Raw genomic sequence first — 57,671 nt, 5'->3', positions numbered from 1 at the left:
TTTTCACCCGCTGGCGAACCTGGTCTTTGTTGCCTTTTTATTGTTCCCGCTGCCACCGCTTAAGTTACACAAGCTGCGTAACTGGATTGCCCTCCCCGTGGGGATAGGCCTGTTCTGGCACGATACCTGGCTACCCGGCATCGACAGCATGATGAGCCAGGGCTCGCAGGTCGTCGGCTTCAGCGCGGACTACCTTCTCGACCTGGTAACCCGCTTTGTTAACTGGCAAATGATCGGCGCAGCGTTTGTCCTGCTGGTCGCATGGCTTTTTGTTTCCCAGTGGCTTCGCGTCACGGTGTTTGTCGTGGCTATCCTGGTTTGGCTCAACGTATTAACGGTGGCAGGCCCGGCTATCTCTTTACTGCCTTCCACGTCTCAAACAACGGCGTCCGTCAGTACTGGCAATACGGTCGGATCAACGGCTTCCGGCACAGCGCTGGCGCCTGTTCCTGGTGATATCCCGGCACAAACGGCCCCACCGACAAGCGACAATATTACCGCCTGGCTGAGCAGTTTCTACGCCAGCGAAGCCAAACGTCAGACCAAATTCCCGGACGCGTTGCCGGCCGACGCGCAGCCATTTGAACTGCTGATTATCAATATTTGTTCCCTCTCATGGTCCGACATCGAGGCAGTTGGCCTCAGTTCGCACCCGCTGTGGAAACACTTTGATATTCTGTTTAAAAACTTCAACTCGGCAACCTCCTACAGCGGCCCGGCGGCTATCCGTCTGCTTCGCGCGAGCTGCGGGCAGTCGTCCCACAAAGGGCTTTATGAGCCTGCGGGCAATCAATGCTATCTGTTTGATGATTTGGCCCGTCTCGGCTTCAAACAGCAGCTTATGATGGATCACAACGGCGTATTCGGTAACTTCCTGAAAGAAGTGCGTGAATACGGCGGCGTTCAGGTTCCGCTGATGGATCAAAGCGGGCTGCCGAGCGATCTGCTGGCATTTGATAATTCGCCAATCTACGACGATACCGCAGTACTGCAGCGCTGGCTGCAGGGTGAGCAAAATGACGGCGCGAATCCACGTACGGCCACCTTCTACAACCTGGTGCCGCTGCACGACGGTAACCATTACCCAGGCAACAGCAAAACGGCCGACTATAAAGCACGGGCGCAGAAGCTGTTTGATGAGCTAGATTCGTTCTTGACCGAGCTTGAGAAGTCGAACCGCAAAGTGATGGTGGTGATTGTGCCGGAGCACGGTGCGGCGCTGAAAGGCGACAAAATGCAGGTTTCCGGGCTGCGTGACATCCCAAGCCCTGACATCACCCACGTACCGGCGGGCGTGAAGTTCATCGGTATGAAAGCCCCGCACAACGGCGACGCCATTGAAATCAACCAGCCAAGCAGCTATCTGGCGATTTCTGAGCTAGTTTCACGCTCGGTGGACGGCAAGAACTTTGTCGCCGACCAGGTCGACTGGAGCACGCTGACCGGCAACCTGCCGCAAACCGCCCCGGTTTCTGAAAATGCTACGGCGGTGGTACTGAAGTACCAGGATAAGCCTTATGTCCGCCTGAGCGGCGGCGACTGGGTGCCTTATCCACAATAAGGTTTGCGTTTAGACGATTAAAAACCGGTGCCTTGAGCGCCGGTTTTTTTTACGCGGTTATCGGAAAATCTGAACCGCTGTGAGCAAGATTAACCCAAAGGACTCAGAGTAATTGCTACGCGACGATTCTGTGCTTTACCGCCCGCGGTGCTGTTGCTGGCAATCGGATTCGCCGGGCCTGCGCCGGTGGTGCGAATCCGGCGATTGATTATGGCGGCAAATCGTGTAGAAAATTCCGGTAAGTATTCTTTATCGTTGTCATAAATGTGTGGGCATAGAACCCACCGCCTGCCATCGCGGAGCCCAAATTGGCCAATACATCACCTACACGCAAACAGATCCTCACTGCCGCACACTGGGGCCCCATGCTGGTCGAAACCGACGGGGAACGGGTTTACCGCTCTCGCGGCGCGCTTGAAACCGGTCATCAAAACTCGCTGCAAAGCGCGGTACCAGACCAGGTCCATAGCAAGGCCCGCGTTGCGTTTCCTATGGCTCGTAAAGGGTTTCTGGCCTCGCCCGAGAACCCACAGGGCACTCGCGGGAAAGATGACTATGTCCGCATCAGCTGGGATGACGCCCTGACGCTTATCCACCAGCAGCACAAACGTATTCGCGAAAGCTACGGCCCGGCGGCCATTTTCGCGGGTTCCTACGGCTGGCGCTCCAACGGCGTGCTGCACAAAGCCTCCACGCTGCTTCAACGCTACATGAGCCTGGCGGGCGGCTATACCGGGCATTCCGGCGACTACTCGACCGGTGCCGCGCAGGTGATCATGCCCTACGTGGTGGGCTCCAATGAGGTTTATCAGCAACAGACCAGCTGGCCGCTGCTGCTTGAGCACAGCGACGTGGTGGTGCTGTGGAGCGCGAACCCGCTCAACACGCTGAAAATCGCCTGGAATGCCAGCGACGAGCAGGGCGTGAAGTACTTCGAGCAGCTAAAAAATAGCGGCAAAACGATTATTGCCATCGACCCGATGCGCTCTGAAACGGTGGATTTCTTCGGTGAACGTGCCGAATGGATCGCGCCGCATATGGGTACCGACGTAGCGCTGATGCTCGGCATTGCCCACACGCTGGTTATTCACGGCAGGCACGATAGTGATTTCCTTGCCCGCTGCACCTACGGCTACGAGAAGTTTGAGGCCTATCTGCTCGGCAAAGCCGACGGCATTTCGAAAAACGCGGCCTGGGCCGCTGAGATCTGCGGTATTCCGGCGGTAACCATCGAAAAACTGGCAGACCTTTTCAGCCACAAGCGCACCATGCTGATGGCAGGCTGGGGCATGCAGCGCCAGCAGTACGGCGAACAAAAACACTGGATGCTGGTTACGCTGGCCGCCATGCTGGGGCAGATTGGCACCCCAGGCGGCGGCTTTGGTCTCTCTTACCATTTTGCCAACGGCGGCAACCCGACCCGCAGCGCAGCGGTTCTCGGTTCCCTGCAGGGATCTCTTAAGGGCGGAACGGATGCCGTGGAGAAAATTCCCGTGGCGCGCATCGTCGAAGCGCTGGAAAACCCAGGCATGGAGTATCAGCACAACGGGCAGCAGCACACCTTCCCGGATATTCGTATGCTTTGGTGGGCGGGTGGCAGTAACTTCACCCATCATCAGGACACCAATCGCCTTGCCGCAGCCTGGCAAAAACCTGAGCTGATCGTTATCTCCGAATGTTTCTGGACGGCGGCGGCAAAACACGCCGATATCGTTCTGCCGGTGACCACGTCGTTCGAGCGGAACGACATGACGATGACCGGTGATTACAGCAATCAGCATCTGGTTCCCATGAAACAGGTCGTTGCCCCGCAGGGGGAAGCGTGGAACGATTTTGATATTTTTGCTGAACTGAGTGAAAAATGGGAAGCAGGCGGTAAAGAGCGATTCAGTGAAGGGAAAAGCGAACTTGAATGGCTCGAGGCTTTTTATAACATCGCCCGTCAACGTGGTGCTACGCAGCAGATCGCGCTCCCGGATTTTAAAGAATTCTGGGCAGCTAACCAGCTGATAGAAATGCCAGAAAATGCGAAAAATGCCAAATTCATTCGCTTCTCGGATTTTCGTGATAATCCTCAGGAAAACCCACTCAAAACGCCGAGCGGTAAAATTGAGATTTACTCCGAACGCATCGCCAGCTTTGGTTATGCCGACTGCCCGCCGCACCCAAGCTGGCTGGCGCCGGACGAATGGCAGGGCAATGCCGCTTCCGGACAGTTGCAGTTGCTCTCATCTCATCCGGCCCACCGCCTGCACAGCCAGCTGAACTATGCCGGACTTCGCGACCAGTACGCCATTGCCGGGCGAGAGCCCATTACGCTTCACCCGATTGACGCCAAAGCGCGCGGCATCGCTCACGGTGATTTAGTGCGGGTATGGAACGCTCGCGGCCAGGTATTGGTCGGCGCTCAGGTGACCGACGGTATCAGGCCCGGCGTGGTTTGCATCCACCAGGGCGCATGGCCCGATCTGGATGAAAACAGGCTGTGTAAAAACGGCGCGGTTAACGTACTCACCATGGATATCCCGTCTTCCCGGCTGGCCAACGGCTGTGCGGCAAATAACTCCCTCGTCTGGGCAGAGAAATTTACCGGCCCGGCACCTGCTGTGACGGCGTTTGATCCGCCTGCCAGCCCATAATCCACGTCGGGTGCTGCGTTTCTTCCTGCCACGCGCCCTCTTCAATATGAAAACCGTGGCGGTGATAGAAATGCACCGCCCGGCGGTTTTTCTGATACACCTCGAGACTTAAGGCCGGGTATTCCGCTTTCACCTTCTCCAGCAGTTCACCGCCGACCCCTTGCCCGGTAAAAGAAGGGGACACAAACAACGCGCCGATAAACTGCCGATCCATCACGCTGATAAACCCCACCATTTTTTGCTGGTGGAGATAAACCCACGTTTTTGACTGAGGGATATAGACATTACGCACCAGGTTCAGGCTATCGTACCAGTAGCTTTCCGGGATAAACGGATGGCCGCCGATGGTACTTTCAAGCCAGAGCGCCATCAGCACATCCATCTCCCCAACGTTAAACGGCTGGATCATTGGCGAAAATCTGGGTGGCAGAAGCAGCCCGTCACATGGTCATTGACCAGACCGCAGGCCTGCATAAACGAATAGCAGATTGTCGACCCCACAAACTTAAATCCGCGTTTCTTGAGTGCCTTAGACAGCGCATCTGACGTCGGCGTAAAGGCGGGAACTTCGCTGAGTGAAGCGGCATGCGACACCTGCGGTTTATGCTCCACAAAGGCCCAGACGAACTCGGGGAATTTCTCACCGTTGGCCTCCATCGCCAGAAAGGCTTTGGCGTTATTGATAATGGCCTCAATTTTCCCTCGGTGGCGGATAATCCCGGCGTCCTGCATCAGCTCATCCACCTCTTCCGGCTGAATCAGCGCCACGGCATAAGGGTCAAAATTCCTGAAACGCCGGCGGTAATTTTCGCGTTTTTTCAACACGGTTATCCACGACAGCCCGGCCTGCTGGCCTTCCAGACAAATCATCTCAAAGAGCTTCTGCCCGTCGGTGACCGGCACGCCCCATTCTTTGTCGTGATACTCCAGATACAGCGGATCCTGAGTGACCCAGCCACAACGTTCCATTTTGCTCTCCCTGATTACCTGCCAAGCGTGGGCAAATTTTACGATCTGACAATAGTGAATACGGGGCATTTCGCAACCCTGTATGAGATCAAAGAAAGGGTTGTTAATACCGGTAAATTTGCAAAATGTTAACTATGTCTCATTTATGATTTAACATTTGATATACAGCAAAGACGCACACCACAATGATAGCGAGCACTAACCAACAGAATATAAAGTGCAGCGTGAAGGCCGTTCATACCGTCTGAGAGGCATTTCATTCCGTTCTTCATGCATTTCATGCCGTTTTTTCCTGGAATAAACGGCGCTTCGCTATCGTAGGCGGCAGATAACTTCCCTTAGATTCGCAGGACATCTGCCATGAACACTGCCACCTACAACCGTACTCGCTGGTTAACCCTCATCGGGACCATCATTACTCAGTTCGCGCTGGGATCCGTTTATACCTGGAGCCTGTTTAACAGCGCGTTGTCACAGAAGCTGGATGCGCCAATCAGCCAGGTCGCTTTCTCCTTCGGGCTGCTGAGTCTGGGCCTCGCCATCTCTTCTTCCGTAGCGGGCAAACTGCAGGACCGCTTTGGCGTGCGTAAGGTCACCATGGCGGCGGGCGTGCTGCTCGGTGCCGGGCTGTTCTTCACCGCACATGCCAATAACCTGATGATGCTGTGGCTCACGGCTGGCGTCCTGGTTGGCCTGGCCGACGGTGCAGGTTACCTGCTAACGCTGTCTAACTGCGTGAAGTGGTTCCCGGAACGTAAGGGCCTGATTTCTGCCTTTTCTATTGGCGCCTATGGCCTCGGTAGCCTCGGTTTTAAATACATCGATACCCATTTGCTGGCGGCCTACGGTCTGGAAAACACCTTTATGATTTGGGGTGGACTGGCGATGGTGATGGTGCTGTTTGGCGCCACCATGATGAAAGACGCTCCGCTGCAGGAAACCAAAACCGCAAACGGCGCAGCGAAAACAGACTTCACCCTGGCAGAGTCTATGCGTCAGCCACAGTACTGGATGCTGGCATTGATGTTCCTCACCGCCTGCATGAGCGGCCTGTACGTCATCGGCGTAGCAAAAGATATCGCGCAGGGCATGGTGCACCTGGATGCGATGTCCGCCGCCAACGCGGTTACCGTTATCTCGATTGCTAACCTGAGCGGCCGCCTTATCCTCGGTATTCTGTCCGATAAAATCGCCCGTATTCGCGTTATCACGATTGGCCAGGTGATTTCTCTGGTCGGTATGGCGGCCCTGCTGTTTGCCCCGCTGAACGAAATGACGTTCTTTGCGGCCATCGCCTGCGTTGCCTTTAACTTTGGCGGCACCATCACCGTTTATCCTTCGCTGGTCAGCGAATTCTTTGGCCTGAACAACCTGACCAAAAACTACGGCGTGATTTACCTGGGCTTTGGGATCGGCAGCATCTGCGGCTCCATCATCGCCTCGCTGTTCGGCGGCTTCTACGTCACCTTCTGCGTTATCTTCGCCCTGCTGATTCTATCCCTGGCGATTTCCACCACCATTCGTCAGCCGGTACGTGCCGTACTCAGTCACAAACACGCCCACGCCTGATAGTCTTCGCAATACCCACGTTAAGGCCGCCAAATAGGGCGGCTTTGGCGTAACCCATCATCACCTCGCTTACTCTGTTCAAATAAAAACACAATCTCAGCAATGAAATAACAGTCTTTGGCAAGACTTTTTCGCCACAAGCTGTATTATCCCGGCCAGGATAAATCTCCCTTCTCATCGCCTTATCCTCTTTTCACTCGTCAGGCCAGCAGAGGGATGTCTTTCCTAAGACAGCATTCGCTATCCAGAACAGTTCCACAGAGAAAACGAGCATCATGGTACAAAAAACCAGCCGGAAATCGCTCTGGACATACATTTATGTCTCATTGCTATTTATTGCAGCCCTGATCATCATTGCGGGTAACTCGCCGCGTGATATCTACCCCGTTGTTATCGCTGCTAGTGTCTTCATTTTTGCATGCGGATTGCTTTATTTACTCTCCGCCAGAGTCATTTTTGCCGTGGGTACCAGCAGCCTGCTGGTGATTCTGCTGCAATTTTGTAACCAGCTTAAGGTCCACTATTACAAAGACCAGCTGCTGTTTAGCGATTTTTACTTGATGGCCGATCCGTCCAATGCGAGCACGCTGCTGCATTATCCCTCTGCCGGGATCGCGGTTGCGGCGATGATAACCCTGCTTATCCTGACGATTATCATCAGTTGGCGCACAGCGCCGCGCCGCAGAGGGATGCTCGCCCCGCTGATAGCCCTCGGCGTGATGCTGGGTTCGGCGTCACTGCTTAGCCACAGCGTACTGAAGAATCAGCGCAACTGGGTCACTATGCTGCCTGGCGGTACCGGCGTACTGTCGAACCTGGCGTTATCCGGCATTCAGACCCAGTACGACGCACCAACGTTCCCACAGGCAACGTCGCTGGAATTTGCTTCTCGCGCGGCGGCGCTGAATAACAAAACCGCCGCATCAGCAAGCGTGAAACCTGATATCGTTCTGCTGCTGCAGGAATCGACGGTGGATCCGCGCCTGTATAAGGTGCCTGACCCTAAATTACTGCCACATTTTTCTATGTTTGAGCAGGACAGCAAGGTAAAAGCCCACACACCGATGCGCGTGCAAACCTTCGGCGGAGGCACCTGGCTGTCTGAATTCGCGGTCTTAACTGGAATGCGTAGCGATGATTTTGGGGCGCTGAAAAGCTCCGTCTTTTATTCAGCTATCGATCACGTCAATGACAGCCTGTTTAAGCAGATGAAAAATAACGGCTACTACACCGTTGTGCTGACGCCATTCAACAAATCGGCCTATAACGCCGGTCACGCCTATACCATGATGGGCGTGGATAAAATCATTCAGCCGCAGGAGTTGGGCTACCCAGGTGATTTGTCGGACAACCTTTGGCACATCACGACCGGTGACGTCCTGGGCTATGTGAAAAAGATCCTTGCCGGCCATACCGATAAGCCCGTGTTTGTTTATGCGTTAACGATGTACGAGCACGGCCCCTATGACGCAGGGCATTCTGATGATTACCAGCTGGCTTCAGTCGTGAAAAATGAAGATTCAGCCGGTAAATTTAGCCATTATGTCGAGAAGATTAAAAACTCCGAAACTGCGCTGGCCGACTTCTTCCAGTTCGTTGATCGGCGCCAACGGCCAACCATGTTTATGTACTTTGGCGATCACCAGCCCGGCATAGGCTGGGAAAACGGCTACGCCACTGCGCAGAAAAAACCGTCCCTCCTCACGCAATTTAGCCTGCGTGACAATTATAACGCGCCACCGGTGGCGGACCTCGGCTCCATCACCGATATCGCCTTCCTTGGTGGAATGTTACTCGAACAGGCTCAGCTAAAAGTGTCACCGTTCTATCAGGCCAATATCGATATGCGCCATTTATGCCAGGGCAGACTGAATGATTGCCCGGACACAACGCTGTTTAATAGTTACCGGCATTATGTCTACGATGAACTGCAAGCGGCATCGAAGCCCTGATCCTCTTTGCTAGCAGATCAAAAAAAGACCCCGCCCTAATACGGGGTCTTTTTTGTTAAAAAACGGCCATGCCCTTCGAATTTTGATGCATCGCCAGGAATCCTCTTCGTTTCACACGCTATTCAGAACTAGCTGGCTACTCTACGGTCTGAATAGCGCTCATTTTTTTATATCGCCTGGATGCCTGAATGAATTACATAAAAACACTCTCTCAGCAAAAACTGTGTCTTTTGCTGGGGGTATACATCGGCTGGTTTTTGAATATCTCTGTTTTCTACCAACGTTTTGATAGCCGCGCCCAGGTCTTCATCGCCTGGAAAGGCATGGCCGCAGCTGCCGAGTTTTTTGCCTGCCTGCTGGTAACATTTTTCCTGTTACGCCTGCTGTCGATTTTTGGCCGTCATCTCTGGCGAGTGCTGGCCTCCTTCGTGGTGCTGTGTTCCGTGGCCGCCAGCTACTATATGACCTTCTTCAACGTGGTCATCGGCTACGGCATCATTGCCTCGGTGATGACTACGGATATCGACCTCTCTAAAGAAGTTGTAGGCTACCACTTTGCGATCTGGATGGTTCTGGTCAGCGCTATCCCGCTTTTCCTTATCTGGGTAAACAGATCGCAAGACACGTTGCTTCAGCAGTTGAAAACCCCGGGTCAACGCATCAAAAACATCGCCATCCTTCTCTGTGCGGGGCTGCTGGTTTGGGCGCCGCTGCGAATGCTGGGGGAAATGCAGTCCGACGATGAGCAGGGGTCGACGACGGATATGGCAAGTTACGGCGGCGTGGTAGCCAGCTCTTATGTGCCGGTCAACTGGGTCTCTTCCCTGGGGCTTTTTGCCTGGGCGAACGCCGACGAATCCACCGGCAACGGCGCGCTGATGAACCCCACGAAAAAGTTCACCTACGTTACGCCTCCAGGCATGAATGATACTTATGTGGTGTTTATTATTGGCGAAACCACGCGCTGGGATCATATGGGAATATTTGGCTATGACCGTGACACCACGCCAAACCTCGCCAAAGAGAAAAACCTGGTCGCCTTCCGCGGGGAGTCTTGCGACACCGCCACCAAACTCTCGCTGCGCTGTATGTTCGTCCGCGAAGGCGGGGCAGAAGATAACCCTCAGCGTACGCTGAAGGAACAAAACATCTTCGCGGTATTAAAACAGCTGGGGTTTAGTTCCGACCTTTACGCTATGCAGAGCGAAATTTGGTTCTACAAAAACGCCATGCCGGATACCCTGGCCTTCCGCGAACAAATCGCCGCTGAACCCCGCAACCGCGGTAAAACCGTGGACGACATGCTGCTGATTGACGAGATGAAGCAATCTCTCGAGCAGAATCCTGACGGCAAACATCTGATAATTCTGCATACCAAAGGCTCCCACTTCTCCTACGCCCAGCGCTACCCGCGCAGCTTTGCGAAATGGACACCAGAATGCATCGATATTGGCAAAGGCTGTTCAAAGGAGATGCTGATTAACGCCTTTGATAATTCGGTGCTTTATGTCGATACGATGATAGACAGCGTGTTCGACCAGCTTCGCGATAAGAAGGCGATTGTCTTCTATGCCGCTGACCACGGTGAATCCATCAGCGATTCCATGCACCTGCACGGCACACCGAGAAAAATGGCACCGCCGGAACAATTCCGCGTCCCACTGCTGGTTTGGGCATCGGATAAGTACCTGGAAAATCCAACGGCTGCCGACGCCTTTAAGCATATGCAAGAGCAGGCAAAAATGAAGGTGCCGCATCGCCACGTTGAGCTGTTTGACACCATCCTTGGCTGCCTGGGCTACACCTCGCCCAACGGTGGAATTAATCAGAATAACAACTGGTGCCACGTGCCGGATAAAGACATGAATTAATATTCTGACCGCATCCAACATTGGCATAGAATGCCCGACTTGAAATAAAACACTCCGTATCGCGGGGTGTTTTTCTCTTTTTAGCCCCGCCGTTTATTCGCATCATGATCTGCCATTTTTGCTTCTGCCAGGCCACATTAATTCATCGTATTTGGTTATGGAAAAGCGTGGTTTTTTGCGCGGCCGCTTATGATGAGGGACAGCATTTTCCGCTGTGAGCGATGCAGATCACAAAATAAATCGTGCAACAATTCATCATTTAACACAAAATTTTACCTATTCCGGACAATCGGTTCTCGCTATAGGTTGCAAATTAAGCAGTGCAATATTCTGGTAACAAGCCTGTAGCATAAATTTCCCTGCTGGAAATGTCCCCGGAAGGTTTTTTTAATCTTTGCCCACCGAATCTCACCTTGCTTGTAAATCCCCGTGACCTGTATTGACGTTTCCTTAATCTGTTGACAGATTGTAGGACGAGAGGGGCTATTTACGGACCGTCTGTGCTACCTCCATGCATGACTCGCGAAAGGAACTGCTAGCCTCACCATCGCCTCCGGGCACACCGTACCGACCACCCACAAATAACAATGGTCAGACGGTTACAAAACACAACACGACACATAATTGGAGCAGAATAATGAGTATTTCCTTGAAGAAGTCAGGGATGCTGAAATTTGGTCTGAGCCTGGTTGCCATGACCGTTGCAGCAAGCGTACAAGCCAAAACCCTGGTTTACTGTTCAGAAGGTTCCCCAGAGGGCTTTAACCCACAGCTGTTCACTTCCGGCACAACTTACGATGCCAGCTCCGTACCGATTTATAACCGTCTGGTAGAATTCAAAACCGGCACCACCGAAATCATCCCAGGTCTGGCTGAGAAATGGGACGTTAGCCCGGACGGCAAAACCTACACCTTCCACCTGCGTAAGGGCGTGAAGTGGCAGGATAATAAAGACTTCAAACCGACTCGTGATTTTAACGCCGACGACGTTGTATTCTCCTTTGACCGTCAGAAAAACAAAGATAACCCGTATCACAAAGTCTCTGGCGGCAGCTACGAATACTTCGAAGGTATGGGCCTGCCTGACCTGATCACCGACATCAAGAAAGTCGACGACAACACCGTGCAGTTCGTGCTGGCTCGTCCAGAAGCGCCGTTCCTCGCGGACATGGCCATGGACTTCGCCTCTATTCTTTCTAAAGAATATGCCGACAACATGATGAAAGCCGGCACCCCGGAAAAAACCGACCTGAACCCAATCGGTACCGGTCCATTCCAACTGCTGCAGTACCAGAAAGACTCCCGTATTCTGTATAAAGCCTTCGAAGGCTACTGGGGCACCAAGCCGAAGATCGATCGCCTGGTCTTCTCCATCACCCCAGACGCTTCCGTACGTTACGCCAAGCTGCAGAAAAACGAATGTCAGGTGATGCCGTTCCCGAACCCGGCCGACATCGCCCGCATGAAAGAAGACAAGAACATCAATCTGATGGAACAGGCTGGCCTGAACGTGGGTTACCTCTCCTTCAACACCGAGAAGAAACCGTTTGATGACGTGAAAGTGCGTCAGGCGCTGACCTACGCGGTGAACAAAGAAGCGATCATCAAAGCCGTTTATCAGGGCGCGGGCACCGCGGCTAAAAACCTGATCCCACCAACCATGTGGGGCTACAACGATGACGTGAAGGACTACACCTACGATCCTGAAAAAGCGAAAGCGCTACTGAAAGAAGCGGGCCAGGATAAAGGCTTCACCGTTGACCTGTGGGCTATGCCGGTACAGCGTCCATACAACCCGAACGCTCGCCGCATGGCAGAGATGATTCAGGCTGACTGGGCGAAAGTCGGCGTGACCGCCAAAATCGTGACCTACGAGTGGGGCGAGTACCTGAAGCGTGCTAAAGCGGGTGAACACCAGGCCGTGATGATGGGCTGGACCGGCGACAATGGGGATCCGGATAACTTCTTCGCGACCCTGTTCAGCTGCGCCGCGGCGAAAGACGGTTCCAACTACTCTCGCTGGTGCTACAAGCCGTTTGAAGATCTGATTCAGCCGGCTCGCGCCACCGACGACCATAACAAACGTGTTGAACTGTACAAACAGGCTCAGGTTGTGATGCACGATCAGGCACCAGCGCTGATCATCGCTCACTCCACCGTGTTCGAGCCAGTACGTAAAGAAGTTAAAGGCTACGTGGTTGATCCACTGGGCAAACACCACTTCGAAAACGTGTCCGTCGAATAATAAGTAGAGATCCCCCCTCTCCCTTGAGGGAGAGGGCCGGGGTGAGGGTGTTTTAATTTCCCCCCACACCCTAACCCTCTCCCCTCAGGGGAGAGGGAATTTATATTCATTATTTGTGAGCAATACAGACGGGACAGTTACCAGGCTTTCCGTCACTACAGAGAATCCGGGATATGCTGCAGTTCATCCTCCGACGACTGGGGTTAGTCATCCCCACGTTTATAGGTATTACCCTACTCACCTTCGCTTTCGTGCATATGATCCCCGGAGACCCGGTAATGATCATGGCCGGAGAGCGCGGTATTTCTCCTGAGCGCCATGCCCAACTGCTGGCCGAGCTGGGTCTCGACAAGCCAATGTGGCAGCAATACCTCCATTACATTTGGGGCGTAATGCATGGCGATCTGGGTATTTCATTAAAGAGCCGCCTCCCGGTCTGGGACGAGTTCGTGCCGCGCTTTAAAGCGACGCTGGAACTCGGCATCTGCGCGATGATTTTCGCCGTTGCCGTCGGTATTCCGGTAGGCGTACTTGCCGCCGTGAAGCGTGGTTCAATCTTCGACCACACCGCCGTTGGCCTCGCGCTGACCGGCTATTCCATGCCAATTTTCTGGTGGGGCATGATGCTCATCATGCTGGTCTCGGTACACTGGAACCTGACCCCGGTTTCCGGGCGCGTCAGCGACACCGTGTTCCTTGATGACTCCCTGCCGCTCACCGGGTTTGCGCTGATAGATACCGCTATCTGGGGCCAGCCGGGTGATTTTATTGACGCCGTTGCCCACATGATTTTGCCTGCCGTCGTGCTAGGCACTATCCCGCTGGCGGTTATCGTGCGTATGACCCGCTCTTCGATGCTGGAAGTGCTGGGCGAAGACTACATCCGTACCGCTCGCGCCAAGGGCCTGACCCGCATGCGCGTTATCGTGGTTCACGCCCTGCGCAACGCGATGCTGCCGGTCGTCACGGTTATCGGCCTGCAGGTCGGTACTCTGCTGGCAGGCGCCATCCTGACGGAAACCATCTTCTCCTGGCCGGGCCTTGGCCGCTGGCTCATCGACGCCCTGCAGCGTCGTGACTACCCGGTAGTCCAGGGCGGCGTGCTGCTGGTGGCGACGATGATTATCCTCGTCAACCTGCTAGTAGACCTGCTGTACGGCGTGGTGAACCCGCGTATACGCCATAAGAAATAAGGGGCCATCATGACGCAACTGACTGAAAACAAAGTGGTGGCAGCACCCAAGCCGATGACGCCTTTCCAGGAGTTCTGGCACTACTTCAAACGTAATAAAGGGGCGGTGATCGGCCTGGTGTACGTCGCCGTAATGATCTTCATCGCCGTGTTCGCTAACTTCATCGCGCCTCACGCGCCAGCGGAGCAGTTCCGCGACGCGCTGCTGCACCCGCCGGTCTGGCAGGAAGGCGGCAGCTGGAGCTACATCCTCGGCACGGATGACGTAGGCCGCGATGTGCTTTCTCGCCTGATGTACGGCGCACGCCTTTCGCTGCTGGTCGGCTGCCTGGTGGTCGTCCTGTCGCTGGTAATGGGCATCGTGCTGGGCCTGGTCGCCGGTTACTTTGGCGGCGTGGTCGACAACATCATCATGCGCGTGGTCGATATCATGCTGGCGCTGCCAAGCCTGCTGCTGGCGCTGGTGCTGGTGGCTATCTTCGGGCCGTCTATCGGTAACGCCGCGCTGGCGCTGACCTTCGTTGCGCTGCCGCACTATGTGCGTTTAACCCGCGCCGCGGTGCTGGTGGAAGTTAACCGCGACTACGTCACCGCTTCCCGCGTGGCGGGTGCTGGCCCGGTTCGCCAGATGTTTGTGAATATCTTCCCGAATACCCTTGCGCCGCTGATTGTTCAGGCGTCGCTCGGCTTCTCGAACGCCATTCTCGATATGGCCGCCCTTGGCTTCCTCGGCATGGGTGCGCAGCCGCCAACACCGGAGTGGGGCACCATGCTCGCCGACGTGTTGCAGTTCGCGCAGAGTGCCTGGTGGGTTGTGACCTTCCCTGGTCTGGCAATCCTGCTGACGGTGCTGGCATTTAACCTGATGGGTGACGGTCTGCGTGACGCGCTCGATCCCAAACTGAAGCAGTAAGAGGTTCGAGATGGCGTTATTAAATGTAGATAAATTATCGGTGCATTTCGGCGACGAAGACGCACCGTTCCGTGCCGTGGACCGCATCAGCTATAGCGTGGATCAGGGGCAAGTTGTCGGCATCGTGGGCGAGTCCGGCTCCGGTAAATCCGTCAGCTCGCTGGCGATTATGGGGCTTATCGACTTCCCAGGCCGCGTAATGCCGGAAAAACTGGAATTCAACGGCAGGGATCTGAAGCGCATTTCTGAGAAAGAGCGCCGCAACCTGGTGGGCGCCGAAGTGGCGATGATCTTCCAGGACCCGATGACCAGCCTGAACCCGTGCTACACCGTCGGTTTCCAGATTATGGAAGCCATTAAGGTGCATCAGGGCGGCAACAAGAAAACCCGCCGCCAGCGCGCTATCGACCTGCTGACCCAGGTAGGTATTCCTGACCCGGCTTCACGTCTCGACGTTTACCCGCACCAGCTTTCCGGCGGGATGAGCCAGCGCGTGATGATCGCCATGGCGATTGCCTGTCGGCCTAAGCTGCTGATCGCCGATGAGCCAACCACCGCGCTCGACGTGACCATTCAGGCGCAGATCATCGAGCTGCTGCTGGAGCTGCAGCAAAAAGAGAACATGGCGCTGATCCTGATCACCCATGACCTCGCGCTGGTTGCCGAAGCCGCCCATAAAATCATCGTGATGTACGCGGGCCAGGTTGTGGAAGCGGGCTCGTCCCACGATATCTTCCGCGCGCCTCGCCACCCGTACACCCAGGCTCTGCTCCGCGCGCTGCCGGAATTTGCGCAGGATAAAGCGCGCCTGGCTTCGCTGCCGGGCGTGGTACCGGGCAAATACGACCGCCCGAACGGCTGCCTGCTGAACCCGCGCTGCCCGTATGCGACCGACAAATGCCGCAGCGAAGAGCCGGAATTAACCCTGCTGGCAGATGGACGTCAGTCCAAATGCCACTACCCACTCGATGATGCCGGGAGGCCAACCCTATGAGTACCCCACAGGCCACCGCGCAACCGCTGTTGCAGGCCATCGACCTGAAAAAACACTACCCGGTGAAGAAGGGCTTTTTCGCCCCTGAACGCCTGGTGAAAGCGCTGGACGGCGTGAGCTTCACCCTCGAGCGCGGCAAAACGCTGGCGGTCGTCGGCGAATCCGGCTGTGGGAAATCCACCCTTGGCCGCCTGCTGACCATGATCGAAGTCCCGACCGGCGGGGAGCTGTACTACCAGGGCCAGGATCTGCTGGTCCCGGACGTTTCAGCGGAAAAACTGCGCCGGCAGAAAATCCAGATCGTCTTCCAGAACCCGTATGGCTCGCTGAACCCGCGTAAAAAAGTGGGGCAGATCCTGGAAGAGCCGCTGCAAATCAACACCAGCCTGAGCAAAGCCGAGCGCCGCGAAAAAGCGCTGGAAATGATGGCGAAAGTGGGTCTGAAAACCGAGCACTACGACCGCTATCCGCACATGTTCTCCGGCGGCCAGCGCCAGCGTATCGCTATCGCTCGCGGCCTGATGCTTGACCCGGACGTGGTGATTGCCGATGAACCGGTCTCTGCGCTCGACGTGTCGGTGCGTGCGCAGGTGCTGAACCTGATGATGGACCTGCAGCAGGATCTGGGGCTGTCCTACGTGTTCATCTCCCATGACCTGTCGGTAGTGGAGCACATCGCCGATGAAGTGATGGTGATGTACCTGGGCCGCTGCGTGGAGAAAGGCAGCAAAAAGCAGATATTCTCTAATCCGCTGCACCCGTACACCCAGGCGCTGCTGTCCGCTACGCCACGGCTGAACCCGGACGAACGCCGCGAACGCATCAAGCTGACCGGCGAGCTGCCAAGCCCGCTGAACCCACCGCCGGGCTGCGCCTTTAACGCCCGCTGCAGCCGTCGCTTTGGGCCATGCACCCAGCTTCAGCCGCAGCTGAAAGACTACGGCAACGGTCAGCTGGTCGCCTGTTTCGCTGTGGACCAGGATGTGAACGGGGAACTGCGTTAATTTTTATAAAAGATGGCCCTTTGCGAAAAGGGCCTTCAATACTCTAAATATCTAACCGTTCATGGTGTTGGTATTTTTTTTCTATCAACCCTTCGGCTCAATCCCTTTTGCCTTCAAAGCCTCACGCGCCAGATTCTTTAGCCAATTAGCCAGGCTCATTCCCTGTTCCGTTGCTTCCACATCGAGTTGCTCACGTAAAGCGGGATCGATACGCATTTTAAAATGAGGTGACTTGCCACCACCTTTCGGTTTTTTGTCTCGACTAACGATTGGCATGGGGCCCCATATTGCGTAAGTTTTGTTCTGTATAGGGGGGCACATTAACATAGCCGCGCTATAACGAACAACGCCCCGAAGTGCTGTAACACTGCCGGGGCGTCTAACCACAAACGTTAACTGATTAGGAGTAACGCTATGGCTAACGCCGATAGTACCACAACCGCTAATGCCGAAAATCTGGTCTTTCAACCAGTTACCGAATCCGCAATAGTGAGGTTAATAAAAGCCCCGCTCGGCGCTTCCCACGATCTGTTCGAGGTGCTGGAGACTTGTCAGGCCTATGTTGATGAGCTGGTTGAGAGCAAAGATGCTACCGATTGCATGGCGCTTTGTGGCCGCCTGCTGGCGGGGCTGGAAGTGCTGAAAAGTGCGCTGGAAGCGCCTTTACCGAAGCACCTTATTCAGCAGCTCACGGTTGAAGATAATAATTTCGAGAACAATACCCACCCGATTTGCGATGACTCAGAGTCGATACGTGAATATTGCAGGGCATTAACTGTCGTTTTGCTGACCAGGCAAAGCTCAATGGAAACTCAGCGGCAGATTACCGGTTTGCTGTTTGAGCTCATTCACCTGCTGGCTGAAGATTTAAAAACACCGCGTTTTGTCAGAACAATCGATGGGTTGGCAAGGATAAATAGTGAGGTACTGCCAGGCTGGCGCTGATTTTCACTTACGCACAACCTGCACTCCTGTTTACCGCGAAACCGGCGTGAGAACGTCGGTTTTTTAGTTCATACAGACGACGTTACTGCACCGTCCAGTCTTCCAGCCTTAGCCCCGGTACACGCTCAAATTCCCGAAGATTATTGGTCACGACAACTAAGCCAAGAGAGCGTGCATGCCCGGCTATCATGCTGTCATAAGGCCCAATCGACGTCCCTTTTTTTGCCAGTTCAGCCCGAGCCTGCCCGGTGTGTATTGCCGCATCAGTACCGTACGGAAGAACTTCCAGGCGGGCCGCAAATCCTTCAATAACGGCCAGATTCTTTTCTGGATAAAGTGACTTTTCAGCACCATAAATCAGCTCCATCAACGTGACCGAGCTGATGCACATTTGTCCGTAATATCGATTAAAGGCTTCGCGGACGACCTGCGGCTTATTCTTTATGGTAAAGATGCAAATATTGGTATCCAGCATATATTTAAGCATCAAAATTCTTCCCTGAGTTGTTCGCCCGGTTGCTCTCTATCTGCCATAAAATCAGCCGTCACGCTGTCGCCATTGAACCAGCTATCCCAGCCTTCACCCGCCGGTGTGATCACCCGTGTTCTGCCGATAGCGACAATATCGACATGTTTCACATCTTCCGGTAACGCAACCGCTTTAGGCAGGCGAACGGCCTGGCTACGGTTACTTTTAAATACGGTAGTTTTTTCCATCGCAGGCCTCCTGAAACGTTCAATTATTAGTCACACCAGAATACCCTCAAAGAGGGATATGTCAACGGGATATACAATACCATTGCACCTCCCTGTTAACGCATTCTCTTTCCGATAAGAATTTTCATTAAAAGAAGACAGAAAACTCATCACTTACTGATATTTTGACTTAAGATTCTCATCAATGGCGTCGCCAATCACTGGTGGCTGAAGCGTTACTCTTTCATTAAAACACTCGGCCAAAAGTGAACAGATAGAGATTTACGCTCGTTTATGCGTAACACACCGTGAAACAAGCTGCTGTAGCTTTGCATAAATTCATAAAAATATTGTAAATCATGAGCATACCTATGAAACATTATGATGATTTGCAGCGTTTCAAGGATAAGACACGCACAGGCGCAATCAATTTTAAGGATATGTCGGCGCAAACTCAGACAGCGGACAGCGGCCGCTGGGCGATTATTAAACAATTAAACCAAAACCCGGACGATGATAATGCGCTTTCCCATGCGGACAGCGTTTCCGTTCCCGCGCCGCAATCTGTCAAAGCCGATGAGTTCGATATTCGTCATGCTAAGCCTGCTCCCGCGCCAGCCGTAGCGCCGGCCGCTGCCGGGCAAAGCACCATTATGGCAAGCGTGGCCTCCTCTGTAGCATCAACGCCGGTTGAACCCGCGGCGGCGCCTGAACCGGCTGTCAGGCCACAACCGGCGGCCCCAACGCTGTTTGAACAACTATCTCCAGCGCCAGCCGCTCAGCCACGGGCGCCGGCCCCCGTTCCACCTCCATCTCCACCGCCACGCCAGCAGGCGGAAGCGGTTCCCTTTAATAAACTATTCGCCGCCAAAGCCGCTCCCGCCGCGCCGCATGCCGGTAAAGATTTACCGCTACAACCTCTGCTGGAGATGATTGCCTCATGCCATTAGTTTGTGTTTGCTCGCCAAAGGGCGGCGTGGGAAAAACCACCGTCACCGCGAACCTGGCCTGGGCGCTGGCCCGTGCTGGCAGCAAGGTGCTGGCCATTGATTTTGACGTTCAGAACGCGCTCCGCCTGCATTTCGGCGTGCCGCTGTCGGATGGCAGAGGCTACGTGGCGAAAGCCGGCGAGTCCTCCGACTGGAGCCAGTCCGTCCTGACCGCAGGCGGCAATATCTTTGTGCTGCCTTATGGCGATGCCACCGAAGCGCAGCGTCTCGACTTCGAGCAGCGCCTGGCAAACGACAGCCACTTTCTGACCCGTGGCCTCAGCACGCTGCTGAACTATCCCGGCCTTGTTATCATTGCCGATTTCCCTCCAGGCCCCAACCCGGCGCTGAAAGCCGTATCGCGGCTTGCGGATCTACACCTGATAACGCTGCTGGCGGATACCGCCTCGCTGTCTCTGCTGCCGCAAATTGAGAATCAGCGCCTGACCGGCGAGCCGCTTAATCACCGGCTGGGGCACTATTTCCTAATTAATCAGAGCGACAGCCGCCGCCATATCAGCCGTGACGTAACCGCCTTTATGCAGCAACGGCTTGGCGACAGCCTGCTCGGGGTAATTAACCGGGACGAAAGCGTGGCGGAAGCCAATGCCTCACAGCAGTCCATTTTCGATTTTAGCCCTGCGTCCGCCGCCGCGTTCGACATTGAATTAATCAGTAAACGCGTGGCGGGCCTGCTGGGTATTCACGTGGGTGACGGGGCTGTTCATACCGGCTTGAAAACATCAAACTTCTGACATCTCAGGAAGTCCTATGAAAAAGGCTTTGTTTTATTTACTGCTGCTGGTCCTGGCGCCGGTAGCGGTGCTGGTGATCATTACGCCTATGGACAGCCAGAAGCAGTATATTTTTGGCTTAATCAGCATCGGGATTTTGCTGCTTTTGGGCCTGAGCAAAAAACGCAGCGTTTCCATTGTGATGGTTATCGTGTCGGGGCTGATGTCGACGCGCTATATCTGGTTTCGCACCACCCAGACGCTGCATTTTAATTCCGATATTGAAGCTATTCTCGGCATCGGACTTTATCTGGCGGAGCTGTATATCTGGATCCTGCTGCTGCTCAGCCACCTCCAGACTTTATTCCCGTTAAAGCGCGAAATCGTTCCGCTGCCGGACGACACCACGCTCTGGCCGACCGTTGACGTTTATATTCCTACCTATAACGAAAGTCTGGACGTTGTGCGTGACACGGTGCTGGCTGCTCAATGCATTGATTATCCGCAGGATAAAATGAAAATTTACCTGCTGGATGACGGCAAGCGCAGCGAGTTTGCCGTTTTCGCCGCCAACGTGGGTGTCGGTTATATTACCCGCAACGACAACGCACACGCCAAAGCGGGCAACCTCAACCACGCCATGAAGCTCACCAGCGGCGAGCTGATCACCGTCTTTGACTGCGACCACGTCGCCACGCGTATTTTCCTGCAGGCCACGGTAGGTGCATTTTTGCAGGACCCTAAGCTGGCGCTGATTCAGACCCCGCACTACTTTTATTCGCCCGATCCGTTTGAACGTAACCTGTCGGTAGGCCGCGACATTCCGAACGAAGGTGCGCTGTTCTATGGCCCGATTCAGCGCGGGAACGACTTCTGGAACGCCACCTTCTTCTGCGGCTCATGCGCGGTTATTCGCCGCAGCGCGCTGGAAGAAATTGGTGGATTTGCGGTAGAAACGGTCACCGAAGATGCCCATACGGCGCTGAAAATGCAGCGTCGTGGCTGGAAATCCGCGTTTCTCGACATTCCGCTGGCCGCTGGACTTGCCACCGAGCGCCTGGTGCTGCACGTTATTCAGCGAACCCGCTGGGCACGCGGTATGACGCAAATCTTCCGGACCGATAACCCGCTGCTGGGGCGCGGACTCACCTGGCAGCAGCGCCTGTGCTACCTGAGCGCGATGCTTTACTACCAGTTTGCCCTGCCACGCGTGGCGTTTCTTACCGCGCCGCTGGCTTATCTGCTGTTCAACCTGAACATCATCCACTCTTCCGCCAGCATGCTGTTTGCCTACGCGCTGCCGCACCTGTTCCTCGCCATCTGGCTGAACTCGCGGCTCAATGGCCGCTATCGCTACAGCTTCTGGGGGGAAATCTACGACCTGGTGATGGCTTTCCACCTGGTGTTGCCGACGGCGATCACCATGCTGTTCCCCAAGCGCGGCAAATTTAACGTTACCGACAAAGGCGACCTGCTGGACGTCGGCTACTTTGACTTCCGCGTCGTTCGCCCGCACGTGGTTATCGCCGTGCTGCTCGGCGTGGCGGTTATTGCCGGGATCGTCCGCGCCTGTGCCCATGACTATTTTGGCGTCGACCCAAAAGTTATCGCCCTCAACGTCGGCTGGGGCCTGTATAGCCTGATTTTCCTGCTGGCCGCCATTGCCGTTGCACGGGAAACGCGTCAAACGCGCAAAACTATCCGTATTGAAGTCGATGTGCCGGTCGTTATTCATTACGCCAGCGGCATCTCTTCACGCAGCCATACGCTTGACCTGTCGATGGGCGGCTGCCGCATTAAAGTGCCGGACGACCGCCACCTGAGCGACGAAATCGAAGAAATTGAGCTTCAGCTGCACTCCGGGGCCATCAGTATCCCGGTTAAGATGATTTCCGCCGACGAGTCCACTATTCGCCTGATGTTCGACGAAATCCCCCTCGCCCGTCGCCGCGAGCTGGTCAGGGTCGTACTGGCCCGCGCCGATGCCTGGATCCAGCCGCCAAAACCGCAGGACAATCCGTTCCGCTCGCTGCTCACAATCATTCGCTGCGTCTTCGAACTGTTCTGGCTGACCTGGAAAGACAAGCGGGCCGCACGCCGCGCCCGTAGTGAAGAAGCACGTCGGGTGAACGGTTCCGGGGAGGACAACGCCATATGAAAAGGATGACCAGAACGGCGGCCAGCATCCTGTTGGCGCTGAGCGCGCTAACCGGCCCGGCAATCGCGGATGACCTTGCCACAGTAGACAACCTGCTGCCGATTAACCTGCCGCCGCCGGTAACAGAGGAAGCGCCGTCAGTGGCTCCGCCTGCCGTCAACCCCGGTACCGTCAGCAGCATCACGGTTGCCCAGATGGGGCAGCCAAACGGCATCGTCCTGAACGGCGGACAGCTGCAGACCGGCATCGACTTTACGATCCCCACTAACCAGGTGATCACCAACGCCCAACTGACGCTGAACCTGAAAGTGTCTCCGGCGATGGCCGCACGCAACACCACGATGCAGCTAATGATGAACGGCCAGCCCCTGGGCAGCGTGCCGCTAGGTGCCGCTGACAGCAACGTCACCAGCTATCAGCTGGATATTCCGGCGGCGCTGGTGGTTTCCAGCAACAACATTAACCTCAAAATAAACGACGCCGACGCCCTGCTGTGCCAGCGCGATTTGACCGACAGCAACCAGGTCACCATCATGCCCGGCACCCGGCTCGACCTCGAAGGGCAGCAGTTGAACATCGGCTCGGATCTCAGCCACTTCCCGCGCCCGTTCTTCGATGCGATGCAGATGACGCCCACCACGCTCAGCTTCGCTTTCCCGGCGAAAACGCAGCCTGAGCAGGTCAGCGCCGCCGCGCTGGTGGCATCCTGGCTGGGTATTGCGGCGGACTATCGCGGCATCTCCTTTGAAGCGTTAAATGACCGCCTGCCGGAGAAAAACGGCATCCTTATCGGGAAACCGGGTGAGGCCATTGGCGGTGTTACGCTCCCGGCAAGCAACGGGCCGCTGCTGCAGGTGATTGATAACCCCGGCAACCCGGTATACAAACTGCTGCTGATCGTCGGCAACAATGAATCCCAGCTGCGCATGGCCGCCTGGCGTCTGACTCGCGGCCAGTTCGCGCCGCAAACCGCCAGCCTGCCCGTCGGGCCTCAAACCATTCCGGTCAGCGCCCCTTACGATGCGCCTCGCTGGATCCGCACGGACCGCCCGGTGCGCCTGAGCGAACTGCTGCGTAAAGATCAGAGCCTGACTTCGCCGGGCATCTGGCACGACGCGCTAAACGTGGCGTTCCGCGCCGCGCCGGATCTGTTCTTATGGGACGGCGAAGCTATTCCGCTAAAAATTGGCTACCGCTTCCCGTCAGAAAGCTGGATCGACGAGCAGCGTTCTCTGCTGTCGATGACGCTTAACGGCACCTTCCTGCACAACCTGCCGGTGAACAAACAGGGCGCGCTGGAAAGGCTTTGGCACAAGATTGGCGGCGATGCGCGGCAGGAAAACTACGACATGCCGCTCGAGCCGTATCTGATCTACGGCGATAACCAGCTGGCGCTCTATTTTAAAATCGTGCCGAAAGAAGACGCGCCCTGCAGCGTGCTGCTGAACAACAATATTAAGAGCCGCATTGATGAAGACTCGTGGATTGATTTGAGCAAAACCCGCCACTTCACGCTGCTGCCGAACCTCTCTTATTTTGTCGGGGCCTCGTTCCCGTTCAGCCGCCTGGCCGACTATTCACAGACCGTGCTGCTGCTGCCTGAGCGCCCGAGTGAAACGGAAATAGCGACGCTTCTCGACCTCTCGGCTCGCTCGGGGAACGCCACCGGCACCGCACTGAACAATAACCGCGTGATGTTCGGCCTGCCGACCGCGGGCGCCAACCTGCTGCATTTATCGCAAAGCGACGTGCTGGCGGTTTCCACCGTGGAGCAAAGTGCATTTAACCGCATGCTGCTTGTCGACTCTCCTTTCGTCAGCAACGATCGCAGCTTCGGCGTGCGAGAACCGACGACGTGGGAAAAAGCCCAGCGGCTACTGGCGGGCGACTGGAACGCTTCCGGCGTTGACGCTGACCGCTATTTTTCCTCGAACGAAGCATGGCGAGGGTTTGTGAGCTTCCGCTCCCGCTGGAATGCTTCCCGCGTGGTCGTGCTGGCGATTGGCAGCAACGATAGCCAGCTGGCTCGCCTGCACGGTGACCTGGCTTCCGCGAAGATTAACGCCAGCGTGCGCGGCGACGCGGCCATTATTACGGACGAAAACAGCGTTCGCAGCTTCCGGGTCGGGCCACAGTTCCCTAGTGGGCAAATGCCGTGGTACATGATGGTCGTCTGGTACGCCAACCAGCATTCCGCGCTGCTGGCTATTCTGGGCCTGCTGTTTGCCGCGCTCGTCGGCTTCAGCCTCTATCCTCTGCTGAAGCGCAGGGCGAAAGCTCGCCTTAATCCGCAGGCAAAAACGGATGAGCAAAAGGGTGATGATAATGAAAAATAAAAAAAACACCGGCCGCTGGTCAACGCTCTGCCTGTCCGGCGCGCTCACGCTTGCGGCGGCGAGCGCTCAGGCTGCGGATAACAACCCCGCGCTCAAGGCGCTGTTTGATCAGGCTAACTACTGGCACGACAAATCTCACGACGAGCTGGCCAGAGAAGCGCTAAAAAAAGTGCTGATGGTCGATGCCAATAATACCCAGGCGTTTTACCTGATGTCGCTCTGGGCGCAGCAGGCGGGCGACCTGAAAACCGCCGCCGAGTGGCGGGCTCGCCTTGTAGCCGTCTCGCCGCAGGATCCTAATTTACAGGCGCTCGATAACGCTAAACAGGTGCAGCAAATCCCTCGGGGACAGCTGGCTCTCGCTCGCCAGCAGGCGCGCAGCGGCAACGTCAGCGCCGCGCTCTCGACCTGGCGAACTATGTTTACCGGCGACCAGCCTCCCTCCGGGCTTGCGCCAGAATACTATCTCACCATGGCGGGGGATAAGTCCCTGTATCCGCAGGCCGTTAACGGTCTCAGGCAGTTTATCGCCCAGAACCCACAGGACAACGGTGCCCGCATCGCGCTCGGTAAAATTTTGACCTTCCAGGAGTCAACGCGCCGGGAAGGCATCGGCATGCTGCAGGAGATGGCAAGCGGCAGCCCGGATGCGGATAAAGCGCTTCGTCAGGCGCTGCTGTGGCTGGGGCCGACCGCCGGGGATGAGCAGTTCTACCAAACCTGGCTCCAGCGGCACCCGGACGACAAAGACATACAGAACCATTATCGCGATGCCATCGGCGGCGTGGCCAAAGGGGCGGGCTTTAACGAGCTGAACAGCGGCAATACCGACGCGGCGCGCAGCCAGTTCGAGCAGGTGCTGCAAACGAACCCGCAGGATGCCGACGCGCTGGCGGGCATGGGCTACATCGCCCAGAAACGTGGCGACTATGCGGCGGCGGCGCAGTACCTCAACCGGGCGGCCAATATGGGCGGCGACCAGTCCGCCGAGCGTAAACAGCAGGCGGATGACGCCGCGTTTTACGGCCAGTTGGCAGCCGCGCAGGCCGCGTATAAACAGGGCAACGTAAGCCAGGCGCTGGCGCTCAGCGCGCCATTGGCTGACCAAAGCGGCGAACACGGAACGGCGGCTAAACTCTTCCGCGCCGATGTTTTACGCCACAACAAAGATTACCCGCAGGCGGAGCAGACGCTGCGCAACCTGCTGGCAGAGCAACCTAATAATGGCCCGGCTCGCGAGAATCTCTATTACGTCCTACGCGATGCCAACAAAGCAGCCGAGGCACAGTCGATTCTACAAACCCTGCCCGCAGAACTTCAGGCCAGACTCCAGCCTCGCAGCGGCGGCGGAAACCCGGCAGATCCGATTCGTCGTCAGGCTCAGCAGGCGGCGGCCAGCGGCAATATTCCTCAGGCAATTGCTATCCTGCGGCAGGGCATGGGGCGCATGCCTTCTGACCCCTGGCTGCGCCTTGATTTAGCCAGGCTGCTGCAAAAACAGGGCAATACAGCTGAAGCGGCAGACCTGATGCAGCCTGCTTTTCGGCCAGGCGCCACCAGCAGCGAAATCTATGCTGCGGCGCTGTTTGCCAGTGAAAACAACGCGTGGCCGCAGGCACAAAGCCTGCTGTCCCGCATTCCGGCAGGCTCGCGGAACAGCGACATACGCGAGCTGGGCCAGCGCGTAAACTACAACCTGCAAATAGGCGTTGCCGGGCGCTATCTGGCTCAGGGCGATAACGTGGCCGCCGCGAACACGCTAAAAGCGCTCGCGGTTACCCCGCCACAGAACCCGGACGACGCAGGTAAGCTCGCCCGCATGCTGGCCCAAAGCGGAGATATCAACGGCGCCGTTGCCGTGGTGCGAAGCAACATGCGCCGTGGCGTGCAGGGTAACGCCGGGGATTATGCCGATCAGATTTCGGTGCTCAATCAGGCAGGGCTGAACGGCGAAGCGCAGGCGTTTCTCGCCAACCCGGAACTGCAAGCGCACAGCACGTCGGCGCAGCTCGCCAGCATTCGTAACGGCTACGTGATCAACGAGGTGGACCAGCTTCGTACTCAGGGCAATTACGCCGCGGCTTACGACAAACTGATTCGCGCCATGCAGAGCGACCCACAAAATACGGATCTGATGTTTGCCATGGCGAGGCTTTACCAGTCCGGCAAAATGAACAAAGAAGCGGGCGTGGTTTACGACTATCTGATGACCCGCGACACGCCTAATCAGGACGCACGCTCCGGGGCAATCGACGTCGCGCTGGCTGGCAACGATGTCGACAAAGCGAAGCAGCTTGCCGCCGGGCTGCGCGCCCATGACACGCCAGATCGCCTGATCCTGCTGGCTCGCGTGGCCGAAGCTGAAGGCAACCACCAGCAGGCCATGAGCTACCTGCGCACCGCGCGCGGCAAACTGACCGGCATTGAGGGCAGCGACAGCGGCGTCACGCCAACCATCGGCGGGCTGGCGCTGGCGGATAACCCGTTCATGACGACCAGCCCCGGCCACGGCGCGAGCACCAACGTCTACGGCCAGACGGCTATGCCGTGGCAGGTCACACAGCAAACACGCAGCCCGGAAGCGTCCCCCCCAGGCATCGCGCGCCAGGATCTGCCGGTAGAAAACGCCAATGCGGGTATGTTGCGCCAGGTGAACAGCATGATGGAGCAGCTCACCGATAAAACCGCCACCTGGGCGCTGGGGTCTGTCTCGGTCCGCAGCCGGGATGGGGAAAGCGGCCTCAGTAAAATGACCGAGGCCAGGGCTCCGCTGCAGTGGTCCACCGTGCCGTTTGGCGACTCCCGGTTCGACATTAACATTACGCCAGTGACGCTTAACGCGGGCAATTCGTCGGATGAGGCAAGCACCCGCTTCGGCACCGGCGCGTTGATTCAGGGGCTGGTGGCAGAAAGCCTTTCTTCCACGCCGCCAACTATTTTGCCGACCGTGCCCTCGCAGGGCTCGCAAAGTGCTTCCGGCGTAGAAGTGGGGATGGCGCTGACGGGGAACCAATATAAGCTTGATGTGGGCTCCACGCCGCTGGGCCAGGACTTGAACACGCTGGTCGGCGGCGTGCAGTGGTCTCCGCAGCTCACCGATTACCTGAAGCTTATCCTGACCGGGGAACGGCGCGCGGTGGTCGACAGCCTTCTCTCCTACGTCGGGGTGAAGGATAAATACAGCGGCGAGAAATGGGGCCAGGTGACCAAAAACGGCGGCAATGCGTTGCTCAGCTATGATAATGGCGACGCCGGTTTCTATGCGGGAATGGGGCTGTACAACTACATCGGCAGCAACGTCCCGAGCAACCAAAGCGTCTCCGGCTCGGCGGGCGTTTACCTGCGTCCTTACCACTTTGATGACCGCGAGCTGAAAGCCGGGGTCAGCATGAGCTACATGGACTTCTCGAAAAACCTGAGCTATTTCAGCTACGGGCAGGGCGGCTACTTTAGCCCGCAAAACTACATCAGCGTGTCGTTCCCGGTGGATTACACCCAGAAATACGACAATTGGAAGATGTCCGTCGGCGCCTCCGTTGGCTACCAGTCTTACAGCCAGGACCAAAGCGCATACTTCCCGAACGATCCGGAACTGCAGGGCGCACTGGAAGACTATGTGGCGCGTGGAATGGCGAAGGAAGCCTTCTACCAGGGCGGCAGCCAGAACGGACTGGGCTATACGCTGCGCGCCTCCGCCGACTATAACGTCAATAAAGACATGACCATCGGGGGTCGCGTGGGCTATGACACCTTTGGCAACTATAACGAAAGTACCGCTCAGCTTTACCTGCGCTACCTGCTTGGGGATCACTAATGATGCAAGAAAAGCAGCTTTTACACTATTTTCAGGCCCAGCAGACGCCGCCGGGCTGGTTCGATCTGCTCAATATTATGATTGAGGGCATGGTCAGTAATGCGGGCTACCACGACAGCCGCCCGTTTCTGAACCAGATGGGAGAGGAGCTGGCGGACCGCTACCCGCTCCCTATCGCCGCCACGGTGGGTGAACTCGAACAACAGATGAACAGCCAGTTGGCGCGATTTAACTGGGGCTACGTCGACATTGAAGCCAGCGAAAAAATGATGATTATTCACCACCAGGCGCTGCCGCTGCCGGGTGAATCACGCCAGCAGCAAAGCTGGAGCCAGGCGTTCAGCGCCGTGCTGGAAGGGCTTTATGCCCGCTGGCTACTGGCGCAGGGCGGCCAGCCTCATGTAGCCTTGTGGCAGGAGCCATCGCCCAACGCCTCGACGGTTAACTTTCGCTATCAAAACAGGGCGTAACACGGAGAGAAGTGATGAGGAACCGCTTAACAGCGCTGCTATTAATGGGAATGACGTGGATGCTGGCCAGCCTGCCAGCCCACGCGGCCAGCGAATGGGATACCTATAAATCCCGTTTTCTGATGAGCGACGGCAGGATAATCGACACTGGCAATAACAGCGTCAGCCATACCGAAGGCCAGGGCTTTGCCATGATGATGGCGGTGGAGAATAACGACCGGGCAAGCTTCGATAAAATCTGGGGCTGGACCAACGCCACCCTGCGCAACCCGAAAAATGGCCTGTTTTACTGGCGCTATAATCCGGTTGAACCCGACCCTATCGCCGACAAAAACAACGCCACCGACGGCGATACGTTTATCGCCTGGGCGCTGCTCAAAGCGGGGCAAAAATGGCACAGTAACGACTACCTGAAAGCCTCCGACGCGATAACAAAAGCGCTGGTCACCCATAACGTCATCCAGTTTGCCGGCAAGCGCGTAATGCTGCCCGGCGTCGACGGGTTTAACCTGAACAGTTCGGTCACCCTCAATCCCTCTTATTTCATCTTCCCGGCGTGGCAGGACTTCGCCCAGCGCAGTCATTTAGCGGTGTGGAAACAGCTGATCGCCGACGGCAAAACGCTGCTCGGCAAAATGCGCTGGGGCAACGGTCAGCTGCCAACGGACTGGGTGTCGCTTGCCGCAGATGGCAGCATGAAACCGGCCCCGGACAAGCCACCACGCTTTAGCTACGACGCCATCCGCGTCCCGCTTTATCTGGCCTGGTACAACCCTGCAAGCCCGGAACTCGCGCCGTTTAAAACCTTCTGGAGCCGCTACCCGCGAATGCAAACGCCGGCCTGGGTGAACGTCGTGAACAATGAACCCGCGCCGTACATGATGCAGGGCGGTTTGTTGGCGGTAAGAGACCTGACGCTGGGCGATAACGGCCAGCCGCTGAGCCTCACCCCACAGGATGACTACTACTCTGCGAGCCTGAAAATGCTGGTGATCATGGCGAAGCAGTAGCGATTGCAGGCGGGTTGCGCTCAGCGACCCGTCTTTCCCCGCATAAAAATATGTTACTCTCCGCAGGGTTACCCCTCTGGAGACGGCTATGAACGGCAAGGCAGCGCGCCCTACGATAAGCGATGTCGCAAAAGCGGCGAAGACCGGGAAGACCAGCGTCTCCCGCTACCTTAACGGCGAGCAAAACGCGCTGTCCGATGACCTCCGTGGCCGCATTGAGCGCGCTATTGCCGAACTCGATTACCGCCCAAGCCAGATGGCGCGTGGCCTGAAACGAGGCCGCAACCACCGCCACCGAACACCTCATCGAGCAGGGCTTCGAGGCGATACTGTTCCTGAGTGAGCCGCTGGGCATGGTGAATACCCGCCATGAACGCTTACGTGCATTTCGCAGCACGCTGGAGCGCTATCCCGGCGTGATCGCCGAAAATGCCGAAACGCCGCTGCACGAAGCAGAGTTAATCGACAACTCGTTACGCCAGTTCCACACCCGCCACCGTGGGATGCGCAAAGCGGTTATCTCCGCCAACGGGGCGCTCACCCTGCAGGTTGCCCGCTCTCTGCGCCGCATCGGCCTGATCTGGGGCAGCGATATCGGCCTGCTGGGCTTTGACGAGCTGGAATGGGCAGAGCTTGCCGGCGTTGGCATTACCACCCTGAAGCAGCCGACCTGGCAGATAGGCTACGCCGCGCTGGAGCAGGTCGTGAGGCGCATTGAAGGCACCGCTGAAACCGTGCGTGAACAGCTCTTTTCCGGCGAGCTTATCGTGCGCGGCTCCACCTCCCGCTAAATCTTTTGTTCGTGATGGCGCTCAAAAATTAGCACTGGCGTTCTTTTCTTTGGAACCGGTTCCATCTAGCGTAATAACATCGTTAGTTAGCTGTTATCGCCCTGGAGACCGCCATGTCGCGAAAAATTATCGTCGTCACCGCCGCCTATGGCCACGACCGCATTGCCGCCCTCGGCGGGCAGCAGGCTTTACTGCCCATTATTGCCGAAGCAGGTGCCGACGGCGTGGAGATCCGCCGTGAACTGTTTACCTCCGCGCAGTTAGATTTTCTGTCAACGATGGCCGGTGAAATCACCCAGCACGGGCTGGAAGCCTGCTATTCCGCGCCGGAGCCGTTGTTCACGGGCGACGGCAAGCTTAACCCGCTGATCCCTTCGCTGTTACAGGAGGCTCATCAGCTGAACGCCCGCTGGCTCAAGCTCTCTCTCGGGCAGTTTAACCACGCCCGGATGTTCGACACGCTAAAGCAGTGGCTCAGCGAAAGCCCCGTCGCACTGGTGGTAGAAAACGACCAAACCGACAGCGGCAAACTCGCGCCGATGCAGCGCTTCCAGGCCGCCTGTGGCGTTCACAACCTGCCGGTCACGCTCACTTTCGACATGGCTAACTGGCTGTGGGTGGATGATTCCCCACAGCAGGCCGCGCGCGCGCTGGCGCCTTCCGTAAGCTATATCCATGTGAAAACGGCTGTTGCCCACCATAACCACTACCGCGCCGTGGCGCTGGATGACGCCAGTTCTGACTGGAAAGGGCTGCTGAACATGCTGCCGGTGGATGCCCCACGCGGCATTGAGTTTCCGCTGGAAGGGCGAGACCTGGTTGCGGTCACCCGACATTACGTCAATCTTTTACGCGAGGAATAACCATGCATCAGCTGGATGTCATCACAATTGGTGAAGCGATGGCGATGTTCGTCGCCAGCGAAACCGGCGATCTGGCCGCCGCCGAACACTTTGTTAAACGCGCCGCAGGTGCCGAGCTGAACGTCGCCACAGGGCTGGCTCGCCTGGGCTTAAGCGTCGGCTGGGTGAGCCGCGTAGGCAATGACTCCTTTGGTAGCTACGTGCTGCAACAGCTGGCGAAGGAAAACATCGACGCCCGCGCCGTCACCGTAGACGAGCAATACCGCACCGGCTTTCAGCTTAAATCCAAAGTCGAAGATGGAACCGATCCCATTGTGGAATATTTCCGTAAGGACTCCGCCGCCAGTCATCTTTCGGTGGCTGACTTCAATACCGAATACTTTCTCTCGGCGCGCCACCTGCACCTGAGCGGCGTGGCGGCAGCGCTGTCAGGCACCTCGCTAGAGCTGCTGAATCACGCGGCAAAAACGATGAAGCATCAGGGCAAAACGCTCTCCTTCGATCCTAACCTGCGTCCGGTGCTGTGGCGCAGCGAAGCCGAAATGGTGCAGCAGCTTAACCAGCTGGCCTTCCAGGCCGACTGGGTGCTGCCCGGCGTGAAGGAAGGCATCGTGCTTACCGGGCAGAACACCCCGGAAGGGATCGCCGATTTTTATCTTCATCATGGCGTAAAAGTCGTGGTGCTAAAAACCGGCGCGGACGGCGCCTGGTATAAAACCGCAGACGGCGAGAAAGGCGCGGTCGCGGCGGTAAAAGTAGACAACGTCGTGGATACCGTGGGGGCCGGAGACGGCTTTGCGGTCGGGGTGATAAGCGCCCTGCTGGAAGGGAAATCTTTGCATCAGGCCGTCTGCCGGGGCAACAAAATCGGCTCACTGGCGATACAGGTCATCGGTGACAGCGAAGGGCTACCGACCCGAAGCGCACTGGGCGAATAAACCCGACACCCTCGCTCTGTACCCTACAGACAAAGCGAGACGGTTAACCTCAAGATAGAGGCACTCTCATGAAAAACCAGACAATCGCGCCAAAGCGCTGGTGGTACATCATGCCTATCGTGTTTATCACGTATAGCCTGGCTTACCTCGACCGCGCCAACTTCAGCTTCGCCTCCGCCGCAGGCATCAACGATGACCTCGGTATTACCAAAGGGATTTCATCCCTGCTGGGCGCGCTGTTCTTCCTCGGCTACTTCTTCTTCCAGATCCCAGGGGCGATGTACGCCGAGCGCCGCAGCGTGCGCAAACTTATCTTCGTCTGCCTTATCTTATGGGGCGGCTGTGCCTCGCTGACCGGCATGGTGAGCAACATTCCGATGCTGGCCGCCATTCGTTTTGTGCTCGGCGTGGTTGAGGCGGCGGTGATGCCGGCAATGCTGATTTATATCAGCAACTGGTTTACCAAGTCCGAACGTTCCCGCGCCAATACCTTCCTGATCCTCGGCAACCCGGTCACCGTGCTGTGGATGTCGGTGGTGTCCGGCTACCTGATTCAGGCCTTCGGCTGGCGCGAAATGTTCATATTCGAAGGGATCCCGGCGGTTATCTGGGCGTTTGCCTGGTGGGTGCTGGTAAAAGATAAACCGGCCCAGGTGGGCTGGCTGTCAGACGGTGAAAAATCTGCACTGCAGGCGCAGTTACAGAAAGAGCAGGAAGGCATCAAAGCCGTGCGTAACTATGGTGAAGCCTTCCGGTCACGTAACGTGGTTATTCTGTGTATGCAGTATTTTGCCTGGAGCATCGGCGTGTACGGCTTCGTGCTGTGGCTGCCGTCGATTATCCGCAGCGCGGGTGCGGCAGGCATGGGAATGGTGGAGGTCGGCTGGCTCTCTTCCGTGCCTTACCTGGCCGCGACTATCGCGATGATCGCCGTCTCCTGGGCGTCGGACAAAATGCAAAACCGCAAGCTGTTCGTCTGGCCGCTGCTGCTGATTGGCGCGCTGGCGTTCCTGGGCTCATGGCTGGTCGGGGCCAACCATTTCTGGGTGTCCTATACGCTGCTGGTGATTGCCGGGGCGGCAATGTACGCCCCGTACGGCCCGTTCTTCGCCATTATCCCGGAGATGCTGCCGAAGAACGTGGCTGGCGGCGCGATGGCTTTAATCAACAGCATGGGTGCGCTGGGTTCTTTCGTCGGCTCCTGGTTTGTGGGCTACCTGAACGGCGCCACGGGCAGCCCGGCGGCGTCCTATGTCTTTATGGGGCTGGCGCTGCTCGCCTCAGTATGGCTTACTCTGATTGTTAAGCCTGCTAACCATCAACAAATACCGTCCGGCGCACATCACGCCTGACCCCGCGCCGGGCGCTTCGTCGCCCGGTTCGCGTTTAACCGAAAACGGAGAATCTCATGAAGCCGTCCGTCATCCTCTACAAGGCGCTGCCTGACAACCTGCTATCCCGGCTTGAAAGCCACTTTATCGTCACCCAGCTTGACGATATCAGCCCGGAAACCGTACAAGCGAACGCGGATCTGTTTGCCAACGCGGAAGGTATCCTGGGCTCCGGCGGCAAAGTCGATGCTGCGTTTCTGACCAATACGCCCAAGCTGCGCGCGGCTTCTACCGTTTCTGTCGGCTACGACAACTTCAACGTGGAGGCCCTGAACGAGCGCGGCGTGGTGCTGATGCATACGCCGACGGTGTTGACCGAAACCGTCGCCGATACCGCAATGGCGCTGATCCTTTCCAGCGCACGCCGCGTGGTGGAAGTCGCCGAGCGCGTGAAGGTCGGCGAATGGCAAAGCAGCATCGATGCTGACTGGTTTGGTATCGACGTGCACCATAAAACGCTCGGTATTCTGGGCATGGGACGCATCGGCCTGGCGCTGGCGCAGCGCGCGCATTTCGGCTTCAGCATGCCGATTCTGTACAACGCCCGCCGCCATCATAAAGAAGCTGAAGAGCGTTTTAACGCCCGCTATTGCGACCTGGATACCCTGCTGGCAGAGTCTGATTTCGTTTGTATTCTGCTGCCGTTAAGCGAAGAAACCCGCCACCTGATTGGCGCAGAGCAAATTGCGAAGATGAAATCCTCCGCCATTCTGATCAACGTCGGGCGCGGCCCGGTGGTTGACGAGAAGGCGCTGATTCAGGCGCTGGAAGAGGGCAAAATTCACGCCGCCGGGCTGGATGTTTTTGAGCAGGAACCGCTGCCGCTGGACTCCCCGCTGCTCGGCATGCCAAATGTTGTAGCCTTACCACACATCGGCTCCGCCACCCATGAAACCCGCTACGGCATGGCGGAATGTGCGGTGGAAAACCTGATTACCGCCCTGACCGGTAAAGTGGAAGTGAACTGCGTGAATCCGCAGGTGCTGAAATAGCTCTTTCGGCGGGCCAGAAAACGCTAGCCCGTCGAATAAATGACATTATGCCGGTATAAGGCGGACTCAAAATCCTCCTTCATACTGGCATAAAGCAGTATGACTACCCGGCACGGATCGCTGTCGTCATAAAAGCAGCGGTATTCATTATCTGTATCCAGCCATTCAAGGATACGTATTCCTTTATCGGCCAAAATACCGTTAAACCGATAGCGGGCAGGATCGAGAGAAATGGCCGAAACTGAACGTAGCAACAGGTCATCAATCCGCTTTGCTGCTTCGGTATTACCCATAAACTGCGCTTTAAAAAACTCGAGATCCTGGAGGCTGGTTACCGCCGTTTCAGCAAGAGTAATCGATCGGCTCATCCTTGATAATCCCTCTTATTTCCTGGATTGACGCAGTTTTGCCAGCGCCTCATCAGGAGAGAAAGTAGCACCACTGGCGGCTTCCTGCTTTGCCTTCATAATGAGTTTGAGTAACGCATTATTCTGACGCTCCCTCATCTTCTCCGCTTCTTCAAGCTGGCGCTCTGCGGCCGTTTGAACATATAACTCTGCCACACCGTTTTTGGTGATCCAGGCTCCCCCTTCAAAGACCCCGGGGGTGCTAAAGCTTTCACGCGCCGTTTTTTGCGACATTGTTTTAGGCATGGTTTCGCTCCAATAACACAGGTGCCGTCTATTTTATGAGCAATAAAGTGTGGGGTCAAATTTAGCCTAAATTTGTCACTATTCGTAGCCCATAAAAAAAGCGGAGTCACCGTGAAGCGCTCCGCTTTTTCTTAGCCCATAAAACTTACTGCGTTGCAGTCTGCGCTGCGGCCCAGGCCTGAGTAAACGCCTGATGCTGAGCGGACAGCGGGCCAATCAGCGAGTTGTACTGACTTGCCTGCTGGGAAGTCGGGAACTGAATGCCGCCGTTAGCAAAGCCAACCTGAGTCCCCTGCTGAGCGATAAAATCACCCACCTGTACCAGCTGCTGGGTCAGGATTTGTGCGGCTGGGATCAGCGGCGCCATAGCGTTCGCCGGGCTGGTCACCACTTTCTGGTAAACCTGATAGTAAACGGTTTTCAGATCGTCAGGCTGTTTCAGCGCCGCAAGCGCGCCGTCGGCCTGCATTTTGGCATTCTGAACCTGCTGACCCAAAACGTTCAGCGAGCCGTTAGCCTGGCGCAGCGCGTCGCGCTGGGTCATGTAATCCTGAGGGGTGCGGATGCTGTTCACGCTATCCACGACCGGCTTCATGCCTTCATCCATTGCCTGGCTAACCTGCTGGGAGAAGCCGTACAGAATCGCGTAGTCAGAGACCAGCGGGCCAAACTGTTTTTTCTGATCGGACGTCAGCGTCGGCAGGCGGTCGCCGCTACGCATAGCCGTGTTTTGCAGAAAATCGATGAACGCCTTACGCTGGTCGCCTTCTTTATCGAAGCAACCACTCAGGCTCACCACCATTAATAACGCCGCCAGCGGCGCAAACCAGCGAGACCAGGACTTACCTGTCGCCATCATTTCTACTCCTGTCACCAATGCACTACCTGGCAAATTGCCACCCAATAACGATGCTAAGAATAGTCCAACAGCCCTTAGCAAGATACCCTTTCGCAATAATCTCTTATGCTTCTTCCACGGCGAAAGAAAACGCGCGAAAAGCCCTGTGGGACGGAGGCAGGATTAGCTTGCTAAGGATTTGCATAACTATTTACATATTTATACTAATGCCAGCCATCAGAACCTTTTCAAGCGCTTACTTCGACTGAGCATTCAGCTGAAACGCATAAGCATTTTTTTGCAGCACGTTTGGCCACTAACGTGATCATACGCACGCTTTAAATCCAGCTACAGTTAATAAGCTTCTTTGCGTTCACGTTCTCGCTGTGTGATTTATGAGGAGTTCTCAATGGAATATAAAGATCCAATGATTGAGCTGCTTAGCAGTCTTGAGCAGATTGTTTTTAAAGATAATCAGGCCGTTAGCCTGAGTCAGAAACCCAGCGCCTTCTCGGAGTTTGAGCAGCTACGTAAAAGTACCGGACTAAAAATCGATGATTTTGCTCAGGCGATGGGAGTTAGCGTCACGATGGTGCAGGAATGGGAGTCCAGACGACTCAAACCCTCAAGCACCGAAATGAAATTGATGCGTCTGATTCAGGCCAACCCTGGCCTTAGTAAGCAGTTAATAAGCTAGAAAACCGTTGTGCCGAAAGAAAACAACCCCGCCGTGATGCGGGGTTTGTCATTTCAGAGCCAGATTAAAACGTTTCCCAGTTTGCATCAGAGGCCGAGGCCGTTTGCGGTTTTAAGGTGGCGGGCTGAGGACGGAGTTTTTCCTGCACCGGCTCCACGCGACGCCCTCCCTGGAGCTGGAACACCGCTACCGCCTGACGCAGCTCGCTCGCCTGGTCTTCCAAAGCCGCAGCGGCAGAAGCGGACTCTTCCACCAGCGAGGCGTTTTGCTGCGTCACGCTGTCCATCTCGGACACCGCCTGCGCCACCTGCTCAATGCCTTTGCTTTGCTCTTCAGAGGCTGACGCAATTTCGCCCATAATGTCGGTCACGCGCGTGACCGCCGAAACGATCTCCTTCATGGTGGCGCCAGCCTCACGCACCTGACTGGAGCCGGTATCAATGCGCGACACCGAGTTTTCAATCAGCACTTTAATCTCTTTCGCGGCCTGCGCGCTGCGGCTGGCCAGCGTTCTGACTTCCCCCGCCACAACGGCGAATCCACGGCCTTGCTCGCCCGCACGAGCAGCTTCTACCGCGGCGTTCAGCGCCAGAATATTGGTCTGGAAGGCAATGCTGTCGATAACGCTGGTGATGTCCACGATTTTGCCGGAGCTTTCGGCGATTTCGTTCATCGTGCTGACCACGCTATCCACTACGCGCCCGCCTTTCTGCGCGGTTTCGGAGGCATTTTTCGCCAGACCGGTCGCCTGCCGCGCGTTGTCGGTGTTCTGTTTCACGGTGGCGGTAAGCTGCTCCATGCTGGCCGCCGTCTCTTCCAGCGCCGCCGCCTGCTGCTCCGTGCGGGAGGAGAGATCGCTGCTGCCAGCGGAAATTTCACTCGCACCGGTGTAAATGGAATCGGCATTGTCGCGCACCACGCTCACGGTCTTCGCCAGCGACTGCTGCATAGATTTAAGCCCGGCGGACAAACGGCTCATTTCACTGCGCCCTTCGGCGTCGATCGTGCGGGTTAAATCCCCCTCAGAGATCGCCTGAATATGCCCCATCACGTTTTTCAGCGGGTGCAGCAGCACGCGCTGCAGGCCGAGCCAGATAACCACCAGCGCGGCGATAACAATCAGAAAAATGGTGCCCAGCGTCCATAGCATACCGGTATAGCTGCTTTGGTTCTCCGCGCTGGCGGCCTTCAGCAGCCGGGTGTTCTGGGTCAGCCACTGGCCGTAAACGGCTTTGAAATCGTCCTGAGCCTGCTGGGCATCAAGGTTGCCGTAAGCCTGGTAGTTATCGGCCTTCAGGAACTGAATGGACTGCGCCATGACGTCATGCATTTGCTTAAAGCTGGCGGCCGCTTTGTCATCAATGGCTTTGTCCTGGCCCGGCACATCGTCGGAATCCATGTAGCTGGAAAACTGCTTTTGCGCGTCGGCCAGCAGCACACCAGCATTCGTTAGTAGCTTGTTCATCGCCTCCAGCGAGGCAGGATCGCGCTGATTTTTCAGGACGCGAATCGCCACGCGGTTAATGGTGACGCGGGTTTCAACCAGCGTCTGGAAGCTGCCGCCAAGCTGCTGTTGCTGGTAGTTAAGCAGGCCGGTGTTTTGGAAGTTAAGGCGATCGCTGCTGACGGACGAGTAGAACAGAGCCCCGGTCACCAGCAACAACACGCTGAAAATCCCGAGCGTAGTCACGATGCCGGTAATAACTTTGATATTTTTCATAGCGCCGAACGTTCCTGAAGTAGTGGCCGATATGAAATATATCGGTTCGGCGCAGATTTACCTTATCGCCCCTGGCGCGACTTTTTGTTAATCCATTGATATTTGAAAGTAAAAAAATCAATAAAAAACCCGCCGAAGCGGGTTTAGGGATTTATTCACAACACATAGCCATTACTGCAGCAGGGAGATATCCGCCACCTGCAGGAACAGCTCGCGCAGCTTGGTCAGCAGCGTCAGACGGTTAATACGCAGGTCTTTGTCTTCCGCGTTGACCATCACCTTGTCGAAGAACTCATCCACCGGCTCGCGCAGGTTGGCCAGCTCTTCCAGGGCTTCCTGGTAACGGCCTTCGGCGAAGTACGGCTGCAGCTTATCGCGCAGCACAACCACGTTAGTCGCCAGGCGAATTTCTTCGGCCTCTTTCAGGACAGAAGCATGCACGATGTCGTTCAGCACTTCATCGGACTTGGCAAGAATGTTGGACACACGCTTGTTAGCCGCCGCCAGGGACGCCGCCGCTTCCAGAGTACGGAAGTGGGAAACCGCCTTCATGCGAGCGTCGAAGTCCGCCGGTTTAGTTGGACGACGAGCCAGCACCGCCTGAATGGTGTCAACCGCATGGCCTTCTTCCTGATACCAGGCGCGGAAGCGGCCCAGCATAAAGTCGATAACCTCATCCACCACGTTGGTGTTGGTCAGCTTGCTGCCGTAGAGGCGAACCGCTTCTTCGGTCAGGGTCTGCAGATCCAGCGGCAGGTTTTTCTCAACGATAATACGCAGCACGCCCAGCGCGGCACGGCGCAGCGCGAACGGGTCTTTATCGCCTTTTGGATGCTGACCAATACCGAAGATGCCCGCGAGGGTGTCCATCTTGTCGGCAATCGCCACCGCACAGGCCACCAGGTTAGACGGCAGTTCATCGCCCGCAAAGCGTGGCTGATACTGCTCGTTCAGCGCAACCGCTACGTCTTCCGCTTCGCCGTCGTGACGGGCGTAGTGCATGCCCATGATGCCCTGGGTGTCGGTAAACTCGAACACCATGTTGGTCATCAGGTCACACTTGGACAGCAGGCCAGCGCGTGTCGCGTGGTTCACGTCTGCGCCAATCTGGCCCGCAATCCAGCCGGAAAGCGCTTCGATGCGGTTAGTTTTGTCGCGCAAGGTGCCCAGCTCTTTCTGGAACAATACGGTTTCCAGACGCGGCAGGTTATCTTCCAGACGCTTTTTGCGGTCGGTATTGAAGAAGAATTCGGCGTCCGCCAGGCGCGGGCGAACCACCTTCTCGTTACCGGAAATGATCTGCACCGGGTCTTTCGACTCGATGTTCGTCACGAAGATGAAGTTTGGCAGCAGCTTGCCGCTGTTGTCGTAAACCGGGAAGTACTTCTGGTCACCCTTCATGGTGTAAACCAGCGCTTCGGCAGGCACGGCCAGGAATTTCTCTTCAAACTTCGCGGTCAGCACCACCGGCCATTCCACCAGCGAGGTAACTTCTTCCAGCAGGCTTTCGCTCAGGTCCGCGTTACCGCCAATTTTACGGGCGGCTTCTTCGGCATCACGTTTGATGGTGGCTTTACGCGCTTCGTAATCAGCGATGACCTTCCCGCGCTCCAGCAGGATCTGCGGGTACTGGTCGGCATTGTCGATGGTGAATTCCGGCTCGCCCATAAAGCGGTGGCCGCGAATCACGCGATCTGACTGAATGCCCAGAATAGTGGCAGGGATCAGTTCGTCACCCAGCAGCAGCGTCACGGTGTGAACCGGGCGCACGAACTGAATGTCGGACGCGCCCCAGCGCATCAGCTTAGGAATCGGCAGTTTCGCCAGGGAAGTGGCGATCATGTTCGGCAGCAGAGCCTGCACGCTTTCGCCCTTCACATGGGCGCGGTACATCAGCCATTCGCCTTTGTCGGTCGCCAGACGCTCGGCCTGGTCAACGGTAATTCCGCAGCCACGAGCCCAGCCTTCGGCGGCTTTGCTTGGTTTGCCTTCGGCGTCAAACGCCGCAGACACCGCAGGGCCGCGTTTTTCGACTTCGCGATCCGGCTGAGAAGCCGCCAGATTAGCGATTTTCAGCGCCAGGCGACGCGGAGCAGCAAACCATTTTACTTCGCCGTGGGCGATGTTGGCCGCATCCAGCTCGGCGGTAACGTTGGCAGCGAAGGATTCAGCCAGGCTGCGCAGGGCTTTTGGTGGCAGCTCTTCAGTGCCAATCTCCACCAGAAAAGTTTTTTCAGACATGGCGGCCTCTTAGTTGTTCTTATTGCACATCGGGAAGCCAAGCGCTTCACGAGAAGCGTAGTAGGCTTCGGCCACGGCTTTGGTCAGGGTGCGAATGCGCAGAATGTAGCGCTGGCGCTCGGTCACCGAAATGGCCTTGCGCGCATCCAGCAGGTTAAAGCTGTGAGCGGCTTTCAGAATACGTTCATAGGCCGGCAGCGGCAGCGGAGTTTCCAGCGCCAGCAGCTGCTGCGCTTCTTTCTCGTACTGCTCGAAGCAGGTGAACAGGAAGTCCACGTCGGCATATTCGAAGTTATAGGTGGACTGCTCCACTTCGTTCTGGTGGAACACGTCGCCGTAGGTGGTTTTACCCAGCGGGCCGTCGCTCCACACGAGGTCGTAAACGCTGTCTACGCCCTGAATGTACATGGCAAGACGCTCTAAACCGTAGGTGATTTCGCCGGTCACCGGCTTACACTCCAGGCCGCCAACCTGCTGGAAGTAGGTGAACTGCGTCACTTCCATGCCGTTAAGCCACACTTCCCAGCCCAGGCCCCATGCGCCAAGCGTTGGGTTTTCCCAGTTATCTTCCACGAAGCGAATGTCATGAATCGTTGGATCCATACCCAGCTCTTTCAGCGACCCGAGGTACAGCTCCTGAATGTTGTCCGGGGAAGGCTTAATCACCACCTGGAACTGATAGTAGTGCTGTAAACGGTTCGGGTTTTCGCCATAGCGGCCGTCGGTAGGACGGCGGGACGGCTGCACGTAAGCAGTGGCCATCGGCTCCGGGCCTAAGGCACGCAGGCTGGTCATCGGGTGAGAGGTGCCTGCGCCTACTTCCATGTCCAAAGGTTGAACAATGGTGCAGCCCTGGCGAGCCCAGTAGTCCTGTAAAGTCAGGATCAGGCCTTGAAAGGTCTTGGTATCAAACTTTTGCATGTTGAATTCGCACGCGTTCGGTGGATTTAAGAGAAGCGGCCAGTATATACGCAAACGCGGTCGAGTTGTATCAACACGGCAACGGAACGGCCGTGAGGGAGAAAGGCGTCAGGTTGTTGCCCGTTGATTGAGGTTTTCGCGGCTGGAAAGGTGTGAAAATTGACCACTTTCGTCAAATGAGCAGGTAAAGCCTTCTCTACGGGCGGTGCTGCCCATCAGTTCGTAGCTGGCCTGATACTGCTTAAAGTCTGACAGATTAATGCGCTGTGGCTGGGTGTTGTAGCGGTACGCGGCCTGATTTTTACAGGCAAGTTCCATCGCTTCGGTGTGAACAACGGGACGCAGCTTCTGCGCGGCCTGGCCTTCCTGCGGTGGAGAACTGCAGGCGCTAAGCATCAGCGCGAAAAAAGCGGTTAAGAGGAGTCTATTTTTTCTTTCTGCCATCATCATTCACTACCATTACGTTAAACTCGGTTTCTTATATCTACTCCTCGTGCAGCAGGCATTTTGCGAAGCCGCCACGCGGATAGCAAGATGCGCCGGGCAAACTCAGACATTTCCGGACACGGGTAAGCAAGCGGGTTCAGAGGAACGAATGCAGCAAAAAATAAACTGGATAGATAACCTTCGGGGCATCGCCTGCCTGATGGTGGTCATGATCCACACCACGACCTGGTACATTACCAACCCACACACCGTCACTGCGTTTAGCTGGGATTTTTCAAACGTTTTGAACTCGGCTTCTCGCGTCAGCGTGCCGCTGTTTTTCATGATTTCCGGGTACCTGTTTTTTGGCGAACGCAGCGCACAGCAGCGCCACTTTCTTCGCATAGCCAGCTGCCTGCTGTTTTATAGCGCCATTGCGCTGCTCTATATCTGGCTGTTTACCCCGATAAGCGTCGGCCTTGCACTGCGCTACATCCTGGTAAAACCGGTGTTCTATCACCTGTGGTTCTTCTTCGCGATTATGGTGATTTACCTGCTTTCGCCGCTGATACAGGTGAAGAAGGTCAGCGCCGTAACAATCCTTGGGCTGATGGTGCTGCTCGGCGTGGTGGCCAACCCCAACACGGTACCGCAAACGTTGGGCAATATGCGCTGGCTGCCCGTTAACCTCTATATTAACGGCGATACCTTCTATTACGTGCTTTACGGGCTGTTAGGCCGGGCGATTGGCATGTTCGATACCCAAAGAAAAGGCGTCAGTGGCCTGGCGGGCGGCCTGTTTGTGATTTGCGTTATTTCCATTGCGCTAGGCACTCATCGGCAATTGGAGATTAACCAGAACTTCGCCGAAACCTTCTACGTCTATTGTGGCCCGCTGGTATTTATCGCCGCCATCAGCCTGCTGGTCGTCGCGAAGAACTGCCTGAACCAGCGTCCGCTGCCCGGCCTGACGTTTATCTCACGCTACTCGCTGGGTATTTATGGTTTTCATGCGCTGATTATCCATTACCTGCGCACCCATAATATTGAGCTGACCCACTGGCCGGTGCTGGATATTCTGTGGATCTTCGGCGCAACGCTGGCTGGAAGCCTGCTACTGGCCGTTGGCGTTGGAAAGCTAGACCGCAAAAAACTGGTTAGCTAAGCGCCACGTACTCTGCTCCGCGCCCGATGGAGCTGGCGCGGGGAGGAAAACCCAGCGGCGCTGGCCGCTTGCTCCATGCGTTGCCCTTGCTGCAGACGCTGTTCCGCCACCGCAAGCCGCAACTGTTCCAGATAGTCGCGCACGGATATGCCCAGATGCTGCTGAAAAAGGCGGGATAAGTGCCGGGGGCTGACGTGAACCCGGTCGGCAATTTCCGGTACCGGCCAGGGCGCTTCAGGCGAGGCGGCAAGCAGATCCTGCGCACGGTGCACTGCAGGATGAATATGGTTCCGGTAGCGAAGCCAGGGTGAAAGCTGCGGGTCATCGCCCGAGCGGCGGAACCAGACCACCATCTCTCTGGCTACCTCCAGCGCCACCCTCGGGCCGCAGTAGCGGTTAATCAAATGCAGGGAAAGATCGATCCCGGAGGTGATCCCGGCGCTGGTCCAAATCCCCCGGTCTTCAACAAAAATCCGGTTGTCTTTGACCTGCGCGCCGGGGGCCGCCGATTTCAATCGCTCAAGGACGTCATGATGCGTTGTGCACTGAATGCCGTGCATCAACCCCGCACGAGCTGCCAGCAGCGCCCCGGAACACACGCACATCAGGTTAAGCTGCTGGCTGTGAATTTGCGGCTGCAAGCGGGTTAACCAACGCCGGACTTCTTCCGCCTGCGGTGTGGCAAAAAACCGGTTTGAATCACATACGCCGGGCAGCACCAGCAGGCTCCCGGCGGGAAGGTTTTCAGGTAACGGCTGAATGCCGCTGAAAGTCAGGCCGATAGAGGTTTCAACCTCAGGGTCCGGCCCTATGTAGTGCAGATCAAACGCGTTCCTCGCCAGCCCCAGCGTTTCCGCCGGGCCGCTCAGATCGAGGGATAAAATCCCCGGCAGCACCACAAACCAGACCCCAATACTCATTCCAGCGACTCCAGACACTCGGCTACGGTTTGTATTTCGGCGAACCGCCCGGCCAGCACGGTTTCAGTACGGTGGCGCAGGGTGGCGGCGTCCAGCGTAACGCCTTTCCAGGTCATCGGGAAGGTGAGCATGGCCTCGCTCACGAAAGAAACCCGATAGCCCAGGTCAGAGGCAACGCGTGTGGTGGTTTCACAGCATTGCTCGGTGCGGATCCCGCAGATAATCAGGTGGTTGATGTCTCGGGTACGGAGCCAATGATCCAGCCCGGTATCGGTAAACGCATTGTGGACGTGTTTCTGGAAGCTGACCGCCGCCTGGTGCTGTAAAAACGGCATCGGCGTGACAAACCCGGACGCCAGAGAAAAAACATCGTCTTCATCCACGTGGAAGATATCCACCACCGGCACCCCTTTCTGCTGGCAGCCAGCAATAAGTGCCAGCATCGCCCGCTGAAACGCAGGGACATCGTCCTCTTGCCAGTAATTCCGGTGGAAGAAGGACCGTTGGGTATCGATGTTGATCAGCGCAGTACGTGACATATTCGGACTCCTCATTGGTTTGCTTAAAACCATTCTGACAGGGGATTCCGCAAGCGCTGATACCAAAAACGGACAAAGTTATGTTGGTTTGAGACGATGCCTCTCACCCTGATCCTTCCACGGCTATCAGGACATCAGCGGCAGCAGTTGCTGATAAATCTGGTTAAACACCTGGCGCCGCCCAGCATAGCGCTGGTGGCGAGCCAAATCAGGCTGATGCCTTTGCTCCAAAGGCGGCTGGGGCAGCAGAGCCTGCAAAGGCTGACCCGGTGAGAGCGCGATTTGCGCCAGGCGAGCCGCCCCAAGCGCAGGCCCAACGTCACCGCCTGTCCGGTAATCCAGCACCTGTCCGCTGATATCCGCCAACATTTGCCGCCAGTACGGGCTGCGCGCGCCGCCGCCAATGAGCGTGATACTGCCCGGCGTAATGCCGCATTCATGTACAACATCCATGCCGTCCGCCAGCGCATAGCCCACACCTTCCAGCACCGCGCGGGCAAGTTCTGCTGGGCCGTGCTGATGGGTCAGGCCAAAAAAGGTGCCTTTAGCCTGCGGGTTATTGTGCGGAGTACGCTCCCCGGAAATATAAGGCAGGAACCAAACCACGCCGGCGTCCTGATTTGCCTGTTCCGCCGCCGCCAGCAGGGCCGGAACGCTCCCCAGACCGGTGAGTTTTGCCGCCCAGTCAAGGCAGGAAGCCGCGCTGAGCATGACCGACATCAGGTGCCAGCGGTTGGGTAACGCATGGCAAAAACTGTGTACCGCACTTTCCGGCTTACTGCGGAAGCCGTCGCTGACGGCAAAATAAACCCCGGAGGTACCAAGCGAAAGCATTGCCTGCCCGGCATCGACCATGCCGACACCAATAGCACCAGCGGCGTTGTCGCCCCCGCCCGCCACAACGGGCACCGCAGGCATATTCCAACTTTCGGCGACATCACGCTTCAGCACGCCGGTTATTTCACTGCCCTCAAACAATTCAGGCATGTGCCGCCGGGAAAGACGACAGGCGTCGAGCATCGTTTCGCTCCAGTCACGCTTCGCCACATCCAGCCACATCGTGCCTGCCGCATCGGACATATCGCTGGCGAATTCGCCGGTCATTCTCAGGCGCAGATAGTCCTTCGGCAGCAGTACTTTATTGATTTGTGCAAAAATCTCCGGCTCATGACGCTCGACCCACAAAAGCTTAGGCGCGGTAAAGCCGGGCATCATCAGGTTGCCGGTTATCGCTCTTGCCTCTTCCACGTTGCTCTCCAGCAGCGCACATTCCTCCCCGCTGCGGCCATCGTTCCAAAGAATGGCCGGGCGAAGCACGCGCTGTTTGCTGTCCAGCAAGGTTGCACCATGCATCTGGCCGGCAAGCCCAAGCGCCTTTACGCCGCTAAGCGAGTGTTCCATGCCCAGCGCGCGCATCGCGCGATCGGTTGCCTGCCACCAGTGTTCGGGATCCTGCTCGGACCAAAGAGAATGAGGTCGGGAGACGGCCAGGGACTCACTGCGTGTAGCCACCACCTCGCCTGCTTCGCTAAGCAGGATCACTTTCACGCCCGAAGTGCCAAGATCGATGCCGATATACATGGTAGCTCCTTAATATCGCGCCGCTTTTCAGCGGCGCAGGCAAGTTTAGTTATCGAACAAATAATGATTAATCAGGTTTTCCAGCAGCTCCTGATGCCCGCTTTGATGCTGCGGGGCCAGCTTGTGCTGCTCAGCGTACTGCGCAAGCTGTGCGAGCGATATCTGCCCCTTAAGAATTTGCTGGCCCAGCTCACTATTCCACCCGGCGTAACGTTTGGCGACACGTTTATCGAGCTCTCCGTCTTCAACCATGCGGGCAGCCACTTTCAGCGCCAGCGCCATCGTATCCATGGCACCGATATGACCATAGAACAGGTCATATTTATCGGTGCTCTGACGGCGCACTTTCGCGTCGAAGTTCAGGCCACCAGTGGTAAACCCTCCGGCTTTCAGGATCTCATACATCACCAGCGCATTTTCCTCGACGCTGTTCGGGAACTGATCGGTATCCCAACCCAGTTGTGGATCGCCCCGGTTAGCGTCCACCGAGCCCAAAATCCCCAATGCAATCGCGCTGGCGATTTCGTGGTGGAATGAGTGGCCGGCCAGCGTCGCGTGGTTAGCCTCAATATTGACCTTTATCTCTTTTTCGAGACCAAACTGCTTCAGGAAGCCGTAGACCGTTGCCACATCGTAATCGTACTGATGTTTGGTCGGTTCCTGCGGCTTCGGTTCGATAAGCAACGTGCCGCGGAAGCCAATTTTATGCTTGTGCTCAACGACCATTTGCATGAAACGGCCGATTTGCTCGCGCTCCTGCCGCAGGTCGGTATTCAGCAGTGTTTCATAGCCTTCACGCCCGCCCCATAGCACATAGTTTTCCCCGCCTAATTGATGCGTGGCGTTCATTGCCGTCACAACTTGCGTCGCCGCCCAGGTGAACACTTCGGGATCGGGATTCGTTGCTGCTCCGGCACCGTAGCGAGGGTGGGTAAAGCAGTTAGCCGTCCCCCACAGCAGCTTCACGCCGCTTTCCTGCTGCTTTTGCGCCAGGACTTCCGTCATCTGAGCAAAATTGTTCAGGTATTCCTTCAGCGACGTACCTTCCGGCGACACGTCAACATCATGAAAGCAGTAATATGGCACGCCCAATTTCTGGAAAAACTCAAACGCTACATCAGCCTTGCGCTTCGCAAGCGCCATTTCATCTCCGGCCTGCTGCCACGGGCGTTCAAATGCACCTACGCCGAACATGTCCGCCCCCGTCCAGCAGAATGTGTGCCAGTAACAGGCCGCGAAACGCAGGTGCTCATCCATACGTTTCCCAAGAATTAATGCATCCGGATTGTAGTGGCGAAACGCCAGTGGGTTGGTGGTTTTAGGGCCTTCAAAACGCACGCGATCGAGTTGGTCGAAATAAGCTTGCATAGTTAACTCCGTCATCAGAAAACTGCGGCAGGATAGCTGGTCAACTCATCCTGAATTTTCCCTGACGGTTGCTCAATTACGTTATTTCACACTAGGGTTGAGAGAATACTCAAATGTGCGTCACCTCGCAAAAAACGAATAAAATAATAAAACAACATCGCGTAACCGCCTCCATAAATTAGTGCAACAGAGTAGTCGTTCAATATGAAATCAGATCGCCATCATAATTTTACGATTAAACAAAAAAACATAACGCGAAGATAAAAATCAGTAATTGATGGTTACGCCCATAGAGATAACAATCCACAGGGTCTGCTGATATGAATCATTCTTTACTCCTATAAGCCATTTCCCCTACAGGTAAAATAATATGAAGATAAAGAACCTCTTACTCACGCTATGCGCCTCACTCATTCTTACCAGCGTAAGCGGTATCGCCAAAGAAGTGAAAATCGGTATGGCGATAGACGACCTGCGCCTCGAGCGTTGGCAAAAAGATCGCGATATTTTTGTGAAAAAGGCGGAATCCTTAGGGGCAAAAGTTTTTGTCCAGTCCGCCAATGGCAACGAAGAAACGCAGATGTCGCAAATTGAAAATATGATAAACCGAGGCGTTGATGTATTAGTTATTATCCCTTACAACGGTCAGGTATTAAGCAACGTAGTTGCAGAAGCTAAACGCGAAGGCATTAAAGTACTCGCCTACGATCGCATGATTAATAATGCTGACATTGATTTTTATATTTCTTTCGACAATGAAAAAGTCGGTGAATTACAAGCAAAAAGCATCGTAAGCAAAGTGCCGCAAGGGAACTATTTCTTAATGGGTGGCTCGCCGGTGGATAATAATGCGAAATTATTCCGCGCCGGACAGATGAAAGTATTAAAGCCTTATATCGACGAAGGGAAAATTAAAGTTGTCGGCGATCAGTGGGTTGACGGCTGGCTGCCGGAAAACGCGCTCAAAATTATGGAAAACGCCCTGACGGCGAACAATAACAAGATTGATGCGGTCGTCGCGTCCAACGATGCCACGGCGGGTGGCGCAATTCAGGCGCTCAGCGCGCAAGGACTGGCGGGAAAAGTCGCTATTTCGGGCCAGGATGCTGACCTGGCGGGCATTAAGCGCATTATTGCCGGCACCCAAACGATGACCGTCTATAAACCGATTACCAAACTGGCGGACACCGCCGCTGAAATTGCCGTCGAGCTGGGTGAAGGTAAACAGCCGGCCGCTGACGCCACGTTAAATAATGGCCTCAAAGATGTCCCATCCCGTCTCCTCACGCCTATTGAGGTGGAGAAAACCAATATCGACAGTACCGTTATTGCCGACGGTTTCCACAAAAAGAGCGATCTCTAGCTGCCAGGCCTGCGCATACGCGGGCCTTCTCTTTCACCAGGAGGAGCCTTATGCCTCATTTGTTGGAAATGAAAAACATCACCAAATCCTTTGGGCCGGTGAAAGCCGTGGATAACGTGAGCCTGGCACTTGAAGCTGGAGAAGTGATGTCGCTGTGTGGTGAAAACGGCTCGGGTAAATCCACGCTGATGAAAGTGCTGTGCGGTATTTATCCCCACGGCAGCTATGAAGGTGAAATCTGGTTTGCTGGCGAACCGCTTCAGGCAAGCCATATTCGCGACACCGAACGTAAAGGTATTGCCATCATTCATCAGGAACTGGCGCTGGTGAAGCATCTTACGGTACTGGAAAACATTTTCCTCGGCGTTGAGATTACGCGTCATGGCCTGCTCGACTTCGACACCATGACGCTTCGCTGCCAGAAGCTGCTTGCCCAAGTCAATCTGTCTCTTTCTCCGGATACGCGCGTGGGGGATTTAGGTCTTGGTCAGCAACAGCTGGTGGAGATCGCTAAGGCGCTGAACAAGCAGGTCAGGCTACTGATTCTGGACGAACCCACCGCGTCGCTCACCGAGCAGGAAACCGCCGTGCTGCTCGGGATTATTCGCGACCTGCAGGCCCACGGCATCGCCTGTATTTATATCTCCCACAAGCTCAATGAAGTGAAAGCCATTTCCGACACCATCTGCGTAATTCGCGACGGGCAGCCCATCGGCACCCGTGAAGCGAAGCTGATGAGCGAGGACGACATCATTACGATGATGGTGGGGCGGGAACTGACGGCGCTTTACCCTAACGAGCCGCACCAAACCGGCGACGAGATCCTGCGCGTCGAACATTTGACCGCCTGGCACCCGGTCAACCGGCACATCAAGCGGGTAAACGATGCCTCTTTTTCTCTGCGAAAGGGGGAAATTCTGGGTATTGCCGGGCTGGTCGGCGCCGGAAGAACCGAGGCGGTGCAGTGCCTGTTTGGTGTGTGGCAGGGGCGCTGGGAAGGCAGCGTCTATATCGACGGTCAGCAAGTGCATATCAATAACTGCCAGCAGGCCATCGCTCACGGTATCGCCATGGTGCCGGAAGACCGTAAGAAAGACGGCATCGTACCGGTCATGGCCGTGGGGCAAAACATCACGCTTGCCGCATTAAGCCAGTTCTCTGGGGCATTGAGCAGCCTGGATGAAGCTCAGGAGCAAAACTGTATGCTGCAGTCGCTCAAGCGCCTGAAGGTTAAAACCTCATCGCCTGACCTGGCCATTGGCCGCCTCAGCGGTGGGAACCAGCAGAAAGCGATTCTTGCCCGCTGCCTGTTGCTCAATCCGCGCATCCTGATACTCGATGAACCCACGCGAGGCATCGACATCGGTGCGAAGTACGAGATCTACAAACTTATCAATCAACTGGTACAGCAGGGGATCGCCGTCATTGTCATCTCCTCTGAACTACCGGAAGTGCTCGGCCTGAGCGATCGCGTGCTGGTGATGCATGAAGGCCGCATTAAAGCCGATTTGATTAACCATGATCTGACCCAGGAAAAGGTCATGGAAGCCGCCCTGAGGAGTGACCCCCATGTCGAAAAGCAATTTGTCTGAAATGAAAATGACGGCACCAGGCCGCGCCTCCGTTGGGGCATTAAAATCGCTGAATCTGCAGGTTTTTGTCATGATTGCCGCAATTGCCGTCATTATGCTGTTCTTTACCTGGCAGACGGAAGGGGCTTATTTGAGCGCCCGCAACGTGTCCAACCTGCTGCGGCAAACGGCGATTACCGGCATCCTGGCCGTCGGCATGGTGTTTGTCATTATCTCGGCCGAAATCGACCTCTCTGTGGGTTCAATGATGGGGCTGCTCGGCGGGGTGGCAGCCATTTTTGACGTCTGGCTCGGCTGGCCATTGCCGCTCACGATTGTCGTCACGCTGGCCCTGGGCCTGGTCCTCGGAGCCTGGAACGGATGGTGGGTTGCCTATCGTAAAGTGCCCTCATTTATCGTCACGCTCGCGGGTATGCTGGCGTTTCGCGGCATTCTTATCGGTATTACCAATGGCACCACGGTGTCACCTACCAGTGCAGCCATGTCGCAAATCGGCCAAAGCTATCTGTCAGGCGGCATCGGCTTCACCGCGGGCGTGCTGGGGCTGATGGCCTTTATTGCCTGGCAGTGGCGGCTTCGTATGCGCCGGCAGGCGCTCGGCCTTACTGCGCCAGCATCGGGAGGCGTTGTTGGCCGCCAGGCGATCACTGCCGTGGTCGTGCTCGGCGCAATCTGGCTGCTGAACGATTATCGCGGCGTCCCGACGCCGGTGCTGCTCCTTGCTCTGCTGCTGCTCGCCGGGATGTTTATGGCCACCCGCACCGCGTTTGGTCGCCGTATTTACGCCATCGGCGGCAATATTGACGCGGCGCGGCTGTCGGGAATCAACGTTGAGCGCACCAAGCTGGCCGTATTTGCGATTAACGGCCTGATGGTAGCGATTGCCGGGCTGATCCTAAGCTCACGCCTCGGTGCGGGTTCACCTTCCGCCGGTAACATCGCCGAACTGGATGCCATTGCCGCCTGCGTCATCGGTGGAACCAGCCTGGCGGGCGGCATCGGCAGCGTCGCCGGAGCGGTCATGGGGGCGTTTATTATGGCCTCTTTGGACAACGGCATGAGCATGATGGACGTGCCCACCTTCTGGCAGTACATCGTGAAAGGGGCCATTTTGCTGCTCGCAGTGTGGATGGATTCCGCGACCAAACGCAGGGCGTAATGGGCCTGGCAGGCAAAACGTGCAAACGATCACAATGCCGGGGTGGCGTTCCCCGGCTCGCTCGCGGCTGTGGTATTCAGGCATCTGGCTAGCTACGGGAAACTATCGGCATGTTTGAGAAACGTCATCGCATCACGCTGTTATTCAACGCCAATAAAGTCTATGACCGCCAGGTGGTCGAAGGTGTGGGGGAATATTTGCAGGCGTCTCAATCGGAGTGGGACATTTTTATCGAAGAAGACTTTCGCGCCCGCATCGATAACATCAAAGAATGGCTGGGCGACGGCGTGATTGCCGATTTTGACGATCGAGAGATTGAACGCCTTCTGGAAGGCGCTGAAGTCCCAATTGTCGGCGTTGGCGGCTCCTACCACGCGCCGGACCATTATCCGCCGGTCCACTACATCGCCACCGACAACCACGCGCTGGTAGAAAGTGCCTTCCTGCACCTGAAAGAAAAAGGCGTCCAGCGCTTTGCTTTCTATGGGCTTCCCGGCTCGAGCGGCAAACGCTGGGCCGCAGAGCGCGAGCACGCTTTTCGTCAGCTGGTTGCGAAGGAGAAATACCGGGGTGTGGTTTATCAGGGCATCGAAACGGCACCAGAAAACTGGCAGCACGCCCAGAATCGCCTCGCCGACTGGGTGCAAACGCTGCCGCCACAAACCGGTATTATTGCGGTCACCGACGCACGCGCCCGCCACCTGCTGCAGGTCTGCGAGCATCTGCATATCCCCGTCCCGGAAAAGCTGTGCGTGATCGGCATCGATAACGAGGAGCTAACCCGCTATTTATCGCGGGTGGCGCTTTCTTCGGTGGCGCAGGGTACGCGCCAGATGGGCTATCAGGCCGCCAAACTGCTGCATCGCCTGCTGGATAGCGAAATCCTGCCGCTGCAGCGCGTGCTGGTGCCGCCGGTGAGGGTTGTGGAGCGCAGCTCTACGGATTATCGCTCGCTGCACGATCCGGCGGTTATTCAGGCCATGCATTACATTCGCAATCACGCCTGCAAAGGCATAAAAGTCGAACAGGTGCTGGATGCGGTGGGGATCTCGCGCTCAAACCTGGAGAAACGTTTTAAAGAAGAAGTCGGCGAGACGATTCACGCGGTGATTCATGCGGAGAAACTAGAAAAGGCAAGAAGCCTGCTTATTTCAACTTCTTTATCTATCAACGAAATATCGCAGATGTGCGGCTACCCGTCTTTGCAGTATTTCTACTCGGTATTTAAAAAAGAGTATGACGCCACGCCAAAAGAGCACCGCGAGCGCTTTAGCGAAATTTTGGTTTAAAACCATAAATAACAACGCCCTCCGAAGAGGGCGTTGTTTAATTTCATTCCGACTATAAAAATTAATTCGGCAGCATGAAACGCTGGTTGCTCTGATACATCGCAAACAGGAAATTATTATAGCTTGAGCCTTTCGCCGAATACCCTTTCAGCTTGTGAATCATATTATTAGCCGTCACTTCCTGATCCGCTTTGCGCAGCTTAGCGCGCTCTTTACGGAACGAAGAATAGGCCGGATGGGTATTCAGATTAGCCACGTAAGCATTCACGCCTTCATTCACCGAACCGTAATGCAGGTAGCCTTTCACCTTGCCCGGCTCGCTGTTGCAGTGGCGTTTGGTGCACTTCATGCCAAACAGATTGTTATTGCTACGGGCAAGTTTTGACGTGCCCCAGCCGCTTTCCGCCGCCGCCATTGTCGCCACCATATTGGTAGGAATGATATCGACTTTTTCCAGCAGGCTATTCCACGGTACGCGATTGGTGTTGCCGCGCCATGCCACCTTATACCGCTGGGTGATTTCTTTCAGGCGTGTGCGCTCACTCGGCGACCAACGCTTCTCGTACTGCTTGGAAATCAACCAGTTACGATCGGCAGTTATCGCTGCATTTTGGCGGGTAATATATGGCATGACCGTCCGGAGAAACGCTTTTTTCCTTGGTGTCCCGGAAGGGTATTTTCGCAAATCAGGAAGCGAACCATTTTCACTATTGCGAGAATACTCTTTTTTACTACTTGCCAGTTTACTGCTTACCGCTTTCTTGCTGCTTACTTTCGTTATATGGGCCTTGCTGTGCGATTTAGGCTCATGTTTACTGGCGAACGCGTGACTTGAAAAGCCCACGGTCAGCAACATGAGTATCGCGGCCCCGAATCGTCGGAATGGGGGTGATATCATTAGCTCTCCTGGTCGGATCGATCGTTTCCAGTGCCTTATTTTTTAAAAGGTTTTAGAAAAATAGAGGCGAATTATATCAAAATTAACCGCTCAGAGCACGTTTAGAAATAGTACTATTCCGAAACAATGTCACCTATGAACTTCTTATGGTGATAAAAAGTATTGTAAAATTCGGGGGTTAATCACATTTCGCAGCATGGCAAAAAAATGCACTGCGGAGGATGATTCCCGCGTTTAGAGAGTGAGATTATTGGTTATATTTTTAAGGTGGCGGCGGCAATAGCCTGGCGGCGGAACGACCGGGGTTAAGGCGCTCAAATAACATTTGATACAGGAAAACTGGCAACATGAGCCTGGTGCAGAACCTGATAAAAAAAGCCTTTGCGACGGCGAACGCCAACGAAGCCGCCAGCTTCCTGGCCAGCGCATGCAACCGCATGAAATCGCATAACAAAGAGCAAATTCAGGCCGAGGTTAGCGCGGCATTAGTCAACGTTAATCTTGTTCGCATTAGTGAAAAACCACCGCAAACCAAAACGGTTTACCAGGACTCGCCGGAAACCCTCCGTCGCCTGAAAGACGCTGAATCCCTCTCCGCCAGCCTGCTTGCCCAGCTGCGTGAAGCCCAGCAGCGCTCGGCGCAGGGTGACAGCGTAGAAACCAGCGCCCGTCTGCAAAGATATGAAAAACAGGTCGCAGAGCTCCAGAAAGCACTGAATATCAGCCAGGAAATGCACCTCAAAGAATCAGCCCTGGTACGCAGCGTGATGCAACGGGAAATTGACGAGCTTAAAAGCCTGCTGAACCGCCAAAAAGAGTCCGGTTCCGGGCAGGCGGAGACTCACCAACGCGAAAAAGTCGAGCTACATCAGCGCCTGGAAGCCGCCGACGAACTGATAAAAACCCAGCAGGAAGCACGCTACAAAGCGGAAGCGGAAGTGGCGCTCCTGCAGGAAAAACTCGAAAATCTGCGCGCCGATAATCACTACAGTTTTGAGCAGTGTGAAACCCTGAACGCCAGGCTCACCAAAACTATCGATGAGCTGCTGGCCACCCGCAATACGCTGACCGCGCACTTCGGCCACTGGCTGACGAATAAATAAAAACGTTAACGCCGTCACTCACCCTTGCGGCTCCACCCCGCATAACGCAAGCGCAGGATGAGCGAATGTTCCCAGGGGAATGGCAAACTGCGCAATAAATCCTCACAGGATGTTGCGTATGAAACGACTTTCTCTCTGCCTGTTGTTCACGCCCTGCCTTGCATACGCGAGCTGGAACGCGCCTGGGCTTTCTGCTTTTCAGGCTACCAGTCCGGGCCTGTTTGCCAGCTCGACCCCTCTCAACAAAGGCGCGCTGCCCCTCAGGCTGACGCTGAATAATCAATGCTGGCAGCCCTCAGAAGCCATCAAACTTAATCAGGTTCTGTCCCTGACGCCTTGCGCCGGGGATGCCCCGACGTGGCGGGTTTTCCGCGCCGGAGAGTACCAGGCGCAAATAGATACCCGCAGCGGTACCCCCACGCTGATGCTCAGCATTAATCCCGAGGCCAGCAGCCAGCCTCAACAGGCGGTGGCGCAGTGCCCGAAATGGGATGGAAAGCCGCTCACCGTCGACGTCAGCAGTACCTTCCCGGAAGGTTCACTGGTGCGGGATTTTTACAGCGGGAATACGGCGAAGGTTGAGCAAGGCCACATCACGCTGATGCCCGCCGCCGGAAGCGACGGTTTACTGCTGCTGGAATCCGCCACCGTAGAAAAACCGGCTCCGTTTAGCTGGCAGAATGCGACGGTCTACTTCGTTCTCACCGACCGTTTTGAAAACGGCAACCCGGCGAACGACCACAGCTATGGCCGCCACAAAGACGGTATGCAAGAAATTGGCACCTTCCACGGCGGCGATCTCGCCGGGCTGACTAACAGGCTGGATTACCTGCAGCAGCTTGGCGTTAACGCACTCTGGATAAGCTCCCCGCTGGAGCAAATTCACGGCTGGGTGGGCGGCGGCACCAAAGGCGACTTCCCGCACTACGCTTACCACGGTTATTACACCCAGGACTGGACGCGCCTGGACGCCAATATGGGTAACGAAGCCGATCTCCGCCAACTGGTGGATGAAGCCCACAGACGCGGGATCCGCATTCTCTTTGACGTTGTCATGAACCATACCGGTTATGCGACGCTCGCCGACATGCAGGAATATCAGTTTGGCGCGCTGTATCTCAAAGGGGATGATCTCAGGAAAACGCTCGGCGAGCGCTGGACTGACTGGCAGCCCGCGGCGGGCCAAAGCTGGCACAGCTTTAACGACTACATCAACTTTAGCGACAAAGCCGCGTGGGATAAGTGGTGGGGCAAGGCCTGGATCAGAACGGACATTGGCGATTACGACAATCCAGGCTTCGACGACTTAACTATGTCGCTCGCCTTCTTGCCCGATTTGAAAACCGAAGCGACCGCTCCGGCAGAACTCCCGATATTTTACCGCCACAAGCCGGATACGGCCGCGAAAGCGATAGCAGGCTATACGGTTCGCGATTACCTGACCCACTGGCTTAGCCAATGGGTACGTGACTATGGCATTGATGGATTCAGGGTAGATACCGCAAAACACGTTGAAAAAGCGGCCTGGCAGCAATTAAAAACGCAGTCCAGCGCGGCATTAGCCGAATGGAAGCAGGCCAACCCGGACAAAAAAATCGATGACGCACCGTTCTGGATGACGGGTGAGGCCTGGGGCCACGGCGTGATGAAAAGCGATTACTACGCCAGCGGCTTCGACGCGATGATCAACTTCGACTACCAGGAACAGGCGGCCAAAGCGGTGGATTGCCTGGCAACGATTGACCCGACCTGGCAACAAATGTCGGACAAACTCCAGCAATTCAACGTGCTGAGCTATCTGTCCTCCCACGACACCCGCCTGTTCCGGGAAGGCGGACAAAAAGCGGCGGAGCTGCTGTTGCTCACGCCAGGCGCGGTGCAGATTTTCTACGGCGATGAAACCCAAAGGCCGTTTGGCCCCACGGGTTCTGACCCGCTGCAGGGCACCCGCTCGGACATGAACTGGCAGGATGCCACCGGCAAACAGGCTGCAACACTTGCTCACTGGCAGAAGCTGAGCCAGTTCCGCGCCCGCCATCAGGCTATCGGCGCCGGGAAACAAACGACGTTAAGCGTCAAACAGGGCTATGCCTTTAGCCGGGTCAGCGGCGATGACAAGGTGATGGTGGTGTGGGCGGGGAATCGATAGTCGGAGAGAAAAC

Annotated in this window: 47 protein-coding genes and 2 pseudogenes (1 of these 49 running past the window's edge); 31 read left to right on the top strand and 18 right to left on the bottom strand. The window is 56.1% G+C overall.

Features of this window, described 5'->3' with window-relative positions:
* Positions 1–1,561, top strand: the 3' portion of a protein-coding gene (bcsG, locus tag CNE01S_RS03010; RefSeq protein WP_061273327.1) for a cellulose biosynthesis protein BcsG. The gene continues 122 nt to the left of window position 1, outside the view; 1,561 of the gene's 1,683 nt are visible here — the last part of the coding sequence; the start codon falls outside the window, past its left edge; its stop codon occupies positions 1,559–1,561.
* Positions 1,562–1,650: 89 nt separating this feature from the next.
* On the opposite strand, the pseudogene CNE01S_RS24255 reads toward bcsG, so the two are convergent.
* Positions 1,651–1,761 (bottom strand): annotated as a pseudogene (locus CNE01S_RS24255) (OmpA family lipoprotein); the annotation flags it as partial.
* A 108-nt stretch (positions 1,762–1,869) separates the two neighbouring features.
* Between CNE01S_RS24255 and CNE01S_RS03005 the strand changes: the two are divergent.
* On the top strand, positions 1,870–4,200 hold the full coding sequence (locus tag CNE01S_RS03005) for a molybdopterin guanine dinucleotide-containing S/N-oxide reductase (RefSeq protein ID WP_061273326.1): 2,331 nt from the start codon (positions 1,870–1,872) through the stop codon (positions 4,198–4,200).
* On the opposite strand, the gene CNE01S_RS03000 is transcribed toward CNE01S_RS03005, so the two are convergent.
* A complete protein-coding gene (locus tag CNE01S_RS03000) occupies positions 4,148–4,609 on the bottom strand; it encodes an N-acetyltransferase (RefSeq protein WP_061273324.1) in 462 nt (153 codons plus the stop codon). The two genes, CNE01S_RS03005 and CNE01S_RS03000, sit on opposite strands and share 53 nt — an antisense overlap.
* Positions 4,606–5,169 carry a DNA-3-methyladenine glycosylase I gene (tag, locus tag CNE01S_RS02995; RefSeq protein ID WP_061273322.1) on the bottom strand — a complete coding sequence of 188 codons (564 nt, stop codon included), beginning with the start codon at positions 5,167–5,169 and terminating at the stop codon, positions 4,606–4,608. Before tag ends, CNE01S_RS03000 begins: the two co-directional genes overlap by 4 nt.
* Positions 5,170–5,529: 360 nt before the next feature.
* Between tag and CNE01S_RS02990 the strand changes: the two genes are divergently transcribed.
* From CNE01S_RS02990 to dppF, 8 genes are all read left to right on the top strand, one after another.
* Positions 5,530–6,738, top strand: a complete 1,209-nt coding sequence (locus CNE01S_RS02990) for an L-lactate MFS transporter (RefSeq protein ID WP_061273320.1) — start codon at positions 5,530–5,532, stop codon at positions 6,736–6,738.
* A gap of 275 nt (positions 6,739–7,013) precedes the next feature.
* The gene (locus CNE01S_RS02985; RefSeq protein WP_061273318.1) at positions 7,014–8,690 is read left to right on the top strand and encodes an LTA synthase family protein; all 1,677 of its coding nucleotides are present in this window, start codon (positions 7,014–7,016) and stop codon (positions 8,688–8,690) included.
* Positions 8,691–8,878: 188 nt separating this feature from the next.
* Positions 8,879–10,561, top strand: a complete 1,683-nt coding sequence (eptB, locus tag CNE01S_RS02980) for a kdo(2)-lipid A phosphoethanolamine 7''-transferase (protein WP_061273316.1) — start codon at positions 8,879–8,881, stop codon at positions 10,559–10,561.
* 637 nt (positions 10,562–11,198) lie between these two features.
* On the top strand, positions 11,199–12,806 hold the full coding sequence (gene dppA, locus CNE01S_RS02975; RefSeq protein WP_061273314.1) for a dipeptide ABC transporter periplasmic-binding protein DppA: 1,608 nt from the start codon (positions 11,199–11,201) through the stop codon (positions 12,804–12,806).
* A gap of 173 nt (positions 12,807–12,979) precedes the next feature.
* The gene (gene dppB / locus CNE01S_RS02970) at positions 12,980–13,999 is read left to right on the top strand and encodes a dipeptide ABC transporter permease DppB (protein WP_061273312.1); all 1,020 of its coding nucleotides are present in this window, start codon (positions 12,980–12,982) and stop codon (positions 13,997–13,999) included.
* A 9-nt stretch (positions 14,000–14,008) separates the two neighbouring features.
* Positions 14,009–14,911 (top strand): dipeptide ABC transporter permease DppC, encoded by a 903-nt coding sequence (gene dppC, locus CNE01S_RS02965; protein WP_061273309.1) that lies wholly within the window; start codon positions 14,009–14,011, stop codon positions 14,909–14,911.
* Positions 14,912–14,921: 10 nt separating this feature from the next.
* Positions 14,922–15,905, top strand: coding sequence for a dipeptide ABC transporter ATP-binding protein (gene dppD, locus CNE01S_RS02960; RefSeq protein ID WP_039298855.1), 984 nt, complete (start codon positions 14,922–14,924; stop codon positions 15,903–15,905).
* A complete protein-coding gene (gene dppF / locus CNE01S_RS02955; protein WP_061273307.1) occupies positions 15,902–16,909 on the top strand; it encodes a dipeptide ABC transporter ATP-binding subunit DppF in 1,008 nt (335 codons plus the stop codon). The genes dppD and dppF overlap by 4 nt, the downstream gene beginning before the upstream one ends.
* A gap of 84 nt (positions 16,910–16,993) precedes the next feature.
* Here the strand turns inward: dppF and CNE01S_RS02950 are convergent, their stop codons facing one another.
* Positions 16,994–17,185, bottom strand: coding sequence for a toxin-antitoxin system HicB family antitoxin (locus tag CNE01S_RS02950; RefSeq protein WP_061273305.1), 192 nt, complete (start codon positions 17,183–17,185; stop codon positions 16,994–16,996).
* Between the two features lie 138 nt (positions 17,186–17,323).
* On the opposite strand from CNE01S_RS02950, the gene CNE01S_RS02945 reads away from it, so the two are divergent.
* On the top strand, positions 17,324–17,854 hold the full coding sequence (locus tag CNE01S_RS02945; protein WP_061273303.1) for a hypothetical protein: 531 nt from the start codon (positions 17,324–17,326) through the stop codon (positions 17,852–17,854).
* An 82-nt stretch (positions 17,855–17,936) separates the two neighbouring features.
* Here CNE01S_RS02945 and vapC read toward each other — a convergent pair whose 3' ends face one another.
* Positions 17,937–18,341 carry a type II toxin-antitoxin system tRNA(fMet)-specific endonuclease VapC gene (vapC, locus tag CNE01S_RS02940; RefSeq protein WP_061273301.1) on the bottom strand — a complete coding sequence of 135 codons (405 nt, stop codon included), beginning with the start codon at positions 18,339–18,341 and terminating at the stop codon, positions 17,937–17,939.
* The gene (gene vapB, locus CNE01S_RS02935; protein WP_061273299.1) at positions 18,341–18,571 is read right to left on the bottom strand and encodes a type II toxin-antitoxin system VapB family antitoxin; all 231 of its coding nucleotides are present in this window, start codon (positions 18,569–18,571) and stop codon (positions 18,341–18,343) included. Before vapB ends, vapC begins: the two co-directional genes overlap by 1 nt.
* A 350-nt stretch (positions 18,572–18,921) precedes the next feature.
* Between vapB and bcsO the strand changes: the two genes are divergently transcribed.
* The 12 genes and pseudogenes from bcsO to ghrB all read left to right on the top strand — a co-directional run bounded on the left by bcsO (position 18,922) and on the right by ghrB (position 35,036).
* A complete protein-coding gene (gene bcsO, locus CNE01S_RS02930) occupies positions 18,922–19,500 on the top strand; it encodes a cellulose biosynthesis protein BcsO (RefSeq protein ID WP_061273297.1) in 579 nt (192 codons plus the stop codon).
* Positions 19,491–20,294, top strand: a complete 804-nt coding sequence (gene bcsQ, locus CNE01S_RS02925) for a cellulose biosynthesis protein BcsQ (RefSeq protein ID WP_061273295.1) — start codon at positions 19,491–19,493, stop codon at positions 20,292–20,294. The genes bcsO and bcsQ overlap by 10 nt, the downstream gene beginning before the upstream one ends.
* Positions 20,295–20,310: 16 nt before the next feature.
* Entirely contained in the window at positions 20,311–22,431 is a 2,121-nt protein-coding gene (bcsA, locus tag CNE01S_RS02920) for a UDP-forming cellulose synthase catalytic subunit (RefSeq protein ID WP_061273293.1), read from the top strand.
* Positions 22,428–24,767: a cellulose biosynthesis cyclic di-GMP-binding regulatory protein BcsB gene (gene bcsB / locus CNE01S_RS02915; RefSeq protein ID WP_061273292.1), complete on the top strand. Its 2,340-nt coding sequence runs from the start codon at positions 22,428–22,430 to the stop codon at positions 24,765–24,767. Before bcsA ends, bcsB begins: the two co-directional genes overlap by 4 nt.
* Complete coding sequence (locus CNE01S_RS02910) at positions 24,757–28,581, top strand: cellulose biosynthesis protein BcsC (RefSeq protein WP_061273290.1); 3,825 nt, start codon at positions 24,757–24,759, stop codon at positions 28,579–28,581. Before bcsB ends, CNE01S_RS02910 begins: the two co-directional genes overlap by 11 nt.
* Before the next feature lie 2 nt (positions 28,582–28,583).
* On the top strand, positions 28,584–29,051 hold the full coding sequence (gene bcsD, locus CNE01S_RS02905; RefSeq protein WP_061273475.1) for a cellulose biosynthesis protein BcsD: 468 nt from the start codon (positions 28,584–28,586) through the stop codon (positions 29,049–29,051).
* Between the two features lie 14 nt (positions 29,052–29,065).
* Entirely contained in the window at positions 29,066–30,061 is a 996-nt protein-coding gene (locus CNE01S_RS02900; protein ID WP_174522172.1) for a family 8 glycosyl hydrolase, read from the top strand.
* Positions 30,062–30,149: 88 nt separating this feature from the next.
* Positions 30,150–30,852, top strand: a pseudogene (locus tag CNE01S_RS02895) (substrate-binding domain-containing protein).
* Positions 30,853–30,965: 113 nt separating this feature from the next.
* Entirely contained in the window at positions 30,966–31,715 is a 750-nt protein-coding gene (locus tag CNE01S_RS02890; protein ID WP_061273286.1) for a sugar phosphate isomerase/epimerase family protein, read from the top strand.
* A 2-nt stretch (positions 31,716–31,717) separates the two neighbouring features.
* Positions 31,718–32,653, top strand: a complete 936-nt coding sequence (locus CNE01S_RS02885) for a sugar kinase (RefSeq protein ID WP_061273284.1) — start codon at positions 31,718–31,720, stop codon at positions 32,651–32,653.
* A gap of 68 nt (positions 32,654–32,721) precedes the next feature.
* On the top strand, positions 32,722–34,005 hold the full coding sequence (locus CNE01S_RS02880) for an MFS transporter (RefSeq protein ID WP_061273282.1): 1,284 nt from the start codon (positions 32,722–32,724) through the stop codon (positions 34,003–34,005).
* A 56-nt stretch (positions 34,006–34,061) separates the two neighbouring features.
* Complete coding sequence (gene ghrB / locus CNE01S_RS02875; protein WP_061273280.1) at positions 34,062–35,036, top strand: glyoxylate/hydroxypyruvate reductase GhrB; 975 nt, start codon at positions 34,062–34,064, stop codon at positions 35,034–35,036.
* A gap of 23 nt (positions 35,037–35,059) precedes the next feature.
* Here ghrB and CNE01S_RS02870 read toward each other — a convergent pair whose 3' ends face one another.
* From CNE01S_RS02870 to CNE01S_RS02860, 3 genes are all read right to left on the bottom strand, one after another.
* Positions 35,060–35,404, bottom strand: a complete 345-nt coding sequence (locus CNE01S_RS02870) for a hypothetical protein (RefSeq protein ID WP_061273278.1) — start codon at positions 35,402–35,404, stop codon at positions 35,060–35,062.
* A gap of 15 nt (positions 35,405–35,419) precedes the next feature.
* A complete protein-coding gene (locus CNE01S_RS02865) occupies positions 35,420–35,689 on the bottom strand; it encodes a hypothetical protein (protein ID WP_061273276.1) in 270 nt (89 codons plus the stop codon).
* A gap of 145 nt (positions 35,690–35,834) precedes the next feature.
* Positions 35,835–36,545: a DUF3053 domain-containing protein gene (locus CNE01S_RS02860; RefSeq protein ID WP_061273473.1), complete on the bottom strand. Its 711-nt coding sequence runs from the start codon at positions 36,543–36,545 to the stop codon at positions 35,835–35,837.
* A gap of 391 nt (positions 36,546–36,936) precedes the next feature.
* Between CNE01S_RS02860 and CNE01S_RS02855 the strand changes: the two genes are divergently transcribed.
* Entirely contained in the window at positions 36,937–37,224 is a 288-nt protein-coding gene (locus CNE01S_RS02855; protein WP_061273274.1) for an HTH-type transcriptional regulator, read from the top strand.
* A 64-nt stretch (positions 37,225–37,288) separates the two neighbouring features.
* Here CNE01S_RS02855 and tcp read toward each other — a convergent pair whose 3' ends face one another.
* The 4 genes from tcp to CNE01S_RS02835 form a co-directional block, all read right to left on the bottom strand.
* Positions 37,289–38,944 (bottom strand): methyl-accepting chemotaxis citrate transducer, encoded by a 1,656-nt coding sequence (gene tcp, locus CNE01S_RS02850; protein ID WP_061273272.1) that lies wholly within the window; start codon positions 38,942–38,944, stop codon positions 37,289–37,291.
* A gap of 171 nt (positions 38,945–39,115) precedes the next feature.
* The gene (glyS, locus tag CNE01S_RS02845) at positions 39,116–41,185 is read right to left on the bottom strand and encodes a glycine--tRNA ligase subunit beta (RefSeq protein WP_061273269.1); all 2,070 of its coding nucleotides are present in this window, start codon (positions 41,183–41,185) and stop codon (positions 39,116–39,118) included.
* Positions 41,186–41,194: 9 nt separating this feature from the next.
* A complete protein-coding gene (glyQ, locus tag CNE01S_RS02840; RefSeq protein WP_038477447.1) occupies positions 41,195–42,106 on the bottom strand; it encodes a glycine--tRNA ligase subunit alpha in 912 nt (303 codons plus the stop codon).
* Between the two features lie 108 nt (positions 42,107–42,214).
* Positions 42,215–42,556: a YsaB family lipoprotein gene (locus CNE01S_RS02835; RefSeq protein WP_072279087.1), complete on the bottom strand. Its 342-nt coding sequence runs from the start codon at positions 42,554–42,556 to the stop codon at positions 42,215–42,217.
* Between the two features lie 145 nt (positions 42,557–42,701).
* Here CNE01S_RS02835 and CNE01S_RS02830 point away from each other — a divergent pair, with 145 nt between their 5' ends.
* Positions 42,702–43,697, top strand: coding sequence for an acyltransferase (locus tag CNE01S_RS02830; RefSeq protein WP_061273264.1), 996 nt, complete (start codon positions 42,702–42,704; stop codon positions 43,695–43,697).
* On the opposite strand, the gene CNE01S_RS02825 is transcribed toward CNE01S_RS02830, so the two are convergent.
* From CNE01S_RS02825 to xylA, 4 genes are all read right to left on the bottom strand, one after another.
* Positions 43,694–44,617 carry a GlxA family transcriptional regulator gene (locus tag CNE01S_RS02825; protein WP_061273262.1) on the bottom strand — a complete coding sequence of 308 codons (924 nt, stop codon included), beginning with the start codon at positions 44,615–44,617 and terminating at the stop codon, positions 43,694–43,696. The two genes, CNE01S_RS02830 and CNE01S_RS02825, sit on opposite strands and share 4 nt — an antisense overlap.
* The gene (locus CNE01S_RS02820; RefSeq protein ID WP_061273259.1) at positions 44,614–45,156 is read right to left on the bottom strand and encodes an isochorismatase family protein; all 543 of its coding nucleotides are present in this window, start codon (positions 45,154–45,156) and stop codon (positions 44,614–44,616) included. The genes CNE01S_RS02825 and CNE01S_RS02820 overlap by 4 nt, the downstream gene beginning before the upstream one ends.
* A gap of 126 nt (positions 45,157–45,282) precedes the next feature.
* Positions 45,283–46,737: a xylulokinase gene (gene xylB, locus CNE01S_RS02815; protein ID WP_061273256.1), complete on the bottom strand. Its 1,455-nt coding sequence runs from the start codon at positions 46,735–46,737 to the stop codon at positions 45,283–45,285.
* 45 nt (positions 46,738–46,782) lie between these two features.
* Positions 46,783–48,105 (bottom strand): xylose isomerase, encoded by a 1,323-nt coding sequence (gene xylA / locus CNE01S_RS02810; RefSeq protein WP_061273253.1) that lies wholly within the window; start codon positions 48,103–48,105, stop codon positions 46,783–46,785.
* A gap of 370 nt (positions 48,106–48,475) precedes the next feature.
* On the opposite strand from xylA, the gene xylF reads away from it, so the two are divergent.
* From xylF to xylR, 4 genes are all read left to right on the top strand, one after another.
* Positions 48,476–49,468 (top strand): D-xylose ABC transporter substrate-binding protein, encoded by a 993-nt coding sequence (gene xylF, locus CNE01S_RS02805; RefSeq protein WP_061273250.1) that lies wholly within the window; start codon positions 48,476–48,478, stop codon positions 49,466–49,468.
* A 50-nt stretch (positions 49,469–49,518) separates the two neighbouring features.
* A complete protein-coding gene (locus tag CNE01S_RS02800) occupies positions 49,519–51,060 on the top strand; it encodes a xylose ABC transporter ATP-binding protein (RefSeq protein WP_061273247.1) in 1,542 nt (513 codons plus the stop codon).
* Positions 51,038–52,219 (top strand): xylose ABC transporter permease XylH, encoded by a 1,182-nt coding sequence (gene xylH, locus CNE01S_RS02795; protein WP_061273244.1) that lies wholly within the window; start codon positions 51,038–51,040, stop codon positions 52,217–52,219. Before CNE01S_RS02800 ends, xylH begins: the two co-directional genes overlap by 23 nt.
* A gap of 110 nt (positions 52,220–52,329) precedes the next feature.
* Positions 52,330–53,508 carry a D-xylose utilization transcriptional activator XylR gene (gene xylR, locus CNE01S_RS02790; protein WP_061273241.1) on the top strand — a complete coding sequence of 393 codons (1,179 nt, stop codon included), beginning with the start codon at positions 52,330–52,332 and terminating at the stop codon, positions 53,506–53,508.
* Positions 53,509–53,569: 61 nt separating this feature from the next.
* On the opposite strand, the gene CNE01S_RS02785 is transcribed toward xylR, so the two are convergent.
* Entirely contained in the window at positions 53,570–54,406 is an 837-nt protein-coding gene (locus CNE01S_RS02785) for a protein bax (RefSeq protein WP_061273239.1), read from the bottom strand.
* Between the two features lie 347 nt (positions 54,407–54,753).
* Between CNE01S_RS02785 and CNE01S_RS02780 the strand changes: the two genes are divergently transcribed.
* Together CNE01S_RS02780 and CNE01S_RS02775 are read left to right on the top strand one after the other, a co-directional pair.
* Entirely contained in the window at positions 54,754–55,509 is a 756-nt protein-coding gene (locus CNE01S_RS02780) for a hypothetical protein (RefSeq protein ID WP_061273236.1), read from the top strand.
* Between the two features lie 118 nt (positions 55,510–55,627).
* On the top strand, positions 55,628–57,658 hold the full coding sequence (locus CNE01S_RS02775; RefSeq protein ID WP_061273233.1) for an alpha-amylase: 2,031 nt from the start codon (positions 55,628–55,630) through the stop codon (positions 57,656–57,658).
* The last annotated feature ends 13 nt before the right edge of the window (positions 57,659–57,671 follow it).

This window comes from Cedecea neteri NBRC 105707 = ATCC 33855, assembly GCF_001571265.1.
Taxonomy (GTDB): domain Bacteria; phylum Pseudomonadota; class Gammaproteobacteria; order Enterobacterales; family Enterobacteriaceae; genus Cedecea; species Cedecea neteri.
This window is presented reverse-complemented; position numbering and strand designations above follow the sequence as displayed.

Bases quoted from the DNA above. Each gene is read 5' to 3' on its own strand.
- CNE01S_RS02860 (WP_061273473.1), bottom strand. From the start codon at position 36,545: ATGGCGACAGGTAAGTCCTGGTCTCGCTGGTTTGCGCCGCTGGCGGCG.
- xylH (WP_061273244.1), top strand. From the start codon at position 51,038: ATGTCGAAAAGCAATTTGTCTGAAATGAAAATGACGGCACCAGGCCGC.
- CNE01S_RS02990 (WP_061273320.1), top strand. From the start codon at position 5,530: ATGAACACTGCCACCTACAACCGTACTCGCTGGTTAACCCTCATCGGG.
- CNE01S_RS02780 (WP_061273236.1), top strand. From the start codon at position 54,754: ATGAGCCTGGTGCAGAACCTGATAAAAAAAGCCTTTGCGACGGCGAAC.
- bcsQ (WP_061273295.1), top strand. From the start codon at position 19,491: ATGCCATTAGTTTGTGTTTGCTCGCCAAAGGGCGGCGTGGGAAAAACC.
- ghrB (WP_061273280.1), top strand. From the start codon at position 34,062: ATGAAGCCGTCCGTCATCCTCTACAAGGCGCTGCCTGACAACCTGCTA.
- glyQ (WP_038477447.1), bottom strand. From the start codon at position 42,106: ATGCAAAAGTTTGATACCAAGACCTTTCAAGGCCTGATCCTGACTTTA.
- CNE01S_RS02785 (WP_061273239.1), bottom strand. From the start codon at position 54,406: ATGATATCACCCCCATTCCGACGATTCGGGGCCGCGATACTCATGTTG.
- glyS (WP_061273269.1), bottom strand. From the start codon at position 41,185: ATGTCTGAAAAAACTTTTCTGGTGGAGATTGGCACTGAAGAGCTGCCA.
- CNE01S_RS02945 (WP_061273303.1), top strand. From the start codon at position 17,324: ATGGCTAACGCCGATAGTACCACAACCGCTAATGCCGAAAATCTGGTC.
- CNE01S_RS02800 (WP_061273247.1), top strand. From the start codon at position 49,519: ATGCCTCATTTGTTGGAAATGAAAAACATCACCAAATCCTTTGGGCCG.
- tcp (WP_061273272.1), bottom strand. From the start codon at position 38,944: ATGAAAAATATCAAAGTTATTACCGGCATCGTGACTACGCTCGGGATT.
- bcsD (WP_061273475.1), top strand. From the start codon at position 28,584: ATGCAAGAAAAGCAGCTTTTACACTATTTTCAGGCCCAGCAGACGCCG.
- dppD (WP_039298855.1), top strand. From the start codon at position 14,922: ATGGCGTTATTAAATGTAGATAAATTATCGGTGCATTTCGGCGACGAA.
- CNE01S_RS03000 (WP_061273324.1), bottom strand. From the start codon at position 4,609: ATGATCCAGCCGTTTAACGTTGGGGAGATGGATGTGCTGATGGCGCTC.
- CNE01S_RS02985 (WP_061273318.1), top strand. From the start codon at position 7,014: ATGGTACAAAAAACCAGCCGGAAATCGCTCTGGACATACATTTATGTC.
- xylF (WP_061273250.1), top strand. From the start codon at position 48,476: ATGAAGATAAAGAACCTCTTACTCACGCTATGCGCCTCACTCATTCTT.
- xylB (WP_061273256.1), bottom strand. From the start codon at position 46,737: ATGTATATCGGCATCGATCTTGGCACTTCGGGCGTGAAAGTGATCCTG.
- CNE01S_RS02865 (WP_061273276.1), bottom strand. From the start codon at position 35,689: ATGCCTAAAACAATGTCGCAAAAAACGGCGCGTGAAAGCTTTAGCACC.
- CNE01S_RS02890 (WP_061273286.1), top strand. From the start codon at position 30,966: ATGTCGCGAAAAATTATCGTCGTCACCGCCGCCTATGGCCACGACCGC.
- CNE01S_RS02910 (WP_061273290.1), top strand. From the start codon at position 24,757: ATGAAAAATAAAAAAAACACCGGCCGCTGGTCAACGCTCTGCCTGTCC.
- bcsB (WP_061273292.1), top strand. From the start codon at position 22,428: ATGAAAAGGATGACCAGAACGGCGGCCAGCATCCTGTTGGCGCTGAGC.
- vapC (WP_061273301.1), bottom strand. From the start codon at position 18,341: ATGCTTAAATATATGCTGGATACCAATATTTGCATCTTTACCATAAAG.
- CNE01S_RS02855 (WP_061273274.1), top strand. From the start codon at position 36,937: ATGGAATATAAAGATCCAATGATTGAGCTGCTTAGCAGTCTTGAGCAG.
- CNE01S_RS02880 (WP_061273282.1), top strand. From the start codon at position 32,722: ATGAAAAACCAGACAATCGCGCCAAAGCGCTGGTGGTACATCATGCCT.
- vapB (WP_061273299.1), bottom strand. From the start codon at position 18,571: ATGGAAAAAACTACCGTATTTAAAAGTAACCGTAGCCAGGCCGTTCGC.
- CNE01S_RS02885 (WP_061273284.1), top strand. From the start codon at position 31,718: ATGCATCAGCTGGATGTCATCACAATTGGTGAAGCGATGGCGATGTTC.
- dppF (WP_061273307.1), top strand. From the start codon at position 15,902: ATGAGTACCCCACAGGCCACCGCGCAACCGCTGTTGCAGGCCATCGAC.
- CNE01S_RS02900 (WP_174522172.1), top strand. From the start codon at position 29,066: ATGAGGAACCGCTTAACAGCGCTGCTATTAATGGGAATGACGTGGATG.
- CNE01S_RS02835 (WP_072279087.1), bottom strand. From the start codon at position 42,556: ATGATGATGGCAGAAAGAAAAAATAGACTCCTCTTAACCGCTTTTTTC.
- xylR (WP_061273241.1), top strand. From the start codon at position 52,330: ATGTTTGAGAAACGTCATCGCATCACGCTGTTATTCAACGCCAATAAA.
- CNE01S_RS02830 (WP_061273264.1), top strand. From the start codon at position 42,702: ATGCAGCAAAAAATAAACTGGATAGATAACCTTCGGGGCATCGCCTGC.
- bcsA (WP_061273293.1), top strand. From the start codon at position 20,311: ATGAAAAAGGCTTTGTTTTATTTACTGCTGCTGGTCCTGGCGCCGGTA.
- CNE01S_RS02870 (WP_061273278.1), bottom strand. From the start codon at position 35,404: ATGAGCCGATCGATTACTCTTGCTGAAACGGCGGTAACCAGCCTCCAG.
- CNE01S_RS02825 (WP_061273262.1), bottom strand. From the start codon at position 44,617: ATGAGTATTGGGGTCTGGTTTGTGGTGCTGCCGGGGATTTTATCCCTC.
- bcsO (WP_061273297.1), top strand. From the start codon at position 18,922: ATGAAACATTATGATGATTTGCAGCGTTTCAAGGATAAGACACGCACA.
- CNE01S_RS02820 (WP_061273259.1), bottom strand. From the start codon at position 45,156: ATGTCACGTACTGCGCTGATCAACATCGATACCCAACGGTCCTTCTTC.
- CNE01S_RS02775 (WP_061273233.1), top strand. From the start codon at position 55,628: ATGAAACGACTTTCTCTCTGCCTGTTGTTCACGCCCTGCCTTGCATAC.
- xylA (WP_061273253.1), bottom strand. From the start codon at position 48,105: ATGCAAGCTTATTTCGACCAACTCGATCGCGTGCGTTTTGAAGGCCCT.
- dppB (WP_061273312.1), top strand. From the start codon at position 12,980: ATGCTGCAGTTCATCCTCCGACGACTGGGGTTAGTCATCCCCACGTTT.
- CNE01S_RS02950 (WP_061273305.1), bottom strand. From the start codon at position 17,185: ATGCCAATCGTTAGTCGAGACAAAAAACCGAAAGGTGGTGGCAAGTCA.
- eptB (WP_061273316.1), top strand. From the start codon at position 8,879: ATGAATTACATAAAAACACTCTCTCAGCAAAAACTGTGTCTTTTGCTG.
- tag (WP_061273322.1), bottom strand. From the start codon at position 5,169: ATGGAACGTTGTGGCTGGGTCACTCAGGATCCGCTGTATCTGGAGTAT.
- dppC (WP_061273309.1), top strand. From the start codon at position 14,009: ATGACGCAACTGACTGAAAACAAAGTGGTGGCAGCACCCAAGCCGATG.
- dppA (WP_061273314.1), top strand. From the start codon at position 11,199: ATGAGTATTTCCTTGAAGAAGTCAGGGATGCTGAAATTTGGTCTGAGC.